The sequence below is a fragment of the Embleya sp. NPDC050493 genome (genome assembly GCF_044458105.1).
Lineage (GTDB): Bacteria > Actinomycetota > Actinomycetes > Streptomycetales > Streptomycetaceae > Embleya.
On record NZ_JBITHP010000005.1, the window covers coordinates 353,715 to 411,385 of the forward strand.

Sequence of the window (57,671 nt, forward strand, 5' to 3'; positions counted from 1 at the left end):
GGCGCCGAGCAGGTACGGATCGGCCAGCGGGTTGCGAAAGACGCCCTGATAGCCGGCGCCGGCCATGGCCAGCAGCCCGCCCACGGTCACCGCGGCCAGCACCCGGGGCAGCCGCAGGTCCATCAGGACCGCGTACTGGACCGGGGACAGGCCGTGGTCGAGGTGCACGAAGGGCAGCTTGTCCAGCAGCGCGAGCAGCACCCCGCTCGCGGGCAGATCGGCCGCCCCGACGCTCAGGGCGAGTACGACGACGCCGACCAGCAGTACGCCCGCGCCGAGCAGGGGCATCACCGCCGGTCGGGATCGCATGGGCAGGAGATCCCGCACGAGCCGGCCGTCAGCCCTGCGTCGCGCCGGCCTTGGTGACCGCCTCCGACACGGCCCGGACCAGGTCCACCACGCGCGGGCCCCAGCGCGAGGCGATGTCGTCGTCGAGCGCGACCACGCCGCCCTTGCGCACCGCGGTCACCCGGTCCCAGCCCGGCCGCTTGCCGACCTCGTCGGCGTTTTGGCCGCAGCACTTGGTGTCGGCGAGGAAGACCAGATCGGGGTTGGCCTGCACGAGGTATTCGGCGGACAACTGCGGGTAGCCGGTGCCGGCCTTGTCCGCCTCGTCGGCGATGTTCTTCAGGCCGAACTGCGCGTACACCTGACCGAGGAAGGTCTTGGAGGTCGAGGTGTAGAGCGTGTTGTCCAACTCGTGGAAGTAGCTCAGCTGCCTCGCCGGCTTGGGCGTCGCCGCGACGACGGCCGCGATGTCGCTCTTCATCTTCGCCGCCACCTCGCCGGCCTGCTTGGCGTGTCCGGTGGCCGTGCCCAGCGTGGTCAGCTGCGCGTACGAGTCGTCGAAGGTCTTCGCCGCCGGCGTCAGCACGACCGGGATCTTGAGCTTGCCCAAGGACGCGACCAGGCCGTCGATGTCGTCCGAGACGACCACGAGGTCGGGGGTGTAGTTGGTGATCGCCTCGATGTTCGGCTTGAAGCCGGACAGCTTGGTCTTGGGCGCGCTCGCCGGGAAGTTCGACTGGTCGTCGACCGCGGTGACCTGGCCGCCGGCACCGATCGCGAACAACATCTCGGTGGCGCTGGGCGCGAGCGAGACGATCTTCTTCGGGGCGCTCGCGATGGTGACCTTGGCGCCACCGGAGTCCACGGTCGCCGGGAACGCCTTGCTGTCGGGACCCGACCCGGCCGAGGTGCCGGTCGCCGCCGGCGTGCCCTGGGTCTTGTCGTCCTTCGAGTCGTCCGAGTCACCGCAACCGGTGAGGACGAGCGCGCCGAGCAGCAGCACGGCGGCGGAACGAAGCAGGGGTACGGATCTCAACGAAGACTCCAGGTCCTTCGACGCGGCAGGCGTCGGGACCCGTGGAGACGGATCGCCCCTCCTGCGAGGCCGATGTCGTCGGCGCGAACGAGGCGACCCGGCTCGTCCCCGACCTCCCGGGCGTCCGGGCGGGGCATCACGGTTGCGGGACAGCGCCGGGATCCCACCGGACTTCGCTGCGTTCGACGCCGTCGGCGACAAACCGGCCGCCGACGCGCGAACGATATCAACCGGCCCGTTCACCCTCGGTGATGGGGGCCGGATTCCGGGCGATCCGCCGGCAATCGGGCGCCGCCGGACCGGGCGCGGCACGGGAACAGCCCGCGCCCGGTTCGTGGTTGAAGCGGGCATGACCACCATCGACGTGCGCCGGGCCGGCGAACGCTTCCACACGCGTGCGGGCTGGCTCGACTCGCACCACAGCTTCTCCTTCAGTCGCCACTACGCGCCGGACAACACCCATTTCGGGTTGCTCCTGGTCAGCAACGACGACGTGGTCGCTCCGGGTACCGGCTTCGACACCCATCCGCATCGGGACATGGAGATCGTCACGTGGGTGCTCTCCGGCTCCCTGGTGCACCAGGATTCCGAGGGGCACAACGGGATCATCCACCCGGGCCTGGCCCAGCGGATGAGCGCCGGCCGGGGGATTCTGCACTCGGAGAAGAACGACGCGGCCGGCTCGTCGGACCCGGTGCACTTCGTGCAGATGTGGGTGGCTCCCGACGAGGACGGGATCACTCCGGGTTACCAGCAGCAGGACGTGCGCACCGAACTGGAGCGCGGCGGCCTGGTGCCGATCGCGTCCGGGCGGCCCGGGCACGACGCGGCGATCCGGATCCACCAGAAGGACGCCGCGCTGCATGTGGCGCAGCTGCCCGCCGGTGGCACCGCGACACTGCCGGACGCGCCGTTCGTGCACGTGTTCGTCGCCCGCGGGATCGTCGACCTGGAGGGCGCCGGCGCGCTCGCGGCGGGTGACGCGGTGCGCCTGTCCGACGCCGGGGGACAGCGGCTCACCGCCTTCCCGGACGGCCCGGCCGAGGTGCTCGTGTGGGAGATGCACGCGGGGTTGACGCTCGCGTGAAGGCTCGGGCTTGCTTGGAGTGCGCTCCAACTCCGTAGCGTTCGTCTCGTGCCCGCCCATCGGGGCGGGCTTCCCACCGGAGGCTCCACCATGTCGGCCACCCAGCAGGTCACCGCACCCGAGGACTACGAGGTCGGCAAGTACTCGATCGGCGAAGTGGTCGAGCGCACCGGTCTGACCGCGCACACGCTGCGCTGGTACGAGCGGATCGGCCTGATGCGGCACGTGAACCGGCAGGGGCCCCGGACGGGAGGCAACGGGAACGGGCGGGGGAGTCGGCGTCGCTACAGCGACCACGACCTCGACTGGCTGGAATTCGTCGGCAAGATGCGGCTGACCGGCATGCCGGTGGCGGACATGCTCCGCTACGCGGAACTGGTTCGCCGAGGCGACGAGACCCGGCCCGATCGCCGAGAGTTGCTGGAGGACCACCGCGAGGAGGTCCGCAACCGAATCAGCGACCTCCAGAGCTGCCTGCTCGTGATCGACCACAAGATCCGGATGTACGCGGACGCGGAGCGGAGTAACGACGATGAGCACCACGAAGACGAACACTCTCAAGCTGGGTGACCGGGGCCCCGAGGTCTTCGCCCAGGGCCTGGGTTGCATGGGCATGAGCGCCTTCTACGCGGGCGCCGAGCACAACGAGTCGGTGGCCACCCTGGAGCGTGCCCTCGAATTGGGCGTCACCCTGTTCGACACCTCGGACATGTACGGCCCGCACACCAACGAGGAACTGCTCGGTGCCTTCCTCGCCGAGGGCGGCCGGCGCGAGCGGGTCACCCTGGCCACCAAGTTCGCGATCAACGTCACGCCCGAGGGCGAGCGCGAGATCCGTGGCGACGCGGCCTACGTCAAGCAGGCCGCCGAGGCCAGCCTGCGCCGGCTGCGCACCGACGTGATCGACCTGTACTACATGCACCGCCGCGACGTCCGGGTGCCGATCGAGGAGACCGTCGGCGCGATGGCGGAGCTGGTGCGCGAGGGCAAGGTGCGCCACCTGGGTCTGTCCGAGGTGACCGCCAAGGAGCTGCACGCGGCGGCGGCCGTGCACCCGATCGCCGCCGTGCAGTCCGAGTGGAGCCTGTTCACCCGCGACATCGAGGACAGCGTGGTGCCGGCCACTCGCGAGGTGGGCGCGGCGCTGGTCGCCTACTCGCCGCTCGGCCGGGGTTTCCTGACCGGTGCCTGGGCCACCGCCGACACGTTGCCCGAAGGTGACTTCCGCCGTTTCCAGCCGCGCTTCACCGGCGACAACGCCGCCGCCAACGCGGCCATCCTGGCGCCGGTGCGGGCGATCGCCGAGGCCCACGGCGCCACCCCGGCACAGGTCGCGCTCGCCTGGGTGCAGTCGCGCACCGCGGCGTGGGGCCTGTCGGTGGTGCCGATTCCGGGTACCACCAAGCGGCACCGCCTGGAGGAGAACGTGGGCGCGGTCGACCTGGTGCTCACCGAGGCCGAACTGGCCGCACTCGAACCGATCGCCGGGCAGGTCACCGGGGCGCGCTACCCGGACATGACGGCGACCTTCAACGACCGCGACTAGCGCCGGCCTGTCCGATCCCACCGGGCCCACCGATCCCACCGATCCCACCGGGCCCGATCGGCCCGAGGCCGCTCCGCCCGACGCGGGGCGGCCTCAGCCGCGTCGGCGTCCCTCACGCTCCAGCCGGTCCGCCACGTGCGGCCGGAGCAGCCCGTCGAAGCCCGATTCGCGGATCCGGCGGGTCAACTCGGACGGTGTCGTGCGCAACGCGCTCGCGGTCGCGACCAGATCCCACTCGTGCGCACGCAGGGTGGCGAGCAGGTGGCCCCTGCGGGTCTGCGCCGGGGACAGCCGGAACGTCTTGCAGTACGCGAGTCGGCCGTCCTCGTGGGTGATCCGCTCACCGATGTGGTTCTCCTCGTCGAGCCGGAACGAGGGCAGGAATCGAGTGAGCTCGAACGACCCCATCCGGTACACCGATTCACTCGTGTAGGCGCTCTCGCCGGTGAGACCGGCCAGCATCAGCCGGTGGAAACGTTCCCATGCGAGGGACTGCTCGGCTGCCTCCCGGCGCAGGTCCGCGAGCGAGGACACCCGCTCGCTCTCGATGCCCACGACGAAATCCGGTACCGCCTCGACGTAGTTGGCGTAGTGGAACAGCGCCTCGCCGTACAGGTCTTCGAGCAGCGTCCTGTGCAGGGCCCGGTAGTCGGCCGGATGCGGCACCACGAACACGCTCGCGAGCGTGTCCGCGACGTACAGCGCGACCCCGCACTGGCCCGGATGAATCTCGAACACCTTGAGCGCATCGGCCAGTCCGCGCACCGCACAACCGCAGAAGGCCTCCTCCATGCGCGGCGACAACCCCTTGCGCACGGCCCGGTCGGTCCATTCCTCCCACACGATCGACGGCCCGCCGAAGTGCAACGAGAGATATCCCTCCAGGGCCAGGTGCATCGGCAGAAACCGCAGCCGATTGCTGCTCTCCCGGTGGGCCATGCGCCGCAACGCCCGCCTGGGCGCCCGCATCTTCGCGTGCGAAGGCGTCGCCGGCCGCTCCTGGAGCTGGGTGCCGAAGGCCGCCGACGGCTCGGCGTCGGCGCCCCAGGACGCCACGAACGCGTGCGGGATGAAGGACTGGTAGCAGGTGCCGTCGCCGAGATCGACGATCGAGGGGTCGTCGGCATCGTAGACGCGCCGATCCAGCCGCAGGCCCACCAGCGGCTCCTCGCGCACGAGCGGTACCAGCCGGATCGCGCCCCACACCTGTGCGGGCCGGGCCACCAGCCCGGTCGCCGCGAATTTGCCGCTCATACCCCCGCCTTCCGGGCCCGGAACCGGTCCTGACGCTCCGCCAGGTAGTGCCGCAGCTCCGCGAAGCCGGCCCGGCCCTCGGCGAATCGGGCCAACTCGACCAGCGCCGGCACGTCCTCCGCGTCGCGCACCCCGACCGTCGGCACGCTCGCCGACAACCGCTTCACGTCGAAGCCGTCCGCGTCGTACACGGGATTGAGATGCACCACGGTGGTCGCCCCGTCCGGGTCCAGCCGCTCGCGCCACACCCGCAGCACCTCGGCGGCCAGCCCCGGCGGGCTGTTGTCCCAGCCGTCGGAGACCACGACCAGGCGGTCCGGGGCCAATTCGAGCGCGTCGATCAGCCGTTCGCCCAGCGGCGTGGGGCCGCTCGGCCGCACCAGCAGCGGGTCGTGCAGTCCCGAGGTCCACAGACCGGTGAAGTCGCGGGCGAGCGCCTTCAGCAGGAATCGACAGGCCAGCGCGACCGCCAGCGGGCGCTGTCGCTTCGTGGTCGACCCGAACGAGGAGAAGCTGTCGTCGAGCACGGCCACGACCCGGCCCCAGGACCCCGCCGCGTCCCCCGCCGCACGACGTGCGGACTCGGTCAGCGCCTGCCGCAGCTCGTCGTATCGGGCGGTGCGCTGGGCACGGGTCAGGGACAACACGTAGGACGCCAGCCGGGTCAGCGGCATCCGGTCGAGTTCCGCCCGCACCGCGCCGGCCCCGGCCCGCTCGCCGGCGCCCTGCAGGCGCAGCCGCTCCAGCCGGGTCAGTTGCGGGGCGATCTTCTCCAGGAACGTCGCACGCTTGATGCCGTGCTTGGACGCGAGCCCCTCGGCGACGGTGTACGGCAGGTCGTACAGCGCACTCTGCGCGTAGTGCGCCCGTCGCCAGGTCTCGAACAGCGGCGTCTCGAAGACCGCCACCCTTCGGGTCGCGGTGAACAGGAACGTGCCGGTCTCGGCGGGCGCGCGCAGATGCGCGTGCCGCATCGTCGCCTTCACCCCGGACCGGTACTTCACCGCGTCGAAGACCGGATCACGACGACCCGCCGTCCAGTCGCGCATGATCGCGCGCGTGCGCCGATTGTTGACGCCGCGTCGGGCCAGTTCACGAAAGAGCTTGAAGACCCGCTGAGGGGCCATCAGTTCCAGCCGGCGTGCGATCAGTTCGCCCTCGCGGCGGCGCACCTCGGGGGTCAGGTCGCGGCTGCTCTCCAGCAGGTGCCGGACGATCAGGGCCGCGTTGAAGTCGTTGATGTCCAGCGCGAGGGTGGCGGCGTAGAGCTCGCGGTAATTGCCCACGATGTACTCGTGCAGGAATTGCACCGACAACCGTTGTGCGTCCGCGTCGTCGCGGAACTCACGCTGGCCGGTGGCGGTCACCGCCGCGTTGACGAACATCACCACGTCTTCGCACGCGGCCAGGTCCCGGCGGTCCACGACGCATCCCCTCGGCCGGACAAAAGCTGATGCCGGCCGGGGAATGGAGGCGCGAACAGCGAAGTGACGCTTAAGAGGCGATTCCGAAAGTCGCAGCCGAAGTCCCGCGGCCGGCCCGGAGAGTCTAGACCCGGGACCGTGCCGAAGGCTCGGCAAATAAGGCTCGGCAAATAAGGCTCGGCACCCACGGCTCGGCAGGTGCGCCCGAAGGCTGGGCGACAACGGCCGTGGGGGCGCCCCGAGCCGGGGGGGGGGGGCCGCCGCGCCCCGCCCCCCCCCCCCCGGGGGCCGCCCCCCCCCCCCCCCCCCCCCCCCCGCCCGGCCGCACTACCCGCCGATCAGGCGTCGCCGCCGACCGTACCCACGCCGGCCGCCTTGACGTCCAGGAGCTGGTACTGGGAGATCGCCTTCGAGACCACACTCGGGTCGATCTCGCCGCGCCGCGCGAGCTCGGACAGCACGCCCACCACGACGGACTCGGTGTCCACGTGGAAGAAGCGTCGCGCCGCACCGCGGGTGTCCGCGAAGCCGAAGCCGTCGGTGCCCAGCGACGCGAAGTCGGCCGGGACCCAGCGCGAGATCTGGTCCGGGACGGCCCGCATCCAGTCGCTGACCGCCACCACCGGGCCGGGTCGGCCGTCGAGTACTCGGGTCACGTACGGGATGTGCGGCTCGGCCTCGGGGTGGAGCAGGTTGTGCTCCTCCGCCGCGACCGCGTCGCGCCGCAGCTCGTTCCAGGACGTGGCCGACCACACGTCGGCGACCACGTTCCAGTCCTCGGCGAGCAGCTTCTGCGCTTCCAGCGCCCACGGCATGCCGACACCGGAGGCGAGGATCTGGGCGCGCAGCGCGCCCTCCTTGGCCGGACCCTCCTGGTAGAGGTACAGACCCTTGAGGATGCCGTCCACGTCGACGTTCGCGGGCTCCGCCGGCTGCGCGATGGGCTCGTTGTAGACCGTCATGTAGTAGAAGACGTCCTCGGCGTTCTCGCCGTACATCCGGCGCAGACCGTCCTTGACGATGTGCGCGATCTCGTACGAGAACGCCGGGTCGTACGCCACACAGGCCGGGTTGGTCGAGGCCAGCAGCTGCGAGTGCCCGTCCGCGTGCTGGGTGCCCTCGCCGGTCAGCGTGGTGCGACCGGCCGTGGCGCCGAGCACGAAGCCGCGGCTGAGCTGGTCGGCCATCTGCCAGAACTGGTCGCCCGTGCGCTGGAACCCGAACATCGAGTAGAAGACGTACACGGGGATCATCTGCTCGCCGTGCGTCGAGTACGTCGAGCCCGCGGCGATCAGCGACGCCACACAACCGGCCTCGGAGATGCCGTCGTGCAACATCTGGCCCTGCGCCGACTCCTTGTAGGACAGGAGCAGCTCACGGTCGACCGAGTCGTAGGTCTGCCCGTGCGGGTTGTAGACCTTCGCGGTCGGGAACATCGCGTCCATGCCGAAGGTGCGGTACTCGTCCGGCGCGATCGGCACGAACCGCTTGCCGATCTCGGAGTCGCGCATCAGGTCCTTGAGCAGGCGCACGAACGCCTGCGTCGTGGCGACCGGCTGCTTCGAGCCCTTCTTCAGCACGCTGTAGACCGGGTCGCCGGGCAGCTTGAGCGGCTTGGAGCGGTCCAGCCGCCGCGGCAGCGAACCACCGAGCGCGGCGCGCCGCTCGCGCATGTACTCCATCTCCTCGGACTTCTCACCGGGGTGGAAGTACGGGGGGACGTCGCCTTCGAGCTGCTCGTCCGAGATCGGCAGGTAGAGCCGGTCGCGGAACGCCTTCAGGTCGGACTTGGTGAGCTTCTTCATCTGGTGCGTGGCGTTGCGCGACTCGAAGTTCGGGCCGAGCGTCCACCCCTTCACCGTCTGCGCCAGGATCACCGTCGGCTGGCCGACGTGCTCGCGTGCCGACTTGAAGGCCGCGTAGACCTTGCGGTAGTCGTGCCCGCCGCGACCGAGCTTTTGGATGTCCTCGTCGGAGAGGTCCTGCACCATCCGGCGCAGCCGCGCGTCGTCGCCGAAGAAGTGCTCGCGCACGTAGGCGCCGGACTCCACCGCGTAGGTCTGGAACTGGCCGTCGGGCGTCGTGTTCATCTTGTTCACGAGCGCGCCGTCGGTGTCCTGGGCCAGCAGCGGGTCCCAGTCGCGACCCCAGACGACCTTGATCACGTTCCAGCCGGCGCCGCGGAAGTACGACTCCAGCTCCTGGATGATCTTGCCGTTGCCGCGCACCGGACCGTCGAGCCGCTGCAGGTTGCAGTTGATCACGAAGGTGAGGTTGTCCAGCTCCTCACGGGCGGCCAGGCCGATGTTGCCGAGCGACTCGGGCTCGTCCATCTCGCCGTCGCCGAGGAAGGCCCAGACGTGGCTGCGCGAGGTGTCCTTGATGTTTCGGTTGTGCAGGTACCGGTTGAACCGGGCCTGGTAGATCGCCCCGAGCGGGCCCAGGCCCATCGAGACGGTCGGGAACTCCCAGAAGTCCGGCATCATCCGCGGGTGCGGATAGCTGGGCAGCCCGTTCGGGGCGGCCGACTTCTCCTGGCGGAAACCGTCGAGCTGCGCCTCGCTGAGGCGTCCCTCCAGGAAGGCACGTGCGTAGATGCCCGGGGACGCGTGTCCCTGGAAGTAGATCTGGTCGCCCGACTCCCCGTGGTCCTTGCCGCGGAAGAAGTGGTTGAAGCCGACCTCGTACAGACTCGCCGAGGATGCGTAGGTGGCGATGTGACCGCCGACCCCGAGCCCCGGGCGGTTCGCCCGCGACACCATGATCGCGGCGTTCCACCGGACGAACGCACGGATGCGTCGCTCGATGTTCTCGTCGCCGGGGAACCAGGGCTCGCTCTCCGGGGCAATCGTGTTGATGTAGTCCGTGCTGCGCAGAGCCGGCACGCCGACCTGTCGTTCACGGGCCCGTTCGAGCAGCTTGAGCATGATGTAGCGGGCTCGCTGGCGGCCCTGCTCGTTGATGACTGCGTCCAGCGACTCCAGCCATTCCCCGGTCTCGTTCGGATCGATGTCGGGGAGCTGGCTCGGGAGGCCGTCGCTGATGATCGAGAAGCGCTCTCGTCCGGAAGCCACGCTGTTCCTTCGCCTTATCGGTAGATGGGGACCCTCCCCGCGAGAGCGGGGTCGACCACCCTGAGCGGTGTCGCGCCGTCCCCATCGTGGTACCCGGACGTTGGATCCGTCATCTCTACCGACCGGTAATGGACCGGCGGGGTGCCCGCCTGCATCTCATCCACCGAGCCCGATCCGTGTTCGGTTACCGCGAAAGGAGCGGAGCTGCCCTGATCGTCCGACTGTCGCCGGACGCTCCACGCGGCGGTTCGCGATTGCGGGGTGATGCAACCGTGAACCTCCAAGACCTTACGCCGACTGTCTTACGCACAACGCACTGGCGTAGTTCCCTGGGAGGGTGTGAGTGGTTTCGCACCCGTTCGACAGGGAGGTCAGAGCTGATGCGGGCACGAATTGGCGACCGGCTCCACGTGCACGGGAAGACGGTCGGTCGCGGGGATCGTTTCGGGGAGATCGTCGAGGTCAGGGGCCCGGACGGGGCGCCGCCGTACGTGGTGCGGTTCGAGGACGGGCACACCGGGCTGGTGATCCCCGGGGCGGACGCGGTGATCGAGCGGGCGGGCGGTGCCGATCCGGCCGCCGGACGGCCCCGGCGAACCTGATGAGTTCTCGTCTGTCACGCTGGACCCTCGAATACGTTGCGTGATCCACACCTGGTCGGGGTAGCTTCCGCACAGGGCGTGGTGTGGCGTTTGCGCGAGTACGTGACCTGGGTACTTGCGCGAACAGCCTGGCGCGTGTGGACTTACGCGCGTGAGCCCCGAAGCGTTGTGGGGCCGGACAAGGGAGGTTAATTCGTGAGCGCGACCGCGGACCACGCGGAAGAACGGGCCAACTCGGCCGTTCGACTTGGGTTCCAGCCCGGACAGGTGGTCCAGGAGCTCGGTTACGACGACGACGTGGACGAGGAGCTGCGCGAGGAGATCGCGGAACTCACCGGCAACGAACTCGTCGATGAGGACTACGAGGAAGACGTCGCCGACGTCGTCCTGCTGTGGTTCCGCGAGGATGACGGCGACCTCGTCGACACCCTCGTGGATGCCCTCGCCACGCTCACGGATGGTGGCCATATCTGGCTGCTGACCCCGAAGACCGGCCGGGACGGATATGTAGAACCCTCGGATATCGGTGAGGCCGCGCCGACTGCGGGATTGGCCCGCACGACGAGCTTCGGCGCCGTCAAGGACTGGTCGGCGACCCGTCTGGTATCGCCCAAGGCGGTGCGCAGCGGCAAGAAGTAATCCGACGCCACTGCGGTAAGCAGACGAAACGCAGGACCTCGAGCGGTGAGTTCCATCACCGGTCGGGGTCCTGCTGCTTGTCGGGCGCCGTCGGCGCGGCTCGCGAGGGTGGGCGCGGTGGGGCGGGGCGCCGGAGTCGTCGGTGTGGCGAACCGGGTGGCCGGAGTCGCGAGGGCGACGTTGGGGCGGGGGGATTGGGGGGAGGATGCGGGCATGTCGTCGATCGAGATTGTGAGTGGCCCGTGGGGCGTCGCCTCCATGTCCGTCGCCGTGCAGCGTGGGCGGGCCCTTGCCGCCTGGGACGCCTTTCGTGATCTGGTCGCGCGGGTCGACCCGGACGCGCCCTCCCGGCTGACGGGCTGGGACGGGCGGGCCGTGATAACCCATCTCGCGTCCTGGCCCGAGGCCCCGCTGCTGGCCCGCCTGCTCGCCGAGGCCCGCGGCCGACGTGCCCCGGATGCCGCCCCGATGCACCAGGACGACGTCAACGCGCGCCTGGTCGACACGCACCGCGACGCCACGGCCGCGGAGCTGCTCGCCGCGCTCGACGACGGGCGGGACCGGCTGGCCGCGGCCTTCGACGCGACCGCACAGGACCCGACCCTGGCCCTGGCCCGCACCGGTTCCCAGGTCGGCCCGGTGCCGCTGCTCACCCAGCTCGGCGCGATCGCCTACGAACTGGCCGTGCACGCGCTCGACCTGGCCCCGTGCGGAGCCGGCGAACCGCCTGCCGTGCTGCTCGACGCGGGGGTGCTGGCCCTGGCCGACATCACCGGCGCGCTCGCCGCCCGACACGGCGTCCGGGCCCGGACCGGGCTGGCCGTACCCGGCGGCGGCTGGGGCTTCGCCGCGCCCGGCACCGACGGCGTCGGCTGGGAGGTCTTCCCGCTCCCGCCGGGCCGCCTTGGCCTGCCCGCCGTCGAGGCCCGCTCCGCCGCCCTGCTGCTGGACGCCTCCGCGGGCCGCCGGGCCGTCCCGGCCCTGCTGGCCCGGCGCGAACTCAAGCCGCACAACCTGCCCGGACTGCTCGCGCTGGCCCCGCTCCTCGACCACGTCCCCGGCCTCCCGGGCGGCCCGGCCCTGCGCCTGACCGCCACCGCCCTGGGCACCGTCGGCCGGATGACCGCCCTCCTCCCGACCCTGAGCCGCCCCCGTTCCTGAACCGGGCCGTCCCGAGCCCGGCCGACAGCCTCGGCCGAAGGGGTCGCGGGCCGGCTGGGGATGGGGGCCGGCCGGGCCGAGGGGCTTTCCGGTCCCCGACTAGGCTCGCCGCTGAGAGGCGGACGTCGCCTGGGACAAGGAGATCGCATCATGGCCGTCGAGATCGGTAGCAAGGCCCCCGAGTTCGAGCTCAAGAACCAGCACGGCGAGGTTGTTCGGCTGGCGGACTTCCGTGGCGAGAAGAACGTCCTGCTGGTCTTCTATCCGTTCGCGTTCACCGGTGTGTGCACCGGTGAGCTGTGTGCGCTGCGGGACGATCTGCCGAACTACCAGAACGACGACGTGCAGGTCCTGGCCGTCTCCTGCGACGCGCCGTTCTCGCTGCGCGTGTTCGCCGAGCAGGAGGGCTACGAGTACCCGCTGCTCTCGGACTTCTGGCCGCACGGCGGGGTCGCGCAGGCGTACGGCGTCTTCGCCGAGGACAAGGGTTGCGCCGTGCGGGCGACCTTCGTCATCGACAAGGAGGGCGTGATCAAGTGGAGCGTGGTCAACGCGATCCCGGACGCGCGGGACGAGGCGGAGTACCTCAAGGCGCTCGCGAGCGTCTGATCGGCGGATTCGGTGCGCGGTCGAGGGTTCTCCGGCCGGTTCGGGCGTAGGTCGGGCCGGGCCGGGGTACCCATGCCGCGGCGAGACTCCCGCCGGTCAGGAACTCCTGACTAGGATCGGCGCGTTGTCACGTCTGTAGGCGAAAATTCCGGGGCACCAGTTGCTCCATGAACCTTTGGAGGACTCGTGGGCGTCAGCCTGAGCAAGGGCGGCAACGTCTCGCTCTCGAAGGAGGCTCCGGGCCTCACCGCTGTTCTGGTCGGCCTGGGCTGGGATGTGCGTACGACCACCGGCACGGACTTCGACCTCGACGCGAGCGCGATCCTGCTCAACGGAAGTGGTCAGGCGCCGTCGGACGGGCACTTCGTCTTCTTCAACAACCTCAAGAGCCCCGACGGCTCCGTCGAGCACACCGGTGACAACACCACCGGTGAGGGCGAGGGAGACGACGAGGCGATCAAGGTCAACCTGGCGGGTGTTCCGGCGGATGTCGAGCGGATCGTCTTCCCGGTCTCGATCTACGACGCCGAGACGCGCCAGCAGAGCTTCGGCCAGGTCCGCAACGCGTTCATTCGCATCGTGAACCAGGCCGACAACAAGGAACTCGCCCGGTACGACCTCACCGAGGACGCGTCCACGGAGACCGCGATGGTCTTCGGCGAGCTGTACCGCAACGGCGCGGAGTGGAAGTTCCGCGCGGTGGGCCAGGGCTACGCCTCGGGCCTGCGCGGCATCGCCAAGGACTTCGGAGTCAACGTCTGACAGGCGAGACATCACGAACGCCCGCCGACCGCACCCGCGGTCGGCGGGCGTTCGCCGTCCCGGACTCGGTGGGCTCGCGCGCACCGCGGTCGAATATGCGCCTGTGCACGCCTTGAGCTGTGCAAAAAGGGGGTCCCGCCGGGTCGGGGGCGTGGCAAGGTTGAAGCGAATGTACGACGATCAGGAGGAATCGATGGGGGTCACCCTCGCCAAGGGCGGAAACGTCTCGCTGAGCAAGGCCGCACCCAATCTCACCAATGTGCTGGTGGGTCTGGGCTGGGACGCGCGTGCCACCACGGGCGCCTCGTTCGACCTGGACGCGAGTGCGCTGCTGTGCGGTGGTGCGGGCAAGGTGCTCGGCGACGATTATTTCGTTTTCTACAACAACCTCAAGAGCCCCGAGGGTTCGATCGAGCACACCGGCGACAACCTCACGGGCGACGGTGACGGCGACGACGAGGTGATCCTCGTCGACCTGATGGCCGTCCCCGAGCAGGTCGAGAAGGTGGTCTTCCCGGTCTCGATCTACGACGCCGAGATGCGCGGGCAGACCTTCGGACAGGTCCGCAACGCCTACATCCGGATCGTGAATCAGGCGGACAACAACGAGCTGGCTCGTTACGACCTGACCGAGGATGCGTCAAGCGAGACTGCCATGATCTTTGGAGAACTTTACCGTTACCAGGGGGAGTGGAAGTTCCGCGCAGTAGGGCAGGGGTACGCTTCGGGCCTGCGGGGGATCGCACTCGACTTCGGCGTCAGCGTGCAATGAGTACGTACTGACGTTGTGTCAGGGTCGGTCACCCGGTGGGGCCGGCCCTGACACCTTTCCCGAGGTCTCTCGCGTGGGGGATGAGGGCCGGTCTTCCTGATGACCCACCCGGAGATGCAATCCCCAGGTAGATAAGGACCTCATCCGTGGTAATCCGTACGTTCGGCTGGTCGTTCGGCGTGACGGCAGTCGGTCTCGCCGTCGCCGCGTATTTCTGGGGGGCGACCGGATTCGGCATCGTGCTGATCCTGTCGATCCTCGAGATCTCGTTGTCTTTCGACAACGCTGTAGTAAACGCCACGATCCTCAAGAAGATGAATGCCTTCTGGCAGAAGATGTTCTTGACGATCGGCATTTTGATCGCCGTCTTCGGCATGCGGCTCGTCTTCCCGCTGCTCATCGTGAGCCTGACCGCCGGTATCGGCCCGATGGACGTCGTGGACCTCGCGTTCCACGACGACAAGATGATCGACGGGATGACCTACGCGCAGCACCTGGACGAGGCGCATCCGGCGATCGCCGCCTTCGGTGGCCTGTTCCTGTTGATGATCTTCCTGGACTTCATGTTCGACGACGAGCGCGAGCACAAGTGGGTCGGCCCGCTGGAGCGGTTCACCGGCAAGCTCGGCAACTTCGACGTGCTCTCCACGCTGATCGCGCTGATCGCGCTCGTGGTGGTCGCCCAGACGCTCTCGCCCGCGCACAAGGAGGGCACGGTCATGGTGGCCGGCGTGCTCGGCCTGATCGCCTACCTGGGCGTCGGCGGGCTCTCGGACTACTTCGAGACGCACGGCACGCTGGCGCACATCAACGATGAAGAGGACGAGGCCGAGGAGGAGGGCGCCGAGCCGGCCAAGGCCGAGGGGCGCAGCGGCCCCAAGCCCGTGCAGCTCGCCGCCGGCAAGGCCGCGTTCTTCATGTTCCTCTACCTCGAGGTGCTCGACGCGTCGTTCTCCTTCGACGGTGTGGTCGGTGCGTTCGCGATCACCCAGGACCTGCTGATGATCACGCTGGGTCTGGGCATCGGCGCGATGTACATCCGGTCGCTCACGGTCTACCTGGTGCGCCAGGGCACGCTGGACGACTACGTGTACCTGGAGCACGGCGCGATGTACGCGATCGGCGCCCTGGCGACGATCCTGCTGGTGTCGATCAAGTGGGAGATCCACGAGGTGATCACCGGCGTGGTCGGGGTCGGCTTCATCGGCCTCGCGCTGATCTCCTCGATCATGCGCAACAAGCGGATCGGACACGTTCCGGGGCAGAACAGCGAAGCGGCCAAGGTCGACGCCTAGCCGTCGGCCGGCGGTCCACGCGCGACCCGCGACCGGTACCGCGCCCGAGCACGATTCGGGCGCGGTACCGGTTTTTTCGCGCCCGGTTATGTTGTGTACTGAAGCCGCCACTACGCGTACGCGTGCGGGCCGGGGGATCAGGGAGGGCTTGATGCCGCTTTTCGACTGGCGTCGGGGATTGATGGAACGCGAACCCGAGCACGGCGGGCACAAGGTCGCGCTGACCCGTTCGACGCCCGAGGTCTCACTGACCCAGGCCGGTTCCGCCACCGGGACGCTGCGGGTCAACCTGCACTGGAACCCGCAGGTCGAGGAGGCGCCGCCGAGACAGCGCAGCGGCGGCCTGTTCCGGCCCCTGGCGGTGCAGGCGCCGCCCTTGCCGCAGAAGATCGACCTCGACCTCGGCTGCCTGTGGGAGATGAGCGACGGCTCCAAGGGCGTGGTCCAGGCGCTGGGCAACCTGTACGGGGCGTTCAGCCAGCCGCCGTATGTCCGCTTGGACACCGACGACCGGTCCGGGTCGGCGTCGGGTGAGACGTTGTTCATCAACATCGACCAGGCGCGCAATGTGCGCCGGCTGTTGATCTTCGTCTACATCTACGAGGGCATCCCGGCGTTCGACCAGGTCAACGGAGTGGTCACGCTGTTCCCGAACGCGGGTCTGCCGATCGAGGTGCGGCTGGACGAGCACGCCCGCGAGGCGCACACGTGCGCGGTCGCGGTGGTGGAGAACCACGGCGACGAGATCGTGGTCCGGCGCGAGGTGCGCTACGTGCACGGCTACCAGGCCGAGCTGGACCGGGAGTACGGGTGGGGCCTGCTGTGGGCGCGCGGCTACAAGTGAGCCCGCGCCGGTGAGGTGAACCGACCCGGCCGGGTCGTCGTCCCCGCAGACCGCCGCGGGCGGTGGTCTCCGGGGACGACGACCGGCTCAGCCCTGGAACTGCGGGCCCTGCGGCGGTGAGTCCAGCCGGCGCAGCTGCGGCGGGCCGCCCTGACCCTGCGGCGGGGTGCCCTGGTACTGCTGCTGAGGCGGCATCCCCATGCCCTGCGCCGGGGTGCCCTGGTACTGCTGTTGGGGCATGCCCATGCCCTGGGGCGGAGTGGTCCCGTGCGGGGGCATGGGAGCGCCGTGCGAGGGCGTGTACGGCCCGGGCGGCTGTGGGACGCCGTGGGCCGGCGAGTACTGGCCCGGCGCGGGCAGCTGCGGGCCGCCCGGGGGCATGTGCATCACGCCCGGCGGGGTCTGGAAGGCCATGCCGTGCGCGGGCGTGCCCGGGGCCTGCGGCGGGGTGCCGCCCATCGCGGGCGGCGGTGGGACCGGGGCGCCGCCGGAGGGGGTGTGCGGGTATCCCGGCGGCGGGCCGCCGATCGTGTGCGGGGCCGGGGGCGGGGGGATCATCGGGCCGTCGTGGCGCGGCGGAGGCGGCGGCAGCGGGGCGCCGCCGTACGGCGTGTTGCCGGAGATCGGCAGCACGCCCTGTGGCTGCGACGGCTGCTGCGGCGGGGGCGGTGCGGGCAGCGTGCCCCGGCCGTACTGCGGCAGGACGGCGGTGGGGGCCGGCTCCTGATGGGCGGGCGGGGCGGGCGGGCCGTCGTGGAACGCCGGTCGCGGCGGCGGGGCGGGGGCGGTCGGCGGGGACTGGTGCACCGGCGGCAGCGGCATCGGAGTCGGCACGGGGGCCGGCGTCGGTGCGCCGGGTTCGTCGTCGACGCTGATGCCGTAATCGGTCGCCAGGCCCGCGAGACCGCTCGCGTAGCCCTGCCCGACCGCGCGGAACTTCCACTGGTCGGCCCGCCGGTAGATCTCGCCGAAGACGAACGCCGTCTCGGTGGTGGCTCCGGCGATCGGGAAGTTGAGCAGCTCGCCGCCGCCGTCGGCGTCGTACAGTCGAAGGACGAGGCCGGGCACCGAACCGATCGTGCCGCCGTCCGCGGACGCGGCCACGATCACGTGCTGCACGTCGTTGCCGAGCGCGGCGACATCCACCCGGACGCCGTCGGTGCAGCGGTTCGGGGCGGTGTTCTTGCCCTCGTGCACGACCGTGCCGGACGGATGCCGGGGCTGGTTGTAGAAAACGAAATCGTTGTCGTCGCGCACCTTGTTGTTCGCGCCGAGCAGCAGGGCCGAGGCGTCCATGTCCGGAACACCGGCTCCCGGCCGCCATTCGAGGACCACGCGCACGGACCGGGCAGGGAGGGCCGTATTCGCTCCCTTGGACATCACCTGGGTCATGCGCCCATCCTGCCGTCCCGAAGGAGCTGCGCTCAACGTGGGTCAGGCTCGTGACGATTGTGTGAACACATGGTCCTATAACCGGATCGTACGCCTTCGATTTTGCTTTTCGGTTACCGTAGGCAGTCGCCTGCCGGCGGCTCACCGGCTCGGCGCGAATGCGCCTATTTCGATACACCCAGGGCGCGCACGGGTTTCCCGCCCCGACGCGCCTTTGCCACCACCACCGTCAGTCGAGGGGGATCAGATCACGATGCGGCATTTCGGTTACCTGGACGATGCGGTCCGCGATCATCTGTTCCACCGCCCGCCGGAGAGCTTCGACCGGGACAGCGACCCCGCAGTCCTGGCCGCGGCCCTCGGCGCGACGCTGTACAGCCCCGCGACGCGCCGCACGCTCGCGGCGGACATCGTCAAACAGGCCGCCCGCGGTGTGACCTCGATGGTGCTGTGCCTGGAGGACTCGATCGACGACCGCGAGGTGGTCGGCGCCGAGCAGAACCTGGTCGAGCAACTGGCCGAGTTCGCCCGCTCCGGAGTCGAGGGCCCGCTGCTGTTCATCCGGGTCCGCCATCCCGAGCAGATCACCGACTTGACCGAGCGGCTCGGCGACACCCTGAGCGTGCTGTCCGGATTCGTGCTGCCCAAGTTCGAGCCGGACAGCGGCACGCGCTACCTCAAGGCCCTGGACGAGGCGATCGCGCTCAGCGGACGCCGGCTGTACGCGATGCCGGTGCTGGAATCGCCCTCGATCGCCTACCTCGAACACCGGCGCACCGTGCTCGCCGAACTCGCCGAGCTGGTCGCCGCGCACCGGGACAAGATCCTGGCGGTGCGGATCGGGGCCACCGACTTCCAGTCCGCGTACGCGCTGCGCCGCTCGCGCGACCTGACCGCGTACGACGTGCACCTGGTGGCCGGCCTGATCGGCGACATCGTCAACGTGTTCGGCCGCGCGGACGGCACCGGACACGTGATCAGTGGACCGGTGTGGGAGTACTTCCCGCAGGGCGAGCGACTGTTCAAGCCGCAGCTGCGGCGCACCCCGTTCGCCGAGGCCGAGGACCCGGACGAGGCCGTCGAGCTGCGCACCCGGCTGATCTCGGCCGACCTGGACGGGCTGATCCGCGAACTCGAACTGGACAAGGCCAACGGCCTGCTCGGAAAGACCGCGATTCACCCCAGCCACGTGGCGGTGATCCACGCGATGTCGGTGGTCACCCACGAGGAGTACTGCGACGCCACCGACATCCTGGCCGAGAGCGCGGCCGGCGGCGGGGTGCTGCGCTCGGCGTACACGAACAAGATGAACGAGGTGAAGCCGCACCGGGCCTGGGCCCAGGCGATACTGCGCCGGGCGCAGGCGTTCGGCGTCGCGGGCGAGGAGGTCACCTTCGTCGACCTGCTCGCGGCCGGCATGGAGTGCACCGGCGCGGGATGAAGGAGCCGACGGGGCGGATGCCCCGCGGTGGTGGGATTCGATCGGTACCGAGGGAAGCGGGTTCGTGCGTTGAGTGAACATCGGATGGAAACCTGGTCGGGGAGTTGGGTCGCCGAGCGACTCGACGTGACGCTCGCGGGGGAGGGGCTCGCCACGCTGGTCGGGCTCGCCCTGCGGCGCAACCCGCGCCGGGCCCACCTGCTGGTGTCCACGGTGCTCGGCAAGCACGTTCCGCAACTGCCCGCGGTGGTCCACGACGCGGGCCGCGAGTTGGGCGCACGGGTGGCGAGCGTGCTGGCCGGCGAGCCGACGCCGGTGGTGCTCGGCTACGCGGAGACCGCCACCGGCCTGGGCCACTGTGTGGCCGAGGCGCTGCCCGGGGCGACCTACCTGCACTCGACCCGCCGTTCGGTGGCCGGGGTCGCGCGGTTCGGTGCGTTCGAGGAGGAGCACTCGCACGCCACCTCGCACCTGCTCCTGCCGCGCGATCCGCAACTCCTGACCGGGACCGGCCCCTTGGTGCTGGTGGACGACGAACTCTCGACCGGACGCACGATCGCCAACACCATCCGGGCGCTGCACACGATGGCGCCGCGTGCGCACTACGTGGTCGCGGCGCTGATCGATGTGCGCGGTCCCGCCGACCGGGCCGAGATGGAGGTGTTCGCGGCCGAACTCGGCGCCCGGGTGGACCTGGTGACCCTGGCTGCGGGCACCGTCGAACTGCCCGAGGACGTGCTCGCGCGCGGCACCGCGTTGGTGGCCGAGCACGACGACGGCCGGGCCGGCGGCGGCTCGCCCGGCATCGTGCGCACCCTCGACCTGGATTGGCCCGCCGGATTGCCCGACGGCGGCCGACACGGCTTCACCCAGGCCGATCAGGACGCGCTGGAGCGGGTGTTGCCCGCACTGGGCGCCGCGCTGGCCGAACAGGTGCTCGGCCGACGGATCCTGGTGCTCGGCTTCGAGGAACTGATGTACACGCCCCTGCGGTTGGCCCGGGCGCTTGCCGAACACGTCGCGGCGGACGTCGAGGTGCGCTACTCGACCACGACCCGCTCACCGGTGCTCGCGGTCGACGATCCCGGCTACGCGATCCGCACCCGATTGGAATTCCCGGCCCACGACGACCCGTCGGACGGTCCCGGCGCCCGCTACGCGTACAACGTCGCGGCCGGCAGCGACCCCGCACGACGCTTCGACGAGGTGCTCATCGTCGTCGACTCGGTCGCCGACACCCCCGAACTGCACGCGCCCGGTGGGCTGCTGGACGCGTTGTCCCGGGTCACCGACCACGTCGGTCTGCTCGTTGTCCCCTCCTTCACCCCCGAGGTGCGCAGGTCATGAACCACCAGCCGAGCCCGCACGGGCACGACACCGGCAAACTGCCGAACCCGCTGTACGGGCCCGCGTTCTCCTCCTACGCCGCCGACGAGGTGGCCTGGCTGCTCAAGGACCTGTCCGCGGTGGAGTTGGAGGCACCGCTGGAGGAGCGCGAGGAGGCGATCCAGCACGCGGGTGCGCACTACGCCGAGTCGCTGCCGATCGAGTACCAGCCCTCCCCCGAGTACCAGGCGCTGTTCCACGCGGCGCTGGACGCCTCGGCGGACCGGATCGCGCACGCGGTCGGCGTGGTCACCGAGACCATCCTGGCCGAACGCGGCCAGGACGCGGTGCTGGTCTCGCTCGCCCGCGCCGGCACCCCGGTGGGCGTGCTGATGCGCCGCTGGGCCCGGCGCGCGCACGGTCTGACCCTGCCGCACTTCGCCGTGTCCATCGTGCGCGGACGCGGCATCGACGCCACCGCACTGCGCTGGCTGGGGCGCGAGTTCGACCCTTCGCGGATCGTCTTCGTGGACGGCTGGACCGGCAAGGGCGCGATCACCCGGGAGTTGTCCGACGCGCTGGATCTGACCGCCGAGACCACCGGCATGCGCTTCGACCCGGAACTGGCCGTGCTCGCCGACCCGGGCTCGTGCGTACGCACCTACGGCACCCGCGACGACTTCCTGATCCCGTCCGCGTGCCTGAACTCGACGGTGTCCGGGCTGGTTTCGCGCACCGTGCTGCGGGACGACCTGATCGGCCCGGACGAGTTCCATGGCGCGAAGTTCTACGCCGAGTTGGCCGACGCCGACGTCTCCGGCCTGTTCCTGGACTCCGTCGCCGAGCGGTTCGCCGCGGTGGCCGAGGACGTCGCGCGCGATCAACCGGTACTGGCCGCGAGCGACCGATCGCCGACCTGGGAGGGATGGCGTGCGGTCGAGCGGATCGGCGCCGAGTACGAGATCGACAACATCAACCTGATCAAGCCCGGCGTCGGCGAGACCACGCGGGTGCTGCTGCGCCGGGTCCCGTGGCAGATCCTGGCCCGCAAGGGCGTGGGCGCGGAGTTGGACCACGTGCGAATGCTGGCCGCACAGCGCGGGGTTCCGGTGATCGACGTGGACGACCTGCCGTACTCGTGCGTCGGTCTGGTCAAACCCGGCTTTCGCCGGGAAGGGAGCGACGCGTGAGTGTCGTGGTGGCCAGCGACCTGGACCGCACCCTCGTCTACTCCCGGGCCGCCGCCCGGCTGGGCCTGGCGGCGACGGACCCGACGCCCGAGCTGGTGTGCGTGGAGGAGTACGAGGGCGGGCCGATTTCATTCGTCACGCGGGAGGCCGTCGCGCTGCTCGCCCAACTGGCCGAGCGGACCACCTTCGTGCCCACCACCACGCGCACCCGGGAGCAGTACGGCCGGATCGTGCTGCCGGGTCGGGCGCCGGAGTTCGCGATCTGCGCGAACGGCGGCCACCTGCTCGTGCACGGCGAGAGCGACCCGGACTGGCATGCGGGAGTGCGCAAGACCCTGGCCGAGAACGCCGCTCCGCTGCCGGAGGTGGTCGCCCATCTGGAACGGGTCGCCCTTCCCGAGTGGACCCACAAACTCCGGGTGGCCGAGGACCTGTTCACCTACCTCGTGGTGGAACGGGCGGAGCTGCCGCCGGAGTTCGTGCCCGAGACGACCGAGTGGGCGGCCGAGCGCGGCTACGGCGTCTCGCTCCAGGGCCGCAAGCTCTACCTCGTCCCGGAGGCACTGACCAAGGGCGACGCAGTGCGCGAGGTCGCCCGGCGGGCCGGTGCCGACGCGGTGTTCGCGGCGGGCGACTCGCTCCTGGACATCGAACTGCTGCGCGCGGCGGACGCCGGAGTGCGGCCGGGGCACGGCGAGTTGGCCGAGACGAACTGGTCGGCGCCGCACGTCGAGGCGCTGACCGCACAGGGCGTGTCGGCGGGCGAGCGGATCGCGGCCTGGCTGCTGGAGCGGAGCCGGTTGCCGGTCGAGTGACCCGCCGCGGCCGGTGCCGGGACCGGGACCGGGACGATTGCGGGACCGGCACGGCACCGGGACCGGCACGGTTGCGGGACACGCACGGTTGAGTGGGCTGCGATCGATGGCGTCCGGAAAGCCGACATCCGCACCGCGAGCAGGATGCGGTGCGGATGTACGACGGCACGCGGGGGGCCGGCTGTGCCGGGCCCGTGGTGCTGTGCGGGTCGGGCGGTATGCGGTGGTGGAGCGGGGGCGGAGCCGGGACCGGACCCGGGCTGCGGCCCGGGCCCGGGCTCGGGACTCGGCTCAGACGCAGGCGCCGCGGACGGTCAGCAGTTCGGCTCGGGCGTGCAACTGCCGGCCGCACTCCATGTCGAAGGTCAACTCGAAGCCGTCGCGTGCGGCCCGCACCCGGGTCAGCGCCACCTCGGTGAATCGGTCGAGCGCGCCGCACAACTCGTGCATGACCAGCCCGGTCGAGGACAGGCCCAGCACCGTGCCGTCGCCCAGGGTGACCAGGTCGCAGCCACGGTTGCCGGTGGCCGCCTGGGCGTCGGTCACCCGCAGCGGGCCTCGGCCGAGCGAGTGCAGCCAGGTGACCGCCTGGCGATGCAGCACCGCCCGCTCCTCCTCGTACGCGAGGACCATCATGCGGTGCATGTCGGTCACGTCGTGCGTGTGCAGCGGCAGTGCGGGGGCGGTCCGCGGGCCCCGGCGCAGCGCGTGCAGGCTCGGCAGCGCGAGAACGAGGAGGAATGCGAACAGGAGCATCAAGAGCACGGGCATGTGCGACTTCCCGGTGTCGGCAAGTGGTCGACGGCGCGGCGCGCGGGGTTTCGGAACCCGTGAATCGGGACCAAGGTCCCGAAGTCGGCCGGTCCGACGACTTTAAACCTTAAATTTCAGGAAGGTGGCTGAAGGTGCCGATTCTTTACCCGACTGGTCGAACATCGCGACGATTTCACTACGCTGAGTTGCGCCAAGTGCGTTGAATGCGCAGAATGTCGCTTTTCCGATTTCGGATGCCGTCGGGTCGTGACGCACTGTGAGGCCCGGCGCCGAGGCTTGGTGCCGAGGCCCGTATCGAGGTCCGTGCCGAAGCCGGTGCCGGGGCCCTGTGATGCGGTGACGTCAGTGTGGTCCGGGCCCGGCCCGGTCCTCGCGGATGACCTGCACGGTGGCGGCGACCTCGGCCCGGATGGCGCGGGTCTCGCTGAGGAAGCGCCACCAGTCCGGGCGCGGGTTCTCCGGTTCGGCGGCGATCGCCTCCAGGCGGAAGACCAGGGCGTCCAGCCGGCGTGCGTAGCGCTCCTCGGCGTTGGCCCGGCCGCCGAGCGCGAGCCGCTGGGCGTCGCGCAGCGCGAATCGGGTGCGCTCCAGTTCGGCCTCCGGATCGCGAGCGACCTCCTCCAGCGCCCGCAGCCGGTCGTTGACCGAGGCCATCGCCTCGTCGGCGTCCTTGAGGGTGGCCCGGGCGGTGGCCAGGCGGCTGACCGCGTCGGCGTACTCGCCGCGTCCGGCCGCGGCGCCGGCCTCCTCCAGGCGGGCGTGGGCGATGCCCAGCGCCTGGCGGGCCTTGGCCGGAACCTGCTCCAGGTCGGTCCAGCAGGACTGGACGTAATCGCGGCGCAGGCGGTGCAGGGCGGGTTCGACGCCGGTCAGCCGGGACTCCAGGGCCTGGGCGCGGGTGCGCAGCGAGGACAGCCGATTGGTCACCTCCTCGCGCTGTTTGGGCAGGCGTTCGGCCTCGGCGCGCAATTCGCCGGCCGAGGTCTCGATCCGGCGGGCCACCTCCAGCGTGCCCGGGATCCCGAGTGCGGCCGGCCCCCGGTCCAGCTCGGCCAGATCGCTGCGGATCGCGGCCAGGCGGGTGGTGAGGCCGTTGGTGCCCAGGCCGGCCCGCTCGGTGTCGGCGACCGCCGTGGCCGCCTCGGCGGCGGCCCGGCGGGCCCGGTCCACCGCAGGCGGCAACTGCCCGAGCGCGTGCTCGGCCTCGGCGAGCAGCGGGCCGAGCGAGGTGCCGAACCGGTCCAGGTCCTGGCGGACCGCGTCCAGCTTGCGCGCGGTCTCGGTCAACTCTCGGCGGGCCGCCTCGTATTCGTCGGTCTCCAGTTCGACGTCCAGCGGATGGCGGTCCATCAGTGCGATGTATGCCGCGCTCGCCTCGTCGATGCGCAGGCTGACCGCGGCGAAACTGCGCAGCGCGTCCTCGGTGCCGCGTGCGCCGCGGACCGCCCGGACCGTCTCCAGCGACAACATCATGTCCCGCTGCGCGGTATCGAGCTGGAGGAACGCCTCACCCGCCGCCTCGCGTGCGGCCAGCGCCGCCGAGCGGGCGGCATCCTTGCGGCGCCGCCACGGGCGCGTCTCGCCGCCGGCGAACGCAGCCGGGAGCAGGGCGAGGAGCAGCGGCGCGAGCGTGATCGACAGCGGAAGGCCGACCCCGAGGGACCGTCGTGCGGATCCGACCACCACGCCTGCTCCCGTCACCGTGCGAACCGTGCCCACTCCATCCTGCCCATCCTTCCAGGTGCAGTCCGATGGAGGTCCACCAACTGTCCGCGCGGGGCGTGTCCGACCGGGCGGACGGGCCGGGCTGGGGCGGGCTATCGCTGGTTTTGCACGGTTCTTTGCGCGTGTCCTGTGCGCGTGCGCACGGTGGGTGATCGTGGGGATTCGAAAACCGGCGACCGTGGCGACTGCGACGACTGCGACGACTGCGACGACCGGGATGACGGGGACGACTGTGAAGGTTGGGGCGAAATGGGTGCTTCCTGGCCTTTTTCGGTCGCGGCGACAAGGTGTGCTCGTCGCCGCGTTCGTCGGCGTCCCGCTCGCCGCTGCCACCGGTTGCGGGGGGTGGGCCTCGGCGTCCGTGGGCGCGTGGGGTGCTTGCGGTGCTGCTTGAGCGGGGTTCCGGGTGATCCCCGGGGTGCCGCCGGCGCCGAGTGCGCTGCCCGCCGGTGTGCGTTCACGGCGCGGTGCGAGTGGCGGACGACGGCTTGCGCGCCGGGGCCGGGCCCTCGGCCTCGGCCTCGGTGGCCGGTCCGGACTGGCGGTATTCCACGGGAGTCGACCGGGGTCGGGGTCGGGGTCGGCCTGCGGGCGGAGGTGCGGTGCCGGGCACGACGTCGCGTACCGATCGTGTGGGGCGCGTTGTCGCCGATCGCGTGGGTGGGGCCGTGGGCCCGCCGGGGTCGAGTGGCGGCGGCGGATTCACCGGGCGTGGCGAGGTGTTACCGCGTCGACGGGTGCCGGGTGTCGGCGGTGGCCGGCCGGGATCCGACGTTGTTGCGGCTTCGGGGTGATCGGGGGGGTGGAGTTTCCCGACCGGGCCCGGGCGTCCTGGATGGATGGGCAGGGCCGATTCGGGGCCGGGCTGCGTGTCGCGGCCGGGCCCGGCGGCGCGGTGGGTGGCGTCCGGCCGCCGGGCGAGGGGTGTTCGGTCAGAACTTCACGTCGGAGCAGGAGTAGAACGCGTTGTCGGTGTCGGCGACGTCCCAGACCGCGAAGATCAGCGCCTGGCCGGTGCGGCCGGCCGGGAGGGTGCCGGTATGCACCGTGTGCGCGGCGGGCAGGGCGCCGCCGTACGGGACGGTCAGGAACGGCGTGCTCTCGATCTGGGCCCGGCTGATCGGCTGGGTGGGATTCCAGCTCGGCTTGGTGATGTAGTAGCGGAACGTGCTGGTCGAGTGCCTGGCCTCGATTTCCCAGGTGAAGCTGAACGAGGCGCCCGAGGTGAGTGCGGTGGTCGGCCAGGTGCCGTTCCGCGGGTCGTCGAGCGGGGCCCATCGGCCGTCCGCGCCCGCGCACAACTTCCCGTCGGCGGGTCCGCCGGCCGGGTAGCCCTTGGGGCCCTCGACGCTCTGCGGCTCCCACTGGATCTGGCCGCACCTCTTCACCTTGCCCTCGCCGCACAGCGCGGAGCGGCTCTTCGGGCTGGAGATGAACCCGTGGGCGGAGGCGGAGGACGGCAGCATCATGAAGGGCAGGGCGACCGCCGCGGCGCTCAGCGTGGCCAGGATGGTCCTCTTGCGCATGGAACTTCTCCTCGTGAACGAAGTCGTGCCTGGGACTGGCCGACCCGCTCGGGCGCGGTCTCGAACCGACTCGTCCGCACATGCCGCGGGGCGGCATCGGCGAGCCGACGGGACGTCGAATCCGCATCCGAACGTGAAGCCACACGGTCCGGGTGCGGACCGCGTCGATGCGACCTGCGCGAGTCGCGTGCCTTCGTTACCGGGAGCGCTCTGCCACGTTAGGAGTGTCTCTTCGGGGCGGTCAATGGTCTGGACCAGTGCTGTCACAAATTGGCGAACGCGGTGAGGAGAGGCGGGGGTTGGCCGGGCGTGGGGGTGGCGGTGTGGTGGGTGGCGGGAGTCCGGCGCGGTCCTCAGTCGAGCGGATCCGGGATCGGCACGGCTACCCCGGAGACCCGCACTCGCGGGTCGTCGGCGACGAGGTCGACGGTCAGCACGCCGGGGCGGCCCAGGTCGTCGCCCTGGTGCAGGGTGAGTGTGGCGGGTGTGCGGATCAGGTCCAGGGCTCGCAGGTAATGGCCCAGGGCGGCGGCCGCGGCGCCCGTGGCCGGGTCCTCGACGACGCCGCCGATCGGGAACGGGTCGCGGACGTGGAAGGTGTGTGCGGACTCGCGCCACACCAGTTGCAGGGTGGTCAGGTCGCGGGCGCGCATGAACTCGGCCAGACCGTCGAAGTCGTAGCGCAGCTCGGCCAGTCGGGCCCGGGTGCCGGCGGCCAGGATCAGGTGATGGGCGCCCGCGTAGGCGTAGCTCGGCGGGATGGCCGGGTCGAGATCGCCGGCGGCCCAGCCGAGCAGGTCCAGCGCCCGGGCGAGGTCGGCGGCCGAGACCTCGCGGTGGTGGGGCTCGACGCTGGTCAGCGTGGCGCGGAGACTGCCGTCGGCGGCGGCTGCCACGTCGACCGGGACGATGCCGGCGCGGGTGGTGAAGACGAGTTCGCCGGGGCCGATCCGCTCGGCGACCGCGATCGCCGCCGCGACGGTGGCATGGCCGCAGAAGGAGACCTCGGCCAGCGGGCTGAAGTAGCGCACCTCGAAGGCGCGGACCGCCGCCGTGTCGTCGCCGGCATCGGAGCGGGTCAGGAACGCGGTTTCGGAGTAGCCGAGTTCGGCGGCGATGGCGAGCATGGCGGCATCGTCCAGCCCGTCGGCGGCCAGGACGACGCCGGCGGGGTTGCCGCCTGCCGGGTCGGCGGAAAAGGCGGTGTAGCGCAGTGGCTTCGCGAAGTCCGGTGTCTCAGTGTCGAGCGGTGTCGTCATGTCGAGGCGCAACGCATTTCGACGGTGCGGGATTCCTGGGCCGCTCGGGCCGGCACGGCTCGGTTCCGCTCGGCACGCACGGCACGGCGTGTCGTGGCGTGGCCGGGCTCGGCTCGGCATGGCGCAGCTCGGCCTGGCACGTCCGGGTTCGGGTTCAGGCGCCGGCCGCCAGGCGCCAGAAGTCGCGCATCAGGGTGGGCGGGGTGGGGCCGGACAGTTCGAGCTGGGTGAGCAGGATGGTGGCGGTGCCGGTGGACGGGACGATGTGCGCCGCCGTGCCGGTGCCGCCGATCCAGCCGTAGCGGCCGGGGACGTTCCAGGGGTTGACGGCCGCGACGTCGACCGAGCCGCCGAAGCCCCAGCCCTGGCCCTCCAGGAAGAGATGGGCCGCGTCCCGCTGGGGCGCGGTCAGGTGGTCGGTGGTCATCCGACGCACCGACGCGGGGGTCAACACCTGCCGACCGTCCACGGTGCCCTCGCCGAGCAGCAGTCGGGCGAAGGCGTGGCAGTCGTCGATCGTGGACACCAGGCCGCCGGCACCGGAAGGAAACGCGGGCGGGCTGCTCCACTGGCCGGTGGGCGCGTCGACCAGGTCGAGGCCGCCGGTCGAGGTGCCGCGGTAGCTGTACGCGAACCGGTCGAGGTCGGCGTGCGGAACCGCGAAGCCGGTGTCCACCATGCCGAGGGGCTCGAACAGGTGCTCGGCGAGGAAGTCGGGCAACGAGCGACCGCAGACCCGGGCGATCAGCACGCCCAGGATGTCCGAGCAGGTGTTGTACAGCCAGGCCTCGCCCGGCTGGTGCAGGAGTGGGATCCGGGCCAGCCGGGCCAGCCACTCGTCGGGGGCCGGGACCAGTTGCGGTTGTGGCGGTCCCTGGGTCAGCTCGGTGAACAGCAGGCCCACCGCCGGCAGCGAGAAGTCGGACGGGAAGCCGTACCCGGCCCGGAAGGTGAGCAGGTCGAACACGGTGATCGGTCGGGTGACCGGGACCACGTCCTCGATCGGGCCGGTCGGCGAACGCACCACGTAGGGCGCGGCCAACTCCGGCAACCACCGGCCGATGGGGTCGCCGAGCGCGAAGCGCCCGTCCTCTACCAGCAGCATCACCGCGGCGGCGACGATGGGCTTGGTGAGCGACGCGATGCGAAAGATGGTGTCGCGGGCCATCGGGATGGTGCCGGCGGCGTCGAGCGAGCCGACCGCCTGTACCGCGACCCGGTCGTGGCGCGCGACGAGGGCCACCGCCCCGGGCACCGGCCCGACGTCGACGTGGGACTTCAGGAGATCGTGCAGGCTGATTGCCGGGACGGTCATCGGGCCACCTTCTCGTGCGTACATGCGGTCGAGGGTCCGAATGGGAGACTCCCCGAGTGCCGCGGGATCATCGGTCCGGGCCCGCGTGCCGCGCAATCCCCGCTCCGGGTCCGCGTGCCGCGGAATGGTCGGTCCGGGTCCGCCCGACACGGTTCCTCGTGCGAACGCCAGAATATGAGCCGTACTTGATATTCCGGGCGCATTCGCGTGACGGCCCGGGGGGTTCAACGCGTTCTATCTAATGGGTACACGCGCGGCGCCGGCCGGGGTCGGGGGGACGTCGGCGGGTCGGGCATCGTGCCCGGTGGGAACGGCCCGGTCATTCGTTCCGCGAGTGACCTCCGGGGCGCCTGCCGGCACGGCCTCCGTGTGTAGGGGTACGACACGTGGTCGAACGGACGTCTAGGAGACAACAGGCCGATGGGATCCCCGAGATCTGAGGAGCAGGAACTGGCGGCCGCGATGCGGACGGCGGCATCGGAGCTGGTGCTGCCCGCCGGATTGGTCGCGGGGGGAATCACTCGGGGCCGGCGGATGCGGCGGGCCCGGCGGATTCGCGTGGGCGCCTCCGCCGCGGCGGTGCTGGCCGTGGTGGGCACCGGTCTGGTGGTGGCCGGCGGGACGGACGGGAAGCCCGGGAGTCGGGACGCCTCGGGGGCGGCGGCGGTGGCGGGCAACTCGATCTCGCCGAGCACGAGCCCCGGTCCGAACAGCGGGTTCGGCGCACCGATCGGGAAGGAAGCGGTCTCGGCCCAGGAGATCGCGCGGATACTGATGGGGATTCAATGGGCAGCCGGCAAACAGGTGGAGCCCAAGGGGGGCTCGTTTGTTCCGAAACCGGGTGATTCCGCGAGCCGGGTAGGTGCTTCCGCCTCGATCCTGCTGACCGGCCCCGCCGGCTCGATCCGGCTCTCGGTGCAGGTGATGTCGAGTACGCCGACCTCTTCCGCGCCCGACTCCTCGGGAGCCGACTGCGTAGAGATCGTCAAGACCGGCGGCACCTGTCGGCCATTCGTCGAGCCGGACGGCACACATGGCTACGTCGGAGATTCCTGGCCGGGCCCCGGCTCGACGATCGGTGGGAGCGGGCGGGCGGAATCGGGCACCGTCGGTCCGTGGTCCCGGTTCGTGCGGTTGACGCGCCCGGACGGAGTGGAGATCTCGGTGACGGCCGCGGGCGTCACGCAGAAGCCGATGCCGTTGACGCTCGACGAGCTCAAGCAGGTCGCCCTGTGGTCGGATTGGCAGCTCTGGGTGACTCCCGAGGTCAATCGGGCTGCACGGGCGAAGGTGACGGGCTTTCAGGACCAGTCGGCGAGTCCGAGTCCGAACACGTTGCGCACCCGGTTCCCGCAGACGTTGGTCCCGCCGGCGGTTCCGACGGGGAGTCCGGTCGAGAGTCGGTAGCACCGGCGTCGGTGTCGGTGTCGGTGCTGACGTCGGGGCCGGTGCCGGTGCCGGTGCTGGTGCTGACGTCGGTGCTGGTGTTGGTGCCGGTACGGACACCGGCATCGCGGTAGGTGGATGCGGGACGCGCGTGTTGCGCCGGAGTGGTTACGTGGCTGCGCCGCCCCCGGGATGGGAGCGGCGCAGTCGAGGTGGGTTGGTCCGGGTGGGCGCCCGGGTGGGCGGTTGGTCAGGTGGGCGGTTGGTCAGGTCGGACGCTTGCAGTCGGTCAGGTCAGGCGCTTGCACAGGAGGGCGTCGGGGGTCTTGGCCGAGCCGATTCGGCCGGTGTAGGCGACGCCGGCCGCGTATTCGTCGGCGTTGCACTGGCCCTTGTAGGCGCCGGAGGCGAATTCGCCGCCGGGGTTGCCGGTCGGGCGGTTGTCGCCACGGTCGAACCACAGGGTGCGGCCCTGCGTGCCGAGCGCCGTGCTCGGTTGCGTGCACAGGATCGCGGAGACGGCCGCGCCGCGCACGCTGTAGCCGGTGATCATCCGGCCGGTGGGGCATTCGAGCTTGGTGTAGCCGGTGGCCCAGTCGTTCTGCACGTACGACTGGTCGCGAACGACCGTGTAACCGGCGTCGGTTGCGGACAACTCCGGGCCGCCGGCGGTGGTGCACAGCCCGCGGTTGCCGGTGTGCGACAGGCCGATGATGCGCTCGCCGTCGGGGCAGACGCCCTTGCGGGCACCGGAGTCCCAGTCCGGTCGGGTTCGCATCCGCAGCGACGGTTGGGCGTCGGCACTGTCCAGGTTCAGCATGTTCCAGCGCGCGGACCCGGGGACGGGGCCGGTACGGCCGGCTGCGCCGATCAGCTTGGTCCAGGCGGTGGCGCGCCAGTCGGCCGGGTCGTCCGCGATGCCGCTGCGGGCACCGGTCGGGTCGAAACGGAGCAGGGCCCACGAGTCGCCCTGGCCGTTGCCCTTCCAGCCGACCAGCGGCCAGTAGGCGAAGTCGAGGTCACGGGCGACCAGGTAGTCGGTGAAGTTGGTGAACCAGGCGCGGGCGACCGGATCGCTCTCCTCCGCCCCGGTGCCGAACTCGCTGATCCACACCGGAGCGGTGTGGTGTTGGCCGTCGGCGGTGACGAACTGCGCCGATCGGTCGATCTCGGCGAACAGTTGATCACGCGTCAGGTCCTGGTAGCGGGGGTCGTGGGTTTCGCCCAAGCCGTACGCGCCGCTGTGGTTGGGACCGGTGTACCCGTAGAAGTGGGCCGCGTAGACCAGCTTGTTCGGGTTGACCAGAGTGTGTGACAGGGTGCGGACCGGGGTCAGCGTGGGGCGGCCGTGCGGCAGGCCGTCGAGCGGGATGCCGGTCCAGTTGATGCCCTCGACCATGATCAGCAGGTCCGGGTTGGCCTCGGTCAGGATGCGGTTGCCCGCCTCCAGCGACGCGGCCTGCCAGTCCTTGTCGTTGCCCCAGCCCCAGTTGGGGTCGTCGGTGATGTTGCGACGGACCTCGTTGTACAGATCGGCGCCGACCACGCGCTTGTTGGTCTTGTAGCGGTTCGCCATGGTGATCCAGTCGGCGACCCAGTCGGCGGTGCTTCGTGAGGTGTTCCAGCGCTCGTTGCCGTCCACGCCGCAGCACCAACGGGTGGTGCCGGTGTGGTTGTTCAGCACCACCGCGAAGCCGTCGGCGGATAGCGCGGCGACCACCGCGTCGAAGACCTGGAGCGGGGTCTTGCCGCGCAGTTGCGGATTGGCGGCCACGGCGGCGTCCGGGACCGTCGTGGTCGTGTGCACCATCTCGTTCGAGAAGGGCAGCCGGATGCTGTTGATTCCGACCGCGTGGAAGCCCGCCAGGATCGTCGGCAGGCTTGCCCGATCGAGGCCCAGCGGCATGCCGTTCGAGTTCTCTCCGCTGTGGTGGTTCGCGGCGTCGCCGATGTCGCCGGAACCGTTCCAGGTCCCTTGCGCTCCGGCCCAGTTGGCCGAACGCAGCTTGAACCGGTCGCCGTTCGCGTCGACGATCCAGCGGCCGCTCGCGGACAGGGGGGCTGTCCAGGACGCGGCGAGGGCGGATGCCTGCAGGGTCGTCTGCGGGGTCGCCGGTGCGGCGGGGGTGCCGGCGCCGGCCTGTGGGCCGATCAGGAGGCCGGCGGCCACGGCCGTGAGGGCGAGGGCGGAGCGGGCGAGAAGTCGGTGCCCGGTGCGGGGGAGGCCGGGGGCCTCCGAGGTTGGCGTAGCGGGCGCGAGAAGTCGGTGCCTGGTGCGTTGCATCGGTACCTGCCTCGGTTGAGGGGTGAGGGAAGTGCAGGCGGTGCGGCGGTGCGACTGGTGCGGAAGCGCGTGTGCGGGTCGGGTTGGGTCTTCGGTGCGGTGGTGCGGTGGTGCGGTGGTGCGGTGGTGCGGTGGTGCGGTGGCGCCGGTGGGTGCCGGTAGTGCCCGTGGTGTGGTGGTGCCGGTAGTGCCCGTGGTGCCCGTGGTGCCCGTGGTGCCCGTGGTGCCGGCAATGCCGGTGGTGCGGTGGCGCCGGTGGTGCGGTGGCGCTGGTGGTGCGGTCGGGGGGTGTGGGGGTGCCTATTCGGGTTGCGGTGTGGGGTTGGGCGGTAGTGATCCGAGGACTGCCACTGCGCGGGGGGCCAGGGTGATTCGGCGGGTGATTGCTCGGTCCTTGGTGAGCAAGTCCCGGCGATCGTGCGGGAGGTCGACCTCGTGGGTCGCGTCCGTGTGGTTGAGCAGGACGAGTACGTCGTACCCGTCGCCGGCGCGGATGGAGGCCTGGACGCCGCGCGGCAGCACCGGCAGCACCGGATCGACGCCCGCGTCCGCACAGGCGCGGGCGATCAGGGCGCGCATGGTCGCGGCGTCCGGGCGGGTCGCGATGTAGCGTGCGATGCCCGCGCCGTGAGTGTGGACGGTCGCGGCGGGCCGGCCGTCCCACTCGGCGCCGGCGAACTCCAGCTCGACCCGTGCGCCCTTGAGCGTGACGTCCTCGCGCCACAGGTCGCCGGTACCCGTCGACAGCGTGTCGCCCGACGCCTCCACACCGCGTACCGGGAACACCGCTCCGGCATCGGCCGGCCAGAACTCCTGCACGGATACGCCCAGCGCCTCACGCAGCGGACCCGGGTAGCCGCCCAGGTGCACCCGGTCGCATTCGTCGACGATCCCGCTGAAGAACGACACGACCAGCGATCCACCCTCCGCGACGAAGCGGGAGAGTTTGTCGCCGTGTTCGCTGGACAGCAGGTACAGGCTCGGCACGATCACCAGGCGGTAGTCGGACAGATCGGCTCCCGGATGCACCACGTCCACGCCGACGCCGAGGTCGAACAGCGGTGCGTAGTGGTCGAGCGCACGGTCGAGGTGGTGAACGGCGTCGGAGGGATGCGAGTCGAGTTCGAGGGCCCACCAGCTGTGCCAGTCGGTGAGCAGCGCGACCCGATTGCGGATCCGGGTGCCGACCAGTTCCGGGGCCAGGGCCAACTCGGCGCCCAAATCCGTGACTTCCCGGAAGACGCGGGTATCCGGACCGGCGTGCGGCACCATTCCGGAGTGGAACTTCTCGGCACCACCCCGGGATTGCCGCCACTGGAAGTACATGATCGCGTCCGCGCCCTGGGCGACCGCCTGCCAGCTCCACAGCCGCATCCGGCCGGGCGCCTTGGCCGCGTTGCGGGCGCGCCAGTTGACCGCGGACGGCGCCTGTTCGGTGAGCAACCACGGTTCGCCGCCGCCCGCGCAGCGGATCACGTCGTAGCTCATCGCCGCACCGATGTGCGCCTGCTCCCAGTTCGGGTCGGGGTAGCTGTCCAGGGACAGGACGTCCATGGCCGGGGCCCAGTCGTACATGTCCACACTCTTGAGGCCGGCCAGGAAGTTCGTGGTGACCGGCACGTCGGGGGTGATCCGGCGCAGGATCGCGGTCTCCGCGGCGAAGCACGCGAGCAGCGCGTCGTTGCCGAAGCGCTTGAAGTCGAGTTGCTGGGAGGGGTTCGGGTAAGTCGGCGCGGTGCGCGGCGGCAGGACCTGGTCGAAGGACGCGTAGCGCTGGGACCAGAAGTCGGTGGACCACGCCTCGTTGAGTGCGTCCACGGTCTTGTATCGCTCGCTCAGCCAGCGGCGGAAGTCGGCGGCGGACGTGTCGCAGAAGCACTCCGCGACGTGGCAGCCGTATTCGTTCCCGACGTGCCACAGCCCGAGCGCGGGGTGGTCGCGGTAGTGCGTGGCGACCGCCTCGACCAGGCGCGCGGCGCGGTCGCGGAAGATCGGCGAGGACGGGCAGAAGTGTTGCCGGCCGCCGGGGGACAGGACCGTGCCGTCGGCAGTCACCGGCAGCACCTCGGGATGCTCGGTGACCAGCCACGGCGGCGGTGCGGCGGTCATGGTGGCGAGGTCGGCGGTGATCCCGTGCGCGGCCAGGTCGTCCATCACCCGGTCGAAGTACGCGAAGTCGTAGGCGTCGCGGGCCGGTTCGACCCGGGCCCAGGCGAAGATCGCGAGGTTGACCACGGTGACCCCGGCCCGGGCCATCAGCGCCAGATCCTCGGCGCGGGTGGCCTCGGGCCACTGGTCCGGGTTGTAGTCGGCGCCGAAGCCGATGCCGCCGAGGCGGGCGCGCAGGGCGGCCATCCGGCCGGCGAGGCTGTGTGTGGTGTCGTTCATCGGTGCGTTGTGGCACGCCGGAGCCGAAGGCCGTTCGGTCGGGCGCCACTTCTCCTTCGGGATCACTTCGAGGTCGCTGAGGACGAGTGGGGTGCGGGCGCTGCGCGGATCGAACCGGGGTGATACGGGGGCGGGGCGTATCGGGGACGGGCGTGCCGATCCTGGGCGCGGGCGGACGGGTGGTCCGTTTCGCCGGGCCGGGGTGGGCGGTGCGGGTCTCGGTGGGCGCGGCTTGGGTGGCGCGGTACGGGTCGCGAGGTATGGGACGGTATGGGTGGCATGGCGCGGCATGGGTGGGGCGCGGTTTTCGTTTATGGCCGCCCCGGTGGCCGGGGTCTGATGTGCGGCCCCGGATGCGCAGGGCCCTGATGTGCAGGCCCGGATGGTCGGGCCCGGATGGTCAGGGCAGTGGTGTGCAGGCCCTGGATGCGCGGGGTTTGCGTGGTGTGCGGCTCGCCTGGTTGCCGCTTCGGTGTGCGGGGTCGTGCCGGGTCGCGACGTGTCGGTGGGGACGCGTCGGCGGGGGTGTCGGGTGGTGACGGCCCGTCAGGGGACGGCCCGTCAGGGGACGGGTGGCGCCGAGGTGCTGTCCCGGACGATCAGGGTCGGGGCGACCGGAGTTGCCCCGTGGACGGTGGCATGACCGGTGCGGAACTGGTCGAACAGCAGTGCCACGCACTGCCGGCCGACCTCCTCGAAGTCCTGGTGGATGGTGGTGAGCGAGGGCAGGAACCAGGCCGATTCGGCGAGATCGTCGAAGCCCACCACGCTGACCTCGCCCGGGACCGAGCGACCCGCCTCGTGCAGCGCGCGCACCACACCCAGCGCCATCTGGTCGTTGCCCGCGAAGACCGCGGAGACCTCCGGATTCGCGGCCAGTTCGAGGCCGGCCGCATAGCCGCTGGCGGCGCTCCAGTCGCCGTACAGCAGCGGCGGGACGGGTGCCCCGGCCGCCTTGAGCGTGCGATGCCAGGACTCGGCGCGCCGCCGGGCGGCGTAGGAGTCCTGGGGGCCGCAGACGTGCCACACGGTGCGGTGGCCGAGATCGAGCAGGTGCGTGGTGGCCAGTCGGGCGCCCTCGGCCTGATTGGTGTCCACGCCGGGATGCCGGCGACTCTCCTCCCCGTCGACCACGACCACCGGCAGGCCGGAGGGCAGCCGTAGCGCGGGGGTGTCCAGGATCTGTGCCTCGATCAGGATGATCCCGTCCACGGCCTGCATGGTGAGTCGATCGAAGGCGTCGCGCACGGCGCTTTCGGTCTGCGCCCGCACGCTCACCACGTTCACCGAGTAGTCCGCGTCCTGCGCCGCGGTGACGATGGCCTCCAGGGTGCGGGCGTTGCCGTACGCGTTCAGGCCGAAGCTGATCACGCCGAGCATCCGGAACTTGCCGGTGGCCAGGGCCCGCGCGGCCGTGTTGGGCCGGTAGCCGAGCATCCGCATCGCGGCGAGCACGCGTTCGCGGGTCGCCTCGTCCACGTTGCTGCGGTTGTTGGCGACGCGCGAGACGGTCTGGCTGGAGACGCCCGCCATCTCGGCGACATCGGCCATGGACGGAGGCCGAGTACGCGTTTCGAACGGCCCGCCCGATCCCGGCTTCGCTACCTCTCCGTCCTTCGCCATGCCCCGATCCTTTCACTCACGGCATCCGCGCCGGGCGGCGGATTCGCTCATGTTCGCGCAAACACAATCCAGGGTCAACAGCGCGTCGCGATCGACTCCGAAGGGTCGCCAAAAGCCGCATTCCTGCGGGAAGTTTCCCGCAGAGATGGCTATTGACAGGTCGTCGGGCTGACGGAACACTCTCGAAACGCGCCGCGATGTTGGCGCAAACATTCACACGGCAGGCGCCCATCCCTGCGACCGCTGTTCCCGAAATCCCCCGCCGAGCGTCCCGGAGGACCTTGCGTGAGAGTCGATCCGGTCCCGTGCCGTCGCCGGGGCCCGCGGTGAAGCGCGGCGCCCTGCGGCGCAACCTCACCGGCCACGCCTTCTTCTTCCCCTTCCTGGTGGTCTTCGTCATCGGCGTGGCCGCGCCGCTCGCCTACGCGTTCCGGCTGAGCCTGTACGAGGACCGGATGATCGGGGGCACGGTCTTCGTCGGCTTCGACAACTACTCGAAGGCGCTGAGCGACCACCTGTTCTCCGCCGGACTGGTCCGGGTCGCGCTGTTCTTCGCGATCCAGGTACCGCTGATGCTGACCCTGTCGCTGCTCATGGCATTGGCCATCGACAGTGGCCGGCTGCGTGCGCCGGGCCTGTTCCGGGTGGGCATATTCATCCCCTACGCGGTGCCCGGCGTGGTCGCGGCACTGATGTGGGGCTACATCTACGGTGACCGGTTCGGCCTCGCGGCCGAGGTGGGTGACCTGTTCGGCACGCAACTGCCCGACCTGCTCGGCCCGGACTGGATGCTCGCGTCCATCGGCAACGTGGTGACCTGGTCCTACGTCGGTTACAACATGCTGATCCTGTACGCGGCCCTGCGGGCGATCCCCGACGAGCTCTACGAGGCCGCCGACATGGACGGGGCCGGTTCCTTCCGCAAGGCCTGGAGCATCAAACTCCCGGCGCTGAAACCGGCGTTGCTGTTGGCCACCACGTTCTCGGTGATCGGCAGCTTCCAACTCTTCAACGAGCCGAGCATCCTCCAGGCGCTCGCCCCGGCGTCGGTGCCGACCAACTACACCCCGAACCTGTACGCCTACAACCTCGCCTTCAGCGGACGGCAGTTCAACTACTCGGCCGCCATCGCGGTGGTTCTCGGCGTGGTGACCGTGTTCGTCGCGTACCTGGTCCAACTGGCCACCGCCCGACGGGAGCGCATGCAGTGAGCACCTCCACCCTGCCGGATCGCCCGGCCGCGACCGACGAGGCGCCGACCGGGCCCCTGCGCCCGCGCAGCCGACGGCCGCGGCGCGGGCGCCGCGATCGCAAGAGCACCGCGCTGACCGTCGCGATGGCGCTGATGCTCGCCTACACGCTGCTGCCGCTGGTCTGGCTGACGTTCGGTTCGACCAAGTCCAACGATGGTCTGTTCTCCTCGCGCGGGTTGTGGTTCGCCGACGACTTCGCGTTCTTCGACAACGTCCACGACGTCCTCACCTACGAGGACGGCATCTATCTGCGCTGGTTCGCCAACAACCTGCTGTACTCGGTGGTCGGCGCGGGCGGCGCCGCGCTGATCGCCACGCTCGGCGGTTACGCGCTGGCCAAGTTCGAATTCGCCGGACGCAGGCTGATGTTCGCGCTCGTGCTGGGCGCGATCTCGATCCCGGGAACGGCGCTGGCGGTGCCGACGTATCTGCTGTTCAGCGACGCGGGCATCGTGAACACCCCGTGGGCGGTCATCCTGCCGTCCCTGGCCAGTCCGTTCGGGCTGTACCTGATGCGGGTGTACGCGGCGGACGCGGTGCCGGACGCGATGCTGGAAGCCGCTCGCATGGACGGCGCGGGGGAGTTGCGGATCTTCTTCACCATCTCGCTGCGGTTGCTCGCGCCGGGCTTCGTGACGGTGCTGCTGTTCGCGCTGGTGGCTACCTGGAACAACTACTTCCTGCCGTTGATCGTGCTCAACGACCCGAACTGGTTCCCGCTGACCGTCGGCCTCAACCGGTGGAACGGTCAGGCCAACGGCGGCAGCGTCGCAGGCGACACGCCCATCTATCCGATTCTGCTCACCGGCAGTCTGCTGGCGATCGTGCCGCTGATCGTGGCGTTTCTGTTCCTGCAGCGGTTTTGGCAGTCGGGTCTTTCGGCGGGTGGGGTCAAGCAGTAGCACGAGTGGGTGTGGGTGTGGGTGTGGGTGCGGGTGGTGGGCGGGGGCTGCGGGTGTGGCCTGCGGGGGCGCCTGCGGTTGTGGTCCGGGGCGTTGCCTGGGGCTCTCGGGTGTTCCGGTGTTGGTGTGGCAGCGCTTTCGTTTGCCACAGCTTCGGTGCTCCGGTGCTCTTGTGCTCCGGTGTCTGGTGCTCCTGAGCTCCGGTGCTCGGGTTCTCCGCTGAGGCGCTTCGTCCTACCGCAGCGGTGCTGTTGGTGCTTCCTCGTTTCGTAGTCGGGCCTACCGTCTCTCCTTTACGCCTCTTTGTATCTCCTTTGTGCGTCTTTGTATCTCGCATGCCTCTTTCGCCCGTCCCCGAGTTCGCGAATCCTCTTTGGAGTGGCTACAGATGAACGCAAAACCGTCGATCCCCGGTCGACTCGGCTCGCGCCGGTCGACTTCGATGACCGCCGCAGTCACCGTCGCGGCGCTCGCCCTGTCGCTTGCCGCGTGCGGATCGGACTCCAAGTCCGATGACGACAAGGGCGGCAAGCAGGCCGACCCGGCGGCGGTCGCGGGGGCTCTCGACCAGCCCGCCGAGATCACCTTCTGGAGTTGGGTGCCCAACATCGACAAGACGGTGGCGCTCTTCGAGAAGAAGTACCCGAAGGTGCACGTCAAGTTGGTCAATGTGGGCCAATCGGCGGACCAGTACACGAAGTTGCAGGCCGCGCTGAAGGCCGGCAACGGTGCGCCGGACGTGGCGCAGATCGAATACTTCGCGCTGCCGCAGTTCGCGATCACCAAGCAACTGGTCAACCTGGCCGACTTCGGCTCCGCTTCGCTCCGGGACAAGTTCGCCGCGTCCGCCTGGTCGCAGGTCAACGTGGCCGGCGGGATCTACGGCGTCCCGCAGGACACCGGACCGATGGCGATGTTCTACCGCAAGGACATCCTGGACAAGCTCGGTGCGACGCCGCCCAAGACCTGGGCCGAGGTCGCCGAGCTGGGCAAGAAGATCAAGGCGGCCGACCCGGGGAACTTCGTCACCTACCTCGACCCGGGCGACGCGGGCCAGGCGAACAGCCTGATCTGGCAGCAGGGCGGCAAGCCGTACCAGGTCTCCGGGGAGTCGTCGGCCGCGGTCAAGCTCAAGGACGATCCGGGTACGGCGAAGTGGGCAGCTACGTGGGGCCCGATGCTGGCCGACAAGACGGTGGAGTCCACTCCGAGTTGGAACGAGGAGTGGTGGAAGTCGATGGGAGCCGGCAAGTACGCGCTGTGGATGGCCGGTGCGTGGGCACCCGCGGTGTTGCAGAAGAACATCCCGCAGGGCGCGGGTCAGTGGGCCGTCGCGCCGATGCCGACCGGTGACGGCGCGCCGGGCAGTGCGGAGAACGGCGGTTCGTCCGTCGCGGTGACGAAGCAGGCCAAGAACAAGGCGGCTTCGGTCGCGTTCGCCACGTGGCTGAACACCGACCCCGAGGCGGTCAAGTCGCTGAACACCGACGTCGGCTTGTTCCCGGCGACCCGGCTGTTGCTCGACGACCCGGGCTTCCGCGGCGCCGAACTCCCATACTTCCCGGGCACGAAGCCGAACGAGGTGTTCGCGCAGATGTCGGGCGCGGTGCGCCCGGAGTGGCAGTACCTGCCGTTCCAGGTGTACGCGAACAGCATCTTCAAGGACACCATCGGCCAGGTCTACAAGCCCGGTGGGGACTTGCCTGGTGCGCTGTCCAACTGGCAGGAGCGGATCACCTCGTTCGGCAAGGAGCAGGGTTTCAGCATGAAGTGACGCCTGATCAGGTGATGCGCGCGGCGCCTTGGTCGGCGGTGATGGTGGTCGGCGCTTTGGCCGAGCGGTGGTTCGAGGCTCGATTCGGGCGGCGGGCGGCGGGCGGCGGGCGGCGGGCGACGGGCGGCCGGTGGCGCGTCGGGGTGGGGTGGCGGCGGGCCGGTTGGGTGGCCCGCCGCCACCGGGTGGTGGGCGTGGGCCGGATGGTGGCCTGCGGGCACTGGGTGGCGGGCGTGGTTCGGATGGTGGCCTGCCGGCGGTGGTTGGTGGGCGGGTAGGGGAGCGAGAACGTGGGAGAGCTGGGCGACATGACGAATGACGGGTCGGTCGACGGGCGCGTGCTCGTGCTGGAACCACGTGCCGGTGAACACTGGTGGGGCGGAGCCGCCGCCGACGGCCGCCACATGCCGTTCGCCGACGGGTACGAGATCGACCTGCGGGACGTGAAGGCCAATCAGGGCATGCCGGTGCTGCTCTCCGACCACGGCCGATGGGTGCACTGCACCCGGCCGTTCGCGTTTCGCATGCTGGACGGGCGGCCGGTGATCGAGGTGGCCGGGGACGCGGCGGTAGTGTCCGAGGGCTTCTTCGGCTCTGTGGGTTCCTCGGGTTCCTCGGGTTCCTCGGGTTCCTCGGGTTCCTCGGGTTCCGCGGGTTCCTTGGGTTCCGCGGGTTCCGTGGGTTCCGTGGGCCTCGCGGGTCCTACGGGCTCCGAGGCCGCCTCCGCGGCGGATGTGGTCGTCGATACCGGTGTGGCGGCGGGCGGCACATTGCGGGACGCGTACCTGGAGGTGATGCAGCGTCACTACCCGGCCACCGGTGGGTTGCCGGATCCGTTGTTGTTCACCGCGCCGCAGTACAACCTGTGGATCGAGACGGTCTTCGAGCCCACCCAGGACAAGGTGCTCGGCTATGCGGAGGACCTGCTGCGCAACGGATTCCCGCCTGGCGTACTGATGATCGACGACCGCTGGAGCGAGGACTACGGGACCTGGACGTTCCACCCGGGGCGCTTCCCGGACCCGGCCGGCATGGTCGCCCGGCTGCACGAACTCGGCTTCCGGGTGATGTTGTGGCTGGTGCCGTACGTGACCCCGGACTCGCCCACCTGCCGGCAACTCAACGATCAGGGCTTGTTGATCCGGCGCCCGGACGGGTACTTCGGCGTGCACGCGTGGTGGAACGGCTACAGCGCGGGGCTGGACCTGCTGGATCCGAACGCGACCGCCTGGCTGCGTACACAACTGACGGAGCTTCAGGAGTCGATCGGTATCGACGGGTTCAAGTTCGACGGCGGCGACGCGCCGTTCTGGCGCGCGCTCGGCGTGGCCGATCCGGAGGCGTACACGCACGCATGGAACCGGTTCGGCGCGCAATGGCCGCTGAACGAGTTCCGCGACTCCTGGCGGGCGGCCGGGCTGCCGCTGGCCCAGCGCCAACAGGACAAGTACCACCTGTGGGAGGGGCGGTTCGGCCTGGACAGCCTGATCCCGAACGCGCTGGCGCAGTCGATCACGGGCCATGCGTTCACGTGCCCGGACATGATCGGCGGCGGCGAGTTCCGCTTCGTCCCGGGCCCGGACGGCGAAGGCTTCGACCCCGAGCTGTTCGTCCGCTACGCGCAGACCGCGGCACTGTTCCCGATGATGCAATTCTCCGCGGCGCCGTGGCGGGTGCTGGATCCGGAACACCTCGACATCTGCCGCGAGGCCGCCCGTCTGCACACCGACCTGGGCCCGGAGATCCTGGCCCTGGCCCGCGCCGCGGCGCACACCGGCGAGCCGATCCAGCTCCCCCTCGACTACGTCTTCCCCGGCCGGGGCTACGCCGCCATCACCGACCAATTCCTCCTCGGCGACAAAATCCTGGTCGCCCCCGTAACCACCAAGGGCACCCGCTCCCGCAAGGTCACCATCCCCCCGGGCACCTGGCTGGCCGACGACGGCACCACCCACCACGGCCCCACCGAAATCACCATCGCCACCCCCCTGACCCGCCTCCCCTGGTTCCGCCGCATCCCCACCACCACCCCCGCCACCTCCCACTTCCCGACGAAGTGACCGCCCCCACGACCCAACGGCACCAACCACCCCCACGGATTCGGTAGGCTGTCCTCTCACGTCCGGGCGCATAGCTCAGTTGGTTAGAGCACTGCTCTTACAAAGCAGGGGTCGACAGTTCGAGTCTGTCTGTGCCCACCCGAAACGAAGCCCAGGTCAGCTCGCTGACCTGGGCTTTTTCATGCCCCGGGCCGATGCCCACGCCGCGTGGAAGGCCGCGTGGGGTGGCGTGCGTGCGCGATATCCCAATGCGGATGTACAAGCCTGCGGATCCGCCGGACGGGCGGCCGCACTGGGTCGGCGACATGGCGTAAACAGACGACTTCGAGCACAGTGTGAAGATTCGGTGTCGATCACACCTCGTCGGCGAAAGCTGCATCCTTCTGCGTCTCGATATCTTCTAGCCTGGCCGCTTCGTGTCAATGGGGGGACCATGAGACATGCGCCTGCCACGCTTACACCACCAGGCGTCGGAAGGGTGGAGACCATGGGAGTGCGTGGGCTTGAGGTAAGCATTCGCCAAGGCGCCGAGGGCGTCGATGTTCCGCGATTCACCACGTCGTTGAACCACATGATCTCGGCCCTGACCGACATCGATGGTGCCTACCTCGCCCGAGGAGTCAGGCCGCAATGGATCGTGAACGACCTTCGAAGCGACAGCACCCACCTCATCGCACGAGTGTCCGCGAGAGAACACCTCGAACGGTCCATGAGCGACATGCTCTTTCCCATCCAAGCCCTCGTCGACGGCGTCAACCACCTTGCTGACAATCCAGAGGTGCCGCCCTACTACATCGACCAAGCCGTCAGGCACGTCATCCGTGCCGGCACTCCCGGCCAGGGAGTCCAAGAGGTATCCGTTGCTCTCTTCAACGGACGCGTGGGTCCCGCTGCGGTTCTCAGTGAAGCGGTTCGCGCGAACGGCACCGCCGCAGTGCGCCGTCGCCGCCGCGTCCATGGTTCCGTGACCGGCGTTCTCGACATCGCCAACCTCCGCCACAAGAGCCGCATGCGGATCAGCATTTTCGACAAGACGACCCGCCGCGCTGTCTCAGGCGTCATCCCGACCGAAGCCGACGAAGACCTGCGAGCCCAAGCCCGGGCGGCGCTCGGCAGCCGGGTGCGCGTGGGCGGCATCATCACTCGCAACGACCGAGGTCAAGCCATCAGCATCCAGGTAGAGCGTCTTCGAGTCCTGCCGGATTCTGGCGCGCAACGCCCCATCGCGGACGAACTGCTCGGCGTTGATCCCGACTGGCTGGGAGGCATCTCGGTCGACGAGTGGTTGTATGAGGTGAGAGGTGGCTAAAGCGGCTTTCATTCCTACGCCACTCGTATACGTGGACTCCTCGATCTACCTTGATCTGATTGTGCACAGCGCCGAGCTTCAGAGTGACACTGGTGAGGAGCGGTGGCGTGCGGCGAAGACAGTATTCGACGCCATTGACAGACAACAGATCCGTCTTGCCGGCTCGTCTCTGATCCATGCTGAGGTCTGCTGCAACGGTCATGCGCGAGTACGCGCCAAGCGGAGCGGGAACGTCGCGAAGCGGCTGGTCGAATGGTTCGAGTCCCCGGACCATGCGTGGACAGAGATAGATGACTTCATCGCACAGGACGCCGTGCGGCTCTCTGCAGAACACCACACCAAGTCCGAACGCGGCAAGCGGTTCAACAGCGCGGACGTGCTGCATCTTGCCTGCGCCATCAGACTCGGATGCGACTATCTGATGACCCAGGACGGCGGCTTCCCCGTGGGACACAAAATCGATGGAGTGCAGGTGATCCGGCCGCGTGTGGTGTGGCAGGAAACCCTGGAAGAGGCCAGCGCCGAATAGAACACAAGAGTGCCCCTATCGCCCAACAGGGCTGCGACGAGGGCTAGTTCGCGTCAGGCGGGCTTCGGCCGCGTCTCCAGCCACGCGTACACCGACGCGAACAGGATGAAGAAGAGCACGGCCGTCGCGAGGATCTTCGCGAGCGGCGAATGCTCGGTCGTGGTCGCCGCGGCCACGTAGAACACCGTCGCCAGCGCGAACACCACCGTGAGGAATCAGGCACGCTGCCGACGGCGAAGGTTCGCGAGATAGAAGAAAGGGCAACCACATCGCCAATCCGATCGACACGATCGGGATGAGCGCCGGCACCACACGGCCCACGTCGAGACCTTGGTACGTGGGCGGGTGTGTCCGAACAGATCCGTGATCATGTCCCCGGGGATATGAGGCATAACAGTAGTGACAACCCGCAGTCCTCGTCGATGCTTTCGCGAACCACACGAGGTGTTTGATCGGGTCCGGCGGCGGCCTCGGCGGGGTGTGCACGGTCAGACCGTGGTGCCGCGGCTCCTTGCATGACCCGGGCGTACCAGGCGAGCACGCAAACCTCGACCAACACCCTCGGGCCGGTCTCGTCGTTGGCCACTCGACGTGACAGCAACGCATTCCCGCGGTCGTCGATCGCGACGCAGTAATGGTGAGTCCCGCGATATCCACTCAGACCCAGATCTCGGCCACCACGCACCTCTCCTCCCAGGAAGAAGTACCGAGGGATTCCGCGAGGGTGGCCGACCGCGAACCCGTGCCAGCGGCCCAATCCGCCCACCCCAATTGGCGATGAGGCCACCTATCGAACACCTCAAACGGTCCTATCGCGCCAACATCACAGCGGCACGTGCGGGCAAGCCATGCCCGAAGAGCAGAACCCGATCGGCACACTACGAACCAAGCTTCGGCTGCGTCACCACCACGACGGCGCGACCACCCGAAAGGCTGATTCCGTGCCCCGTTCACGACGTGATGCGCCCCGGAAGAGCCCCGGGGCGCATCACGGAAACTTCCGACCAGCGCACGCATTTGCGCGGATATCCCAATGCGGACCCATCACCTCGAAGGCCCTGTGGGAGGTGGTCCCCAGCCACGCCTCTCCCGACGAACACAGAGGTGGCCAAGCAGCTGGCTGATGGTCCGCTGAAACCTCTGCAGCCGCAGTGGGCGAGTGGCCTGGGACAGACACGGCGTCGTCATTCGTCCGCGCCTCCTCGTCGGCTGGTTTGCTAGCCGCGGGATTCCCGAGTGTCCTGGGCTGGGATAGCGGCCAAGGCCCTTTCGAAGTGAGGGTGTTCGGTCACGGCCATGGACAGGCCAGTGATGCGCAGGAGCTTGCGGAACCGTTCAGGGGTGTCCGCGAGAGCGAAGGTGCCGTGTTCGCTGTGGGCGCGTTGGAGGAGGGCAACCAAGATGTTGAGTCCGGTGGAGTCGCAGAAGTGCAGGTCGGTCAGGTTCAGGTGGATTGCCCCGGTCGAATTGTGCGAAGCCGCTGGCGCGTAGTGCGGGCGTGGTTTCGTGGCCGACGACTGGACGTCGATCACCGCGACGCCCGGGCGTGGGGAGCGGGCCGTGAGGACCAGAGCGAGGTGGTGGGTTCGCCGGGGTCGAGCTTGATCTGCGGGCTGTCGGGGCGGGTGTCCAGCGGGCGATCGTGTCGAATCATGGCCGATGGCATGGTCTCTGTCGTTGTGGCGAGGCCGACTTGTCCGGTGGGAGTGCCACTTTGGGCCAACCCCGCACCTCTGCCCCTCTCGTGTCGGATACTGCGCGGGGTCTGGTCTCCCTGGCCGAAGGCAAGCGCCGTCACCGGAGGGGGAGTTGTTGGGTCCGATCTCGGGAGTGCGATGCAGCTGACCCATGCCGAAGTGATCAACTTTCGTGCCTTGGACAAGGCGGATATTCGGATCGATCCAAAGTCCACGCTCATTGTGGGCCGCAACAACAGCGGCAAGACGTCCTTTGTCAATCTCTTCGAGAAGTTCCTCGGGGAAGAGGACACGAGGTTCGTCCTTGAGGACTTCTCGACGTCCCGCATCGCTGGCATCGAACAGGCCCGGCAGATCTTTGGCGAGGCGCAGGACGCCGCGGCCGCAGGTGATGCCGAGACGAGTGAGAGCCTCCTGGTTAAGGCGTACGATCTCGTCCCGGCGATCCGCCTGGTGCTCACGATCGAGTACGACGAGGACGAGGACCTCACCCCTCTCGCGGATGTGATCCTCGATCTCGACGACACCTGCTTCCAGGTGAGGATCTAGGCGGCTTTGGAGACGACGCGTCCGCACGACTTCCTCAAGGACTTCTGGACGGCCGGCCGGAGGAAGCCGTTCGACCGCATCAAATGGCTGCGCGCCAACTTCTCCGACTATTTTGCACCGGTCTACCGCGCGATCAGCCCCGTCGACGACAAGGTGACGAAGGAGATCAAGCGCAGTGCCGCGCGGACGATCCTCTCGGTCAAGTTCGTCTACGCACAGACCAAGGTCGACGACACGCCGGGCGACAAGGCCCGGACGCTGTCGAAGACGTTCGAGTCGTACTACAAGGTCAGCAGCGGGCACGAGGACCGCCACCAGAGCGTCGAACAGATCGAGACCGCGCTGGCGTCTGCATCGGTAGAACTCGACAAGAACTACGCGGCACTCTTCGATCCGATCTTCGAGGACCTGCGCACGTTCGGGGTGGGCACCATCACTCCTGTTCAAAAGCCCCGTATCGTCTCGCTCATCGAGGCTGCCGGACTCCTGCGCGGCAGCGCGCGGATGCAATATCCGTCCGGAGACGACGACTTCCACTTCCCCGAAGGGCACAACGGTCTGGGGTACAGCAAGCTGATCTTCACGATCCTGCAGGTCATCAGCTTCCACCAGACCTACGAACGCACGACGCCAAAGCCGGCGTTGCAGGTCCTGTTCATCGAAGAACCCGAAGCCCACCTGCATCCCCAGATGCAGGAGACGTTCATCAAAAACATCCAGGACTTCATCGACCGCAAAACGGGATGGAAGGTGCAGATGGTGATCACGACGCACTCCTCCCACATCGTCGCCAGCAGCGGCTTCCATACGGTGCGGTACTTCGATCGCTCCGAGCCGCAACTCGGGATCAAGGACCTTTCCGTCTTCCAGGCCAACGTCAAGGCGACACCACAGGGGGACGAAACCCTGCGGTTCCTGCGGCAGTACATGGTCCTGCATCGATGCGACATGTTCTTCGCCGACAAGGTGATCCTGATCGAGGGCACTGCGGAACGGCTGCTCCTGCCCGAGATGATCCGCAGGTGTGCCTCGGAACTTTTATACCAATATGTGTCGGTCATCGAGGTCGGTGACGCCTACGCGGTCCGTTTCAGAGAGCTGCTCGCCTTCCTGAACGTGAAGACACTCGTCGTCACCGACATCGACTCCGTACACCCCGATACCCGCGCGAGATGCCAGCCGGACACCGCCCAGGCCGTCACCTCGAACTTCACACTCAAGAACTGGCTCCCCGGGGAATCCCGCATCACCAAGCTCCTCGACACCGCCTCGGCCAGCAAGGAGCAGGGCCGTGTACGTGTGGCCTACCAGGTCCCGGAAAACGGCTCGGGGCCCTGTGCGCGGAGCTTCGAGGACGCCTTCATCGTCGCGAACGCGGACATCATCGCGCGAGACTTCACGCAGCTGGCCCTGAAGGGGGCTTTCGCCAAGGAAGTCGGCACCGATCCCATCGCCCTCGACATCAGAAGCAAGGCCTTCGACATCGCGAAACACCTCAGCGACCACAAGACGGACTTCGCCTTCGACGTCATGCTCCTGGACGGCTGGGTCGTTCCCCGCTACATCGCCGAAGGGCTCCAGTGGCTCGCGTAGAAACCCTTCATGCCGTCGTTCGGGAACTGGATGCGCGACGGAGCTTTCTCGTTGAGGCCGGGGCCGGCGCAGGCAAGACGACGACACTCGTGCAGGCCCTCCGGCACCTCCTCGACCACCACCGCGCGCCCTTGGAGGCGAACGGCAAGCGGATTGCGTGCATCACCTACACCAACGTCGCCAAGAAGAAGATCCTCGAACGCATCGCGGAGGACCCGCTCGTCGACGTCGGCACCATCCACGAATTCCTGTGGAGCGTCATCCGGCCTTACCAGCGGGAACTGTGGCAGCAGATCCTCACCTACAACGAGGAACTGCGCAAACCCGAAGACCTCGGCACCGTCACCACCCCGCCGGTCGTCGACTATTCCGACCGCGGACGAAGACTGATCGAGGGCCGCATCTCCCACGACGACGTCATTGCTCTCTCACTCCGACTCGCCGCGGCCCACCCCAAGCTCGTGCGCATCATCGCTGGCCGATACCCGGTCGTCCTCGTGGACGAATACCAGGACACCTCACCCAAAACGATCGAGCTGCTGCTGGACCACCTGGCCGGCGCCGGCAAAGACGCGTGTGTGGTCGGCCTCTTCGGCGACTCCATGCAGAAGATCTATCGATCCGGCGTCGGGGCCGTGACACGTCCTGCGCTCACCCGCATCACCAAGCATGAGAACTACCGGTGCTCGGGCCCCGTCGTCGAGGTCCTGAACAAAATGCGCCCCGAACTGGTCCAGAAAGCCGCCGGAAAGCGGGACCCCGGCCAGGTACACCTGTTCCTCAATGCCGACACGCCGGCGGGCCTTGAGCGACTGGTGGCCGCCGAAACCGCGCTGACGCGCGAAGGCTGGTCACAGGAGAACACTAAGTACCTCATGCTCACCCATCGTGGCATCGCGGGCACGCTCGACTACGCCAACCTGTTGGAGCAATATCGGAGTCGAGGCGGTCGCGGCGCCGACGACCTCATGGCGCGCGACGAACCCTACATCCAGTACCTGACGCGCATCGAAACGTTGTGCACGGCCTACCGCAACCGGGACTTCGCAGAGCTGACCAGCTTGTTGGGCGATGCCAGGACAAGGATCTCCAGGCACGCTCACAAGCGGATTATCAGCGACGCCGTTCAAAAACTCGACAGCCTGCGCCATACCGGAACGATTGGCGATGTTCTGGACCTGATGTCCGACGGTCACCTTCTCCCCATGCCGGGAAAGCTGAAGGGCCTCGAGCACCGAAGAAACGCGACGGACCTGGACGAGCGCGATCGACGACGAGCAGACTTCTCCAACAGCCTCCGTGACGTGTCCTACCGCGAGGTCATCAGCGTCACGGCCTTCATCGACGAGCTCACCCCCTTCTCTACTCAACATGGCGTCAAGGGCGACGAGTTCGAGAACGTCGTCGTGGTGATCGACGACGGCGCCTGGACGATGTACAACATCGGGAAGATGCTCGCCGGAACCGACGGCTCGGATCGCGCCGAACGATCACGAAACCTCTTCTACGTCTGCTGCTCACGAGCCCGGCGCGGTTTGGCCGTGGTCTTCCTGAACGATCTCCCGGCAGGCGCGGAATCCACCGCTCGCGACTGGTTTGATTCAGGCGTTGTCCATCCCTGAAACGTCGCGGACGCCAACCGGAATGCGACCGACGCGTGGCTGCCCTGTACTTCGAATGCCACTGGTAGATCGCCGAGCAGCACACGGTGGGTGTCCGGTGTACGGCTACGACGTCGGGCAGGTGCCAGTGCTGGTTACGCGACAAGCCGACCGCGTGACGCCCCGATCTCGTGGTGCCTAGGGGGACATCTATAGGCAAAGGCATCATCACGGAGGCACGTGCGTGCAAGCCATACCCGAGGAACGGAAGTCATGCGTCGAGTCATATTGCGCTCGAAGGCGCCACGTGCGCTCGCCACATCGTCTTGAAGGCGGTGACGCTCGGCGGGGTTATCGCACTGGGAGACGCCACAGCCGCGTATGTCACTTACCGGTTGCAACGACTTTGTGGGTGACGGCGGGTGGGCCGGCGGTCACATGTCGATGATCTCGGCGGGTTTGGCGGCGTGTTCGCGGTCGGGTCGGCCGCGGTGGAGGGCGTGTAGGCGGATGGCGTGGTCTCGGCGTTGGAGGTCGTCGGCGTGTTCGGCGGCGTACGTCGTGCAGGCGCGCGCTTCGTTGTTGGCGCCGCTTGCGAGGGCCAGGACGGCGGTGAGGATTGCGGCGTTGGCGTCGCGAGCTTCCAGGGCGGGTGGGCATGCCGCGAGCACGGGTGGTCATCAGGGGCACGTCGGAGTGTTTGATGGCGTCCAGGACATGGGTCGTCGCGGCCGACGGGTCGATGACCAGAGCGAGTACGTCCTCGGCAGGCATGCGTTCGCTGAGATCGAGGATGGCCGGGTATCGGCGCGCGTCGACCGGGTCGTCGGATGCGGCGAGTAGCTGCCGAACCCCGGGCGAGCGCAGATGTCCCAACGCGGACTTGTACGTGAACGTATGAGGCTCATCACCAGGCAGCTGTCCGGAAGATCCGAGACACCTCCACCGATGCCCAGCGGGAGGTGCTGAAGTCGTGGGTGCGCCGCCCTTCGACTGCTCAGCTCTCGCGTTGATGTTGCAGACTCCGCTGAGGACGGTTAGACCTTCGAAGAGTTTGACGACCTGGCTCTCCGACCGCGGCTCAGCCCCACCGGGGTCGCCCCCTTGCCTCTCGTCAGTCGTTCCGGTCGTCGTGCGGCAGCAGCACACCTTCCGCTCCCGGGATGGGAACGTAGCCGCCGTTGGCCCGAATTCTCGTGACGAGTTTCCCGAGTTCGGCCAGGGTGTCCTCGCTGAGCAGCGAAGGGTTCGCCTCGAGCATCAACGCGACGTATTCCCCGAGGCGCTGGGCGGTGGGATCGTCCGTCGCCCCCAGCTCCACCGAACCGTTCTCCCCCTCGTCCACGATCCGGGCGTTGCGCACCAGCCGTAGCTGCTCATCGCTGTATGTCCTGGCCATCACGGCCGCAGCGAGCCGCTTTCGCGCCTCCGCACCGCTCATAGTCGTCCGCTGATCGCCTGAAGTGGTGACGACTCCCTGCGGGTCCTCCGCGGCCTCAGCCCCGCGGTCACTCGTGCGCCTTCGTGCCACGCTGCTCCACTTCGCTTTCACGGACGGGAGCGCCTGGTCGTTCCACTTCGCCTTCACTGCCGGAAGCGCTTGTTCATACCACCACTTCCCGACACGTGGCGCGGCCTTCTCCGCCAATCTGAGGCCGATCTGGACGAGCATCTCGGCGAGGAACTCCGCGTTCTCTCGACGCTCCTGTGCTCGGGCCTCCGACTCGTACAGGTCAGAGTCGAGCCAACCCTGCGGGTCCGCTGCCACCGGATCCGGCTCGTTCTCCTCCTTGAAGAAGATCTCGGCATTCCCCACCTGATTGGTGTCGGGGTCACGTGTCATTCCGCGATGAGCGCCCGCGGTTTTCCTCGACCGCGCGAAACGCGCACCCTTCCGGACTCTGACGATGGCCTCGTACTCGTCGTACTCACTGCTGTCCATGCCCCCACCTTCGACCTGCGGAATGCCCTGCGTCCGCCGTCCGCGCCCCGGGAGCGACGCCCCGACACTCTACGTCCGGCCGCCGACCGTCCGACGGATCGCCAGATGTGGCCCGATGATGCGGTGTCCGCCACCGCAGAGACGCTGGCCTTCCACCTGGAGTACTCCACCAACCCGTGCGCCCCCGCACCATCGAGTCCTCGTTCCAGATGGACGCGGTGCTCCTGCCGCATGTCCTGTGGGCCGACAATCTCGAACGGGCCCGCGTCATCAAAATCGACGTCGAGGGCGCCGAAGCGTCGCTGATGCGAGGCTTCGCCCCTGTCCTGGGCCGACTGCGGGCCGACGTCGAGCTCGTCATCGAGGTGACCTACCTACCTCCTCTTGGCCAAGCAGAGCCAGGACATCGTGGAGGTCCTCGGTCCGCTGCGCGAGCACGGCTTTCACCTCTACAAGCTGACCAACGATAATCTTCTCCCGACGCGTCCACCCCCCTGGTTCGGTCACAGTAGGTACGAGAAGCGCAGTGCCCCGCCCTCCTCGCGGTAGCGGCCCCGGCCGCGCTTCCCGTAGGGGTTGGGGAGCATCTGGATGGCCACCTTGTGTGGAGTGAGGGCGTGGGTGACCACTAAGAGGCGCCAGCGGTCGTTGCCCGCGTGCTGGCGGGCCGCGCGGACCTCGCTCTCTCCCAGCTCGAAGCGGCCGCCTTCGCCTCCGGTCGCCTTCACCTCGAATAGGTGGGACCGGTTGCCGGAGCCGACCCGGAAGTCGAAGCCGAGGCCGTCGTCGCCGGACGGGCCGGGGAAGGCTTTACGGCGGTTGCTCGACACCCAGCCGGTCTCGTCCATGCGGTCCGGGTAGCGCACACACAGCAACTGGTATGCGTACCACTCGCCCACGTACCCGATGGCCTCCCGCTGGGCCGTGGTCAGCCCGCTGTCCATGCTGCCCCCGTAGCGCCGCCCGTGCGCGCGACCGGTGGCCTGGGTGCGCCTGGTCCGGGGACGGGGGTCCGTGAAGCGGAGCGGCCCGGCGGCGGTGATGCCCGGAGCCGAGCCGCTCTGCAGGACCCGGTCGAGTTCGCGGGTGAGGGCGGTGAAGTCGCCGGTGTACACGTCGAAGTCGCGGCCGCCGACGGAGATCGACCGCCGTTTGCGCTCTCGTTCGCGGCGCTCGTGTTCCGCCGCGTTGCGCACCCGATCCAGGTCGGCCTCGGACAGCCCGTGCCGTTCGGGATCCGTCGCCACCGCCATCCCGTCGGGCCACTGGCCGAGGGCTGCCAGCCAGCCGACGACGTCGGTGGGGGACAGGGGTCGGAAGTCCAGCGCGCCTGTGGCCTCCAGCCGCGCGGTGACCTCCTCGGCGGGCTCGGCTCCGGTCAGGGCCGCGGGCAACGGGTGTCCGGCCGCCCTGACCAGGACCGCGAGGTCGGCGGCCAGGCCGGTGATCGTACGGAGGTTCGCGCCGCGTACCTGGTCGGGAGCGGGCAGACGTTCGCCTGACCGGGGCACCGGGCGGCGCAGGCGCAGCGCCAGTTGCTCCTCGACGTGCGCCTCCAGGCTCCCCGTGTCGGCCGTATCCACGGTGTACGCCCATGCCTCCGGCGCGGTGATCCAGTCCAGGGCCCGGACCGAGGGCCAGTCGGGCATCGGACGGCGCGCGTCGAAGTCCTCCAGCACCGCCCAACGCAGCCGGTTGACGAGTTCCTTCTTGCGCAGGTCCAGGTAGGTGCGGAGTGCCTCCTCGTGCTCGTCGGCGTGGCTGACCGTTTCCAGCGGCGGGCTCATCGCGCGCAGCGTGTCGTTCAGCTCGGCGAATCCGATGCCCAGGTCGCGCCGCAGTTCGTCCGTACCGCGGGCCACGCGGGCCCTGGCGATGAACACGGATACGGGGACCGGGAGCTCGGCGGCGTACTCCTCGAGGTGAGCCTGGAACTCCCGGGTGTCGCCCGGCGGCGGCAGGAACAGCGAGTCCGCCGCCTCCGTACCGAGCAGGTGGACGAGGAAGGGCCGGCAGCGCTCCAGGACCACACCGATGGCCCCGTCGATCCGGCGGCTCGTTTCCTCGACCTGGTGGACCGTGACTTCCAGGGCGTCGGCGAGCTCCTCCTGGCCCGGGTCACGCAGGTCGGCGTGGCGGTCGCCGAGCTGGTGGGCGGCGAGGCGCAGCCGGTTGCCGAACTCCCGCCGTCCCAGCAGCTCGGCGACCGCCACCACGATGCGGGTGGTCTCGGGCCAGCCCGGCTCGCCTGCCGGGGCGAGGACGAGCGGATGCTTCGGATCGGGCAGCGGCAGTACTCCGCCGAGGCGGCCCGGCAACGTCACAGATCGGTCGTCCAGCTCGATGTCCCAGGAGCGGTAGCGGTGCAGACGTACGGTCCGGAGAAGGGACGTCAGCTCGCTCAGCTCGGCTTCGCTCGCCCGGGGGCCGCTCGCCAGATGGTCGGAGAGGACACCCACGGCCAGCGTCAGCCAGGGCAACTGCTGGACCAGTGGTTCTCCGATGGTCGCGGGGTCTACCCGTGCGCTGTCCACGGTCACCTTGAACGTCAGGTCATTGGTGTGCCGGACGGTGGTGGGGCGTTCGGCCGCCAGCATCTCGGCGGCCTTCGCCGAGATATAGGGAAGGGTGAGTAGGGGGCGCGCCATCTCCCGTACCAGCAGGGCCTTCAGGCCGTCGCGTTCACCGCTGACGTAGAGCACGGTCCCCGCATCACCATCGCCATCGCTCTCCCCGCGGTCCAGGGCGGACAGCGGTACGCTGATCAGCTGGTCCCCGGACTCGGCGAGCAGACTGGCGCCGTCGGGCAGTGCGGGATGGGGCCGCTGCACGAGGTGCCTCCAGGCGCGTTCGTTGGCGCGCTGCGCTGCGGGCCGGTCCTCGGCCCGCAGCGCGCCTTCCGCCGCGAGCCGTCCCAACGCGGCGATGATGCGGTCGCTGTCCCGGGGGTCGTCCCAGGTCGGCAGCCGCATCTCCCGCAGGCGGTCGCCCGCCTTCCCGCGTTCCAGGAGGTGGCGCAGCCGATGGTCGACAGTCGGCGCGTATGAGGGCTCCTCCTCCAGCCCGGACGGGCAGTGCCACGCGTCGGCCGGCCGGACGAACCGGACGGCCCGGTCGCGGCTCCGCACCGGAAGCCACGGCTGCTCCCGGACGAACGCGCCGAGCGGGGTCGGGAGCCGATTCCTGTCCGGGGAACTCTGGCTGCCGGCACTGGTCCAGACGCTGGTGAACCTCTCGTCATTCCAGCTGGCCAGGCCGTGCAGGACGAGCCGTGCGTACGCCAGCCGGGCCTCTTGGCCGAGGCGTCCAACGACGTCTTGGCCGGGGAGCCGCCAGGCGGGCGTTCCCTGGTACGGCGTCCGGGGGTAGTTGGCGTCGGACCAGTAGCGGACGTACGGCTCCCACTGCTCCTGCACCTCGGCAGACACCTTCGCCATGCGGACCAACTGCCGAGCGGTGAGGTTTTGGCCTTGGTCTACCTGGCTCAAGGCGTCGGAGGACCTGACCGGGACCAGCCCGTCGGTCACCCCGGCCTCCAAAAGGAACGCCTGCCATTCCTCAGAGGTCTCGCCCCGCTTGGCGAACTCCTCGGGCCCGACGAGGAGGCGTTCGGAGATCGCCTTGAGGCTCTTCGACACGTCCTGCCCGGCGGCGACCACCGCAGCCAGGTCTTCACCGACCGACGCGCGGCCCCAACCCCGGCCGAAGACGGCGCGGCTCGCCCTGATCAGCCGGCCGTTCGCCGACGGTACGTACAATCCGAGCGAGGAGATCTCCGTCCCGCCCAGCGACCGCTGCGGCTGCCACAAACGGAAGACGAACCGCAGGGTCTGGAGTCGCAGTCGGAGATTGGTGCTCGCGCTGAGCGCCCGCCGCACGTGGTCCAGCAGGCCCCTCATGTCGTACGGCCGGACGAGCTCCTCCTGCTCGAGGAAGGCGCGGGCAGTCCGGCCGCGCGTACGCTCGCTGCGGTCCTTCCAGACCAGCTCGGGGTGCAGGGAGAACAACCGCTTGCCGAGCAGGGCTGGGACGGACGGGGCCTCGGTCGCGCTCGCCTCCGTACTCACCGGCTGGAAAAATGCCTCGTGGCGGGTACCCTGACCGCTCGACTTGCCCTCTGTACGTGTACTTGTGCCCATACCCGCCCTGTCGCGGGGACGGTTGGCGTGCCGCAGTGTGCAGTCCTCCGCGAGCAGCAACTGCCTGCCATGCAGGACGTACCCGTCGACCTCGAAGAGGGCGGCCAGGTCCTCATACAGCGCGCTCCACAGCTCGGGGGACTCACCGGACCGGGGGAGGGGAAGGCCCCCGACGATCCGTTCCACGTACTCGGCGAGGATCTTCGGGCCCGGCTCCCACGGGCACGCGAGGGCCTTACACAGGCTGGCAAGCCGTTTCAGCCGGTCACACCGATATCGGGGTCCGCCACCACGATCCCGGCCTCGTGTGCGCGGTGCGCCGTGAGAACGGTCAGGTCGAGGTCCGGCCACAGGACCGCGCCCCGGGGCGGGGCCCAGCCCGCCTCCGGTGGGGCGCCGTCCGCGGTCAGGACGGGCACTAGCGGTACGTCGGCGAGCTCGCTCCCGTGCACGCGCAGAGCCGCCGCGCGGAGCCGCCCCGCCGAGCCCTTCTCACTCTCCCAGCTCACCAGGTCCACGGCCAGCTGCCGCATGGACGACTCGGGCACGGTACGCAGTACCGCAGCGGCTACCAGACAGGTCTCGGCGACCGCGTCGAGCAGCACCACGTTGAGGGGGTTGCCGGAGGGAAACCCGGTGCGGTCGAACTTGGTGAAGAACGGGGCGTTCACGTGCCCCAGGAACGGCGCGGCCTGGTCCTCGCCCATCGGCAGGAAGGTGTAGATCTGCCCGCGTCGCGGCCGGCGCGGGGCGGGCAGCGGGAGTGCGATCTCGACGACGGCGGACCGCTTCCACTCCTGCCACGTGTCGTCGAGGAGCCCGGAACCCACGGCCTCGGCGAGCGTGCTGTTCAGCCGCTCCTTCTCCACAGTGCCCCGGACTACGAGATAAGTGCCGGACGGCCCCAGGTTCACGGTCGCGCAGGACACGGGAGGCCCGTGCCAGGTGCCGTCCTGCGCCACCGCGAAGCGCTTCTCGGAACGAGTCAGCTCGTACCGCTCGTGCGGCTCTTGGTGGTCCTCCAACTCGCCCGCCTCGCCACCGGCGGCGCGCCGTTCCAGCGTCAGGCCAGCGAGCCGGTCGAGGAACAGCATCACGGGCACCTTCGCCCCCGCGAGCTCGCGCATCCGCAGCCGAACCTCGGTACGGGCGGCCTCGCTCAGCAAGGGCAGCCGGACGATGGTTACGTACCCCTGGACGGCGAATTGCCGGCAGATCGCGGGCACATCGTCCACTGGCAGAGGGGCCTGGAGCGGCGGATACTTGGCAGCCACCTCGTGGGCGTTGTCCTCACCGGCGAGGAACTTCTCCACGTCGGCCTTCTGCGCGAAGCGGAAGCAGTACCCGTCCATTTCGGGGCCAAGCGGACTGTCGGGGTCTGCGCTGTAAATCTCGGGAGCGTTGCTGATCAGCAGGATGCTGCGGAACCCGACGCCTTTGTTCCCGATGCCCTCGCCGACCTCCTTCGAACTCTGCGCAAGCTCGC

Annotated in this window: 46 protein-coding genes, 1 tRNA gene and 1 pseudogene (2 of these 48 cut by a window edge); 26 read left to right on the plus strand and 22 right to left on the minus strand. The window is 69.5% G+C overall.

Annotated features, from left to right (window positions below):
* Both ACIBM5_RS13625 and ACIBM5_RS13630 read right to left on the minus strand, forming a co-directional pair.
* Window positions 1-309: the start of a FecCD family ABC transporter permease gene (locus ACIBM5_RS13625; protein ID WP_391581421.1), read on the minus strand. The gene continues 726 nt to the left of window position 1, outside the view; 309 of the gene's 1,035 nt are visible here — the first part of the coding sequence; the start codon lies at window positions 307-309; its stop codon lies off the left edge, out of view.
* Window positions 310-337: 28 nt separating this feature from the next.
* Complete coding sequence (locus ACIBM5_RS13630) at window positions 338-1,324, minus strand: ABC transporter substrate-binding protein (RefSeq protein WP_396006996.1); 987 nt, start codon at window positions 1,322-1,324, stop codon at window positions 338-340.
* Between the two features lie 349 nt (window positions 1,325-1,673).
* On the opposite strand from ACIBM5_RS13630, the gene ACIBM5_RS13635 reads away from it, so the two are divergent.
* The 3 genes from ACIBM5_RS13635 to ACIBM5_RS13645 all read left to right on the plus strand — a co-directional run bounded on the left by ACIBM5_RS13635 (window position 1,674) and on the right by ACIBM5_RS13645 (window position 3,957).
* Window positions 1,674-2,411, plus strand: a complete 738-nt coding sequence (locus ACIBM5_RS13635) for a pirin family protein (protein ID WP_391581423.1) — start codon at window positions 1,674-1,676, stop codon at window positions 2,409-2,411.
* 90 nt (window positions 2,412-2,501) lie between these two features.
* Entirely contained in the window at window positions 2,502-2,981 is a 480-nt protein-coding gene (locus tag ACIBM5_RS13640) for a MerR family transcriptional regulator (RefSeq protein ID WP_396006997.1), read from the plus strand.
* Window positions 2,944-3,957: an aldo/keto reductase gene (locus ACIBM5_RS13645; RefSeq protein WP_391581425.1), complete on the plus strand. Its 1,014-nt coding sequence runs from the start codon at window positions 2,944-2,946 to the stop codon at window positions 3,955-3,957. Before ACIBM5_RS13640 ends, ACIBM5_RS13645 begins: the two co-directional genes overlap by 38 nt.
* Before the next feature lie 93 nt (window positions 3,958-4,050).
* Here ACIBM5_RS13645 and ACIBM5_RS13650 read toward each other — a convergent pair whose 3' ends face one another.
* From ACIBM5_RS13650 to aceE, 3 genes are all read right to left on the minus strand, one after another.
* A complete protein-coding gene (locus ACIBM5_RS13650; protein WP_396006999.1) occupies window positions 4,051-5,211 on the minus strand; it encodes an ARPP-2 domain-containing protein in 1,161 nt (386 codons plus the stop codon).
* A complete protein-coding gene (locus tag ACIBM5_RS13655) occupies window positions 5,208-6,596 on the minus strand; it encodes a hypothetical protein (RefSeq protein ID WP_396007101.1) in 1,389 nt (462 codons plus the stop codon). The genes ACIBM5_RS13650 and ACIBM5_RS13655 overlap by 4 nt, the downstream gene beginning before the upstream one ends.
* A 377-nt stretch (window positions 6,597-6,973) precedes the next feature.
* Complete coding sequence (gene aceE, locus ACIBM5_RS13660; protein ID WP_391581427.1) at window positions 6,974-9,709, minus strand: pyruvate dehydrogenase (acetyl-transferring), homodimeric type; 2,736 nt, start codon at window positions 9,707-9,709, stop codon at window positions 6,974-6,976.
* 380 nt (window positions 9,710-10,089) lie between these two features.
* Here aceE and ACIBM5_RS13665 point away from each other — a divergent pair, with 380 nt between their 5' ends.
* The 8 genes from ACIBM5_RS13665 (at window position 10,090) to ACIBM5_RS13700 (ending at window position 16,393) form a co-directional block, all read left to right on the plus strand.
* Window positions 10,090-10,311 carry a DUF1918 domain-containing protein gene (locus ACIBM5_RS13665; protein ID WP_396007000.1) on the plus strand — a complete coding sequence of 74 codons (222 nt, stop codon included), beginning with the start codon at window positions 10,090-10,092 and terminating at the stop codon, window positions 10,309-10,311.
* Between the two features lie 195 nt (window positions 10,312-10,506).
* Window positions 10,507-10,950: a DUF3052 domain-containing protein gene (locus ACIBM5_RS13670; RefSeq protein ID WP_026217985.1), complete on the plus strand. Its 444-nt coding sequence runs from the start codon at window positions 10,507-10,509 to the stop codon at window positions 10,948-10,950.
* Between the two features lie 213 nt (window positions 10,951-11,163).
* Window positions 11,164-12,111, plus strand: a complete 948-nt coding sequence (locus tag ACIBM5_RS13675) for a maleylpyruvate isomerase N-terminal domain-containing protein (protein ID WP_396007001.1) — start codon at window positions 11,164-11,166, stop codon at window positions 12,109-12,111.
* 150 nt (window positions 12,112-12,261) lie between these two features.
* Window positions 12,262-12,720 carry a peroxiredoxin gene (locus ACIBM5_RS13680; protein ID WP_020554992.1) on the plus strand — a complete coding sequence of 153 codons (459 nt, stop codon included), beginning with the start codon at window positions 12,262-12,264 and terminating at the stop codon, window positions 12,718-12,720.
* A gap of 186 nt (window positions 12,721-12,906) precedes the next feature.
* Complete coding sequence (locus ACIBM5_RS13685; RefSeq protein WP_391581430.1) at window positions 12,907-13,482, plus strand: TerD family protein; 576 nt, start codon at window positions 12,907-12,909, stop codon at window positions 13,480-13,482.
* 193 nt (window positions 13,483-13,675) lie between these two features.
* Complete coding sequence (locus ACIBM5_RS13690) at window positions 13,676-14,254, plus strand: TerD family protein (RefSeq protein WP_026219140.1); 579 nt, start codon at window positions 13,676-13,678, stop codon at window positions 14,252-14,254.
* Window positions 14,255-14,400: 146 nt separating this feature from the next.
* Window positions 14,401-15,549: a DUF475 domain-containing protein gene (locus tag ACIBM5_RS13695; protein ID WP_391581431.1), complete on the plus strand. Its 1,149-nt coding sequence runs from the start codon at window positions 14,401-14,403 to the stop codon at window positions 15,547-15,549.
* A 151-nt stretch (window positions 15,550-15,700) separates the two neighbouring features.
* Window positions 15,701-16,393: a Tellurium resistance gene (locus ACIBM5_RS13700; RefSeq protein WP_391581432.1), complete on the plus strand. Its 693-nt coding sequence runs from the start codon at window positions 15,701-15,703 to the stop codon at window positions 16,391-16,393.
* 87 nt (window positions 16,394-16,480) lie between these two features.
* Here ACIBM5_RS13700 and ACIBM5_RS13705 read toward each other — a convergent pair whose 3' ends face one another.
* Window positions 16,481-17,785: a TerD family protein gene (locus ACIBM5_RS13705; protein WP_396007002.1), complete on the minus strand. Its 1,305-nt coding sequence runs from the start codon at window positions 17,783-17,785 to the stop codon at window positions 16,481-16,483.
* A gap of 253 nt (window positions 17,786-18,038) precedes the next feature.
* Here ACIBM5_RS13705 and ACIBM5_RS13710 point away from each other — a divergent pair, with 253 nt between their 5' ends.
* From ACIBM5_RS13710 to ACIBM5_RS13720, 3 genes and pseudogenes are all read left to right on the plus strand, one after another.
* Window positions 18,039-19,226 carry an HpcH/HpaI aldolase/citrate lyase family protein gene (locus ACIBM5_RS13710; protein WP_396007003.1) on the plus strand — a complete coding sequence of 396 codons (1,188 nt, stop codon included), beginning with the start codon at window positions 18,039-18,041 and terminating at the stop codon, window positions 19,224-19,226.
* Between the two features lie 84 nt (window positions 19,227-19,310).
* Window positions 19,311-21,742 (plus strand): annotated as a pseudogene (locus ACIBM5_RS13715) (phosphoribosyltransferase).
* Window positions 21,739-22,557: an HAD family hydrolase gene (locus ACIBM5_RS13720; RefSeq protein ID WP_396007004.1), complete on the plus strand. Its 819-nt coding sequence runs from the start codon at window positions 21,739-21,741 to the stop codon at window positions 22,555-22,557. Before ACIBM5_RS13715 ends, ACIBM5_RS13720 begins: the two are co-directional and overlap by 4 nt.
* Before the next feature lie 291 nt (window positions 22,558-22,848).
* Here the strand turns inward: ACIBM5_RS13720 and ACIBM5_RS13725 are convergent, their stop codons facing one another.
* The 5 genes from ACIBM5_RS13725 to ACIBM5_RS13745 all read right to left on the minus strand — a co-directional run bounded on the left by ACIBM5_RS13725 (window position 22,849) and on the right by ACIBM5_RS13745 (window position 29,156).
* Complete coding sequence (locus ACIBM5_RS13725; RefSeq protein WP_391581436.1) at window positions 22,849-23,328, minus strand: hypothetical protein; 480 nt, start codon at window positions 23,326-23,328, stop codon at window positions 22,849-22,851.
* Between the two features lie 345 nt (window positions 23,329-23,673).
* Complete coding sequence (locus tag ACIBM5_RS13730; protein ID WP_396007005.1) at window positions 23,674-25,032, minus strand: hypothetical protein; 1,359 nt, start codon at window positions 25,030-25,032, stop codon at window positions 23,674-23,676.
* A 956-nt stretch (window positions 25,033-25,988) separates the two neighbouring features.
* Window positions 25,989-26,582: a lytic polysaccharide monooxygenase gene (locus ACIBM5_RS13735; protein WP_391581438.1), complete on the minus strand. Its 594-nt coding sequence runs from the start codon at window positions 26,580-26,582 to the stop codon at window positions 25,989-25,991.
* 353 nt (window positions 26,583-26,935) lie between these two features.
* Window positions 26,936-27,841, minus strand: coding sequence for a PhzF family phenazine biosynthesis protein (locus tag ACIBM5_RS13740; protein ID WP_396007006.1), 906 nt, complete (start codon window positions 27,839-27,841; stop codon window positions 26,936-26,938).
* Window positions 27,842-27,995: 154 nt separating this feature from the next.
* Window positions 27,996-29,156 (minus strand): serine hydrolase domain-containing protein, encoded by a 1,161-nt coding sequence (locus tag ACIBM5_RS13745; protein ID WP_396007007.1) that lies wholly within the window; start codon window positions 29,154-29,156, stop codon window positions 27,996-27,998.
* 420 nt (window positions 29,157-29,576) lie between these two features.
* Here ACIBM5_RS13745 and ACIBM5_RS13750 point away from each other — a divergent pair, with 420 nt between their 5' ends.
* The gene (locus ACIBM5_RS13750) at window positions 29,577-30,563 is read left to right on the plus strand and encodes a hypothetical protein (RefSeq protein WP_396007008.1); all 987 of its coding nucleotides are present in this window, start codon (window positions 29,577-29,579) and stop codon (window positions 30,561-30,563) included.
* 268 nt (window positions 30,564-30,831) lie between these two features.
* Here ACIBM5_RS13750 and ACIBM5_RS13755 read toward each other — a convergent pair whose 3' ends face one another.
* The 3 genes from ACIBM5_RS13755 to ACIBM5_RS13765 all read right to left on the minus strand — a co-directional run bounded on the left by ACIBM5_RS13755 (window position 30,832) and on the right by ACIBM5_RS13765 (window position 36,765).
* Window positions 30,832-32,826 (minus strand): glycoside hydrolase family 5 protein, encoded by a 1,995-nt coding sequence (locus ACIBM5_RS13755; protein WP_396007009.1) that lies wholly within the window; start codon window positions 32,824-32,826, stop codon window positions 30,832-30,834.
* A gap of 300 nt (window positions 32,827-33,126) precedes the next feature.
* Complete coding sequence (locus tag ACIBM5_RS13760; protein WP_396007010.1) at window positions 33,127-35,214, minus strand: beta-galactosidase; 2,088 nt, start codon at window positions 35,212-35,214, stop codon at window positions 33,127-33,129.
* A gap of 561 nt (window positions 35,215-35,775) precedes the next feature.
* Window positions 35,776-36,765, minus strand: a complete 990-nt coding sequence (locus tag ACIBM5_RS13765; protein ID WP_396007011.1) for a LacI family DNA-binding transcriptional regulator — start codon at window positions 36,763-36,765, stop codon at window positions 35,776-35,778.
* A gap of 398 nt (window positions 36,766-37,163) precedes the next feature.
* On the opposite strand from ACIBM5_RS13765, the gene ACIBM5_RS13770 reads away from it, so the two are divergent.
* From ACIBM5_RS13770 to ACIBM5_RS13780, 3 genes are all read left to right on the plus strand, one after another.
* On the plus strand, window positions 37,164-38,048 hold the full coding sequence (locus tag ACIBM5_RS13770; protein ID WP_396007012.1) for a carbohydrate ABC transporter permease: 885 nt from the start codon (window positions 37,164-37,166) through the stop codon (window positions 38,046-38,048).
* Window positions 38,045-38,992: a carbohydrate ABC transporter permease gene (locus tag ACIBM5_RS13775; RefSeq protein WP_396007014.1), complete on the plus strand. Its 948-nt coding sequence runs from the start codon at window positions 38,045-38,047 to the stop codon at window positions 38,990-38,992. The genes ACIBM5_RS13770 and ACIBM5_RS13775 overlap by 4 nt, the downstream gene beginning before the upstream one ends.
* 442 nt (window positions 38,993-39,434) lie before the next feature.
* Window positions 39,435-40,766: an ABC transporter substrate-binding protein gene (locus tag ACIBM5_RS13780; RefSeq protein WP_391581447.1), complete on the plus strand. Its 1,332-nt coding sequence runs from the start codon at window positions 39,435-39,437 to the stop codon at window positions 40,764-40,766.
* Window positions 40,767-40,773: 7 nt separating this feature from the next.
* Here ACIBM5_RS13780 and ACIBM5_RS13785 read toward each other — a convergent pair whose 3' ends face one another.
* On the minus strand, window positions 40,774-41,076 hold the full coding sequence (locus ACIBM5_RS13785) for a hypothetical protein (RefSeq protein WP_396007015.1): 303 nt from the start codon (window positions 41,074-41,076) through the stop codon (window positions 40,774-40,776).
* Here ACIBM5_RS13785 and ACIBM5_RS13790 point away from each other — a divergent pair.
* The 4 genes from ACIBM5_RS13790 to ACIBM5_RS13805 all read left to right on the plus strand — a co-directional run bounded on the left by ACIBM5_RS13790 (window position 41,075) and on the right by ACIBM5_RS13805 (window position 44,664).
* A complete protein-coding gene (locus ACIBM5_RS13790) occupies window positions 41,075-42,826 on the plus strand; it encodes a glycoside hydrolase family 31 protein (RefSeq protein ID WP_396007016.1) in 1,752 nt (583 codons plus the stop codon). The genes ACIBM5_RS13785 and ACIBM5_RS13790 overlap by 2 nt on opposite strands.
* Window positions 42,827-42,890: 64 nt before the next feature.
* Window positions 42,891-42,964 (plus strand) — tRNA-Val (locus ACIBM5_RS13795).
* Window positions 42,965-43,313: 349 nt separating this feature from the next.
* Window positions 43,314-44,135 (plus strand): hypothetical protein, encoded by an 822-nt coding sequence (locus ACIBM5_RS13800; protein ID WP_396007017.1) that lies wholly within the window; start codon window positions 43,314-43,316, stop codon window positions 44,133-44,135.
* 31 nt (window positions 44,136-44,166) lie between these two features.
* Entirely contained in the window at window positions 44,167-44,664 is a 498-nt protein-coding gene (locus ACIBM5_RS13805) for a type II toxin-antitoxin system VapC family toxin (RefSeq protein WP_396007018.1), read from the plus strand.
* Between the two features lie 53 nt (window positions 44,665-44,717).
* On the opposite strand, the gene ACIBM5_RS13810 is transcribed toward ACIBM5_RS13805, so the two are convergent.
* The 3 genes from ACIBM5_RS13810 to ACIBM5_RS13820 all read right to left on the minus strand — a co-directional run bounded on the left by ACIBM5_RS13810 (window position 44,718) and on the right by ACIBM5_RS13820 (window position 46,318).
* Window positions 44,718-44,870, minus strand: coding sequence for a hypothetical protein (locus ACIBM5_RS13810; RefSeq protein WP_396007019.1), 153 nt, complete (start codon window positions 44,868-44,870; stop codon window positions 44,718-44,720).
* A 1,011-nt stretch (window positions 44,871-45,881) separates the two neighbouring features.
* On the minus strand, window positions 45,882-46,196 hold the full coding sequence (locus ACIBM5_RS13815; protein ID WP_396007020.1) for an STAS domain-containing protein: 315 nt from the start codon (window positions 46,194-46,196) through the stop codon (window positions 45,882-45,884).
* Window positions 46,193-46,318, minus strand: coding sequence for a hypothetical protein (locus ACIBM5_RS13820; RefSeq protein ID WP_396007021.1), 126 nt, complete (start codon window positions 46,316-46,318; stop codon window positions 46,193-46,195). The genes ACIBM5_RS13815 and ACIBM5_RS13820 overlap by 4 nt, the downstream gene beginning before the upstream one ends.
* Before the next feature lie 181 nt (window positions 46,319-46,499).
* Between ACIBM5_RS13820 and ACIBM5_RS13825 the strand changes: the two genes are divergently transcribed.
* Genes ACIBM5_RS13825 through ACIBM5_RS13835 form a run of 3 tightly spaced genes read left to right on the plus strand, consistent with a single transcriptional unit; the run spans window position 46,500 to window position 50,125 of the window.
* Window positions 46,500-46,910: an AAA family ATPase gene (locus tag ACIBM5_RS13825; RefSeq protein ID WP_396007022.1), complete on the plus strand. Its 411-nt coding sequence runs from the start codon at window positions 46,500-46,502 to the stop codon at window positions 46,908-46,910.
* A 6-nt stretch (window positions 46,911-46,916) separates the two neighbouring features.
* Entirely contained in the window at window positions 46,917-48,503 is a 1,587-nt protein-coding gene (locus ACIBM5_RS13830) for an ATP-dependent nuclease (RefSeq protein WP_396007023.1), read from the plus strand.
* Entirely contained in the window at window positions 48,491-50,125 is a 1,635-nt protein-coding gene (locus ACIBM5_RS13835; protein WP_396007024.1) for a UvrD-helicase domain-containing protein, read from the plus strand. Before ACIBM5_RS13830 ends, ACIBM5_RS13835 begins: the two co-directional genes overlap by 13 nt.
* 413 nt (window positions 50,126-50,538) lie before the next feature.
* Here the strand turns inward: ACIBM5_RS13835 and ACIBM5_RS13840 are convergent, their stop codons facing one another.
* The gene (locus tag ACIBM5_RS13840; protein WP_396007025.1) at window positions 50,539-50,775 is read right to left on the minus strand and encodes a hypothetical protein; all 237 of its coding nucleotides are present in this window, start codon (window positions 50,773-50,775) and stop codon (window positions 50,539-50,541) included.
* Between the two features lie 443 nt (window positions 50,776-51,218).
* Window positions 51,219-52,046: a hypothetical protein gene (locus tag ACIBM5_RS13845; RefSeq protein WP_396007026.1), complete on the minus strand. Its 828-nt coding sequence runs from the start codon at window positions 52,044-52,046 to the stop codon at window positions 51,219-51,221.
* Window positions 52,047-52,255: 209 nt separating this feature from the next.
* On the opposite strand from ACIBM5_RS13845, the gene ACIBM5_RS13850 reads away from it, so the two are divergent.
* Window positions 52,256-52,516 carry a hypothetical protein gene (locus ACIBM5_RS13850; protein WP_396007102.1) on the plus strand — a complete coding sequence of 87 codons (261 nt, stop codon included), beginning with the start codon at window positions 52,256-52,258 and terminating at the stop codon, window positions 52,514-52,516.
* 33 nt (window positions 52,517-52,549) lie between these two features.
* Here the strand turns inward: ACIBM5_RS13850 and ACIBM5_RS13855 are convergent, their stop codons facing one another.
* Together ACIBM5_RS13855 and ACIBM5_RS13860 are read right to left on the minus strand one after the other, a co-directional pair.
* Complete coding sequence (locus ACIBM5_RS13855; protein WP_396007027.1) at window positions 52,550-56,371, minus strand: protein NO VEIN domain-containing protein; 3,822 nt, start codon at window positions 56,369-56,371, stop codon at window positions 52,550-52,552.
* 71 nt (window positions 56,372-56,442) lie between these two features.
* Window positions 56,443-57,671, minus strand: partial view of a sacsin N-terminal ATP-binding-like domain-containing protein gene (locus ACIBM5_RS13860; RefSeq protein WP_396007028.1) — the 3' portion only. The gene runs 301 nt beyond the window's last position; 1,229 of the gene's 1,530 nt are visible here — the last part of the coding sequence; the start codon falls outside the window, past its right edge; its stop codon occupies window positions 56,443-56,445.

What these genes read in the sequence shown, in the direction of transcription:
- ACIBM5_RS13640 (WP_396006997.1), top strand. Translation starts at nt 2,502, where the DNA reads ATGTCGGCCACCCAGCAGGTCACCGCACCCGAGGACTACGAGGTCGGC.
- ACIBM5_RS13765 (WP_396007011.1), bottom strand. Translation starts at nt 36,765, where the DNA reads ATGGCCGATGTCGCCGAGATGGCGGGCGTCTCCAGCCAGACCGTCTCG.
- ACIBM5_RS13785 (WP_396007015.1), bottom strand. Translation starts at nt 41,076, where the DNA reads ATGTCGCCCAGCTCTCCCACGTTCTCGCTCCCCTACCCGCCCACCAAC.
- ACIBM5_RS13755 (WP_396007009.1), bottom strand. Translation starts at nt 32,826, where the DNA reads ATGCAACGCACCAGGCACCGACTTCTCGCGCCCGCTACGCCAACCTCG.
- ACIBM5_RS13780 (WP_391581447.1), top strand. Translation starts at nt 39,435, where the DNA reads ATGACCGCCGCAGTCACCGTCGCGGCGCTCGCCCTGTCGCTTGCCGCG.
- ACIBM5_RS13700 (WP_391581432.1), top strand. Translation starts at nt 15,701, where the DNA reads ATGCCGCTTTTCGACTGGCGTCGGGGATTGATGGAACGCGAACCCGAG.
- ACIBM5_RS13725 (WP_391581436.1), bottom strand. Translation starts at nt 23,328, where the DNA reads ATGCCCGTGCTCTTGATGCTCCTGTTCGCATTCCTCCTCGTTCTCGCG.
- ACIBM5_RS13645 (WP_391581425.1), top strand. Translation starts at nt 2,944, where the DNA reads ATGAGCACCACGAAGACGAACACTCTCAAGCTGGGTGACCGGGGCCCC.
- ACIBM5_RS13845 (WP_396007026.1), bottom strand. Translation starts at nt 52,046, where the DNA reads ATGGACAGCAGTGAGTACGACGAGTACGAGGCCATCGTCAGAGTCCGG.
- ACIBM5_RS13690 (WP_026219140.1), top strand. Translation starts at nt 13,676, where the DNA reads ATGGGGGTCACCCTCGCCAAGGGCGGAAACGTCTCGCTGAGCAAGGCC.
- ACIBM5_RS13790 (WP_396007016.1), top strand. Translation starts at nt 41,075, where the DNA reads ATGACGAATGACGGGTCGGTCGACGGGCGCGTGCTCGTGCTGGAACCA.
- ACIBM5_RS13635 (WP_391581423.1), top strand. Translation starts at nt 1,674, where the DNA reads ATGACCACCATCGACGTGCGCCGGGCCGGCGAACGCTTCCACACGCGT.
- ACIBM5_RS13850 (WP_396007102.1), top strand. Translation starts at nt 52,256, where the DNA reads ATGGACGCGGTGCTCCTGCCGCATGTCCTGTGGGCCGACAATCTCGAA.
- ACIBM5_RS13710 (WP_396007003.1), top strand. Translation starts at nt 18,039, where the DNA reads ATGCGGCATTTCGGTTACCTGGACGATGCGGTCCGCGATCATCTGTTC.
- ACIBM5_RS13705 (WP_396007002.1), bottom strand. Translation starts at nt 17,785, where the DNA reads ATGACCCAGGTGATGTCCAAGGGAGCGAATACGGCCCTCCCTGCCCGG.
- ACIBM5_RS13820 (WP_396007021.1), bottom strand. Translation starts at nt 46,318, where the DNA reads ATGATTCGACACGATCGCCCGCTGGACACCCGCCCCGACAGCCCGCAG.
- ACIBM5_RS13760 (WP_396007010.1), bottom strand. Translation starts at nt 35,214, where the DNA reads ATGAACGACACCACACACAGCCTCGCCGGCCGGATGGCCGCCCTGCGC.
- ACIBM5_RS13655 (WP_396007101.1), bottom strand. Translation starts at nt 6,596, where the DNA reads ATGTTCGTCAACGCGGCGGTGACCGCCACCGGCCAGCGTGAGTTCCGC.
- ACIBM5_RS13735 (WP_391581438.1), bottom strand. Translation starts at nt 26,582, where the DNA reads ATGCGCAAGAGGACCATCCTGGCCACGCTGAGCGCCGCGGCGGTCGCC.
- ACIBM5_RS13745 (WP_396007007.1), bottom strand. Translation starts at nt 29,156, where the DNA reads ATGACCGTCCCGGCAATCAGCCTGCACGATCTCCTGAAGTCCCACGTC.
- ACIBM5_RS13825 (WP_396007022.1), top strand. Translation starts at nt 46,500, where the DNA reads ATGCAGCTGACCCATGCCGAAGTGATCAACTTTCGTGCCTTGGACAAG.
- ACIBM5_RS13675 (WP_396007001.1), top strand. Translation starts at nt 11,164, where the DNA reads ATGTCGTCGATCGAGATTGTGAGTGGCCCGTGGGGCGTCGCCTCCATG.
- ACIBM5_RS13665 (WP_396007000.1), top strand. Translation starts at nt 10,090, where the DNA reads ATGCGGGCACGAATTGGCGACCGGCTCCACGTGCACGGGAAGACGGTC.
- ACIBM5_RS13650 (WP_396006999.1), bottom strand. Translation starts at nt 5,211, where the DNA reads ATGAGCGGCAAATTCGCGGCGACCGGGCTGGTGGCCCGGCCCGCACAG.
- ACIBM5_RS13750 (WP_396007008.1), top strand. Translation starts at nt 29,577, where the DNA reads ATGGGATCCCCGAGATCTGAGGAGCAGGAACTGGCGGCCGCGATGCGG.
- ACIBM5_RS13800 (WP_396007017.1), top strand. Translation starts at nt 43,314, where the DNA reads ATGGGAGTGCGTGGGCTTGAGGTAAGCATTCGCCAAGGCGCCGAGGGC.
- ACIBM5_RS13680 (WP_020554992.1), top strand. Translation starts at nt 12,262, where the DNA reads ATGGCCGTCGAGATCGGTAGCAAGGCCCCCGAGTTCGAGCTCAAGAAC.
- ACIBM5_RS13740 (WP_396007006.1), bottom strand. Translation starts at nt 27,841, where the DNA reads ATGACGACACCGCTCGACACTGAGACACCGGACTTCGCGAAGCCACTG.